Annotated in this window: 49 protein-coding genes, 1 tRNA gene and 1 riboswitch (1 of these 51 cut by a window edge); of the genes, 34 read left to right on the top strand and 16 right to left on the bottom strand. The window is 71.6% G+C overall.

Annotated elements, in window-relative coordinates; translation table 11 throughout:
* Positions 1-179 precede the first annotated feature (179 nt).
* The 9 genes from fdh (at position 180) to ACFY29_RS30085 (ending at position 10933) form a co-directional block, all read left to right on the top strand.
* Positions 180-3452 carry a formate dehydrogenase gene (gene fdh, locus ACFY29_RS30125; RefSeq protein ID WP_386991540.1) on the top strand — a complete coding sequence of 1091 codons (3273 nt, stop codon included), beginning with the start codon at positions 180-182 and terminating at the stop codon, positions 3450-3452.
* Positions 3445-4548, top strand: coding sequence for a 4Fe-4S dicluster domain-containing protein (locus ACFY29_RS30120; RefSeq protein WP_386991577.1), 1104 nt, complete (start codon positions 3445-3447; stop codon positions 4546-4548). The genes fdh and ACFY29_RS30120 overlap by 8 nt, the downstream gene beginning before the upstream one ends.
* A 239-nt stretch (positions 4549-4787) precedes the next feature.
* Positions 4788-5849 carry an NrfD/PsrC family molybdoenzyme membrane anchor subunit gene (gene nrfD / locus ACFY29_RS30115; protein ID WP_386991575.1) on the top strand — a complete coding sequence of 354 codons (1062 nt, stop codon included), beginning with the start codon at positions 4788-4790 and terminating at the stop codon, positions 5847-5849.
* Between the two features lie 13 nt (positions 5850-5862).
* Positions 5863-5958 (top strand) — tRNA-Sec (locus ACFY29_RS30110).
* Positions 5959-5980: 22 nt separating this feature from the next.
* Positions 5981-7285 carry an L-seryl-tRNA(Sec) selenium transferase gene (selA, locus tag ACFY29_RS30105; RefSeq protein ID WP_328416541.1) on the top strand — a complete coding sequence of 435 codons (1305 nt, stop codon included), beginning with the start codon at positions 5981-5983 and terminating at the stop codon, positions 7283-7285.
* Between the two features lie 2 nt (positions 7286-7287).
* Positions 7288-9042 (top strand): selenocysteine-specific translation elongation factor, encoded by a 1755-nt coding sequence (gene selB, locus ACFY29_RS30100; RefSeq protein WP_386991538.1) that lies wholly within the window; start codon positions 7288-7290, stop codon positions 9040-9042.
* Between the two features lie 65 nt (positions 9043-9107).
* A complete protein-coding gene (locus tag ACFY29_RS30095) occupies positions 9108-9305 on the top strand; it encodes a hypothetical protein (RefSeq protein WP_089022155.1) in 198 nt (65 codons plus the stop codon).
* A gap of 79 nt (positions 9306-9384) precedes the next feature.
* Complete coding sequence (locus ACFY29_RS30090; protein ID WP_386991536.1) at positions 9385-10662, top strand: hemolysin family protein; 1278 nt, start codon at positions 9385-9387, stop codon at positions 10660-10662.
* An 85-nt stretch (positions 10663-10747) separates the two neighbouring features.
* Complete coding sequence (locus ACFY29_RS30085) at positions 10748-10933, top strand: hypothetical protein (RefSeq protein ID WP_328426859.1); 186 nt, start codon at positions 10748-10750, stop codon at positions 10931-10933.
* Between the two features lie 9 nt (positions 10934-10942).
* On the opposite strand, the gene ACFY29_RS30080 is transcribed toward ACFY29_RS30085, so the two are convergent.
* On the bottom strand, positions 10943-11593 hold the full coding sequence (locus ACFY29_RS30080) for a hypothetical protein (RefSeq protein WP_386991534.1): 651 nt from the start codon (positions 11591-11593) through the stop codon (positions 10943-10945).
* Between the two features lie 133 nt (positions 11594-11726).
* On the opposite strand from ACFY29_RS30080, the gene ACFY29_RS30075 reads away from it, so the two are divergent.
* Positions 11727-11921: a hypothetical protein gene (locus ACFY29_RS30075; RefSeq protein ID WP_328416548.1), complete on the top strand. Its 195-nt coding sequence runs from the start codon at positions 11727-11729 to the stop codon at positions 11919-11921.
* Here ACFY29_RS30075 and ACFY29_RS30070 read toward each other — a convergent pair.
* From ACFY29_RS30070 to ACFY29_RS30060, 3 genes are all read right to left on the bottom strand, one after another.
* Positions 11918-12394, bottom strand: a complete 477-nt coding sequence (locus tag ACFY29_RS30070; RefSeq protein ID WP_355611394.1) for a hypothetical protein — start codon at positions 12392-12394, stop codon at positions 11918-11920. The genes ACFY29_RS30075 and ACFY29_RS30070 overlap by 4 nt on opposite strands.
* Complete coding sequence (locus tag ACFY29_RS30065; RefSeq protein WP_328416551.1) at positions 12391-12603, bottom strand: phosphatidylethanolamine-binding protein; 213 nt, start codon at positions 12601-12603, stop codon at positions 12391-12393. The genes ACFY29_RS30070 and ACFY29_RS30065 overlap by 4 nt, the downstream gene beginning before the upstream one ends.
* 71 nt (positions 12604-12674) lie before the next feature.
* Positions 12675-13556, bottom strand: coding sequence for a universal stress protein (locus ACFY29_RS30060; RefSeq protein WP_355611397.1), 882 nt, complete (start codon positions 13554-13556; stop codon positions 12675-12677).
* A gap of 116 nt (positions 13557-13672) precedes the next feature.
* Between ACFY29_RS30060 and ACFY29_RS30055 the strand changes: the two genes are divergently transcribed.
* The 15 genes from ACFY29_RS30055 (at position 13673) to ACFY29_RS29985 (ending at position 25389) form a co-directional block, all read left to right on the top strand.
* Positions 13673-14419: an SAM-dependent methyltransferase gene (locus tag ACFY29_RS30055; RefSeq protein ID WP_328416555.1), complete on the top strand. Its 747-nt coding sequence runs from the start codon at positions 13673-13675 to the stop codon at positions 14417-14419.
* A gap of 82 nt (positions 14420-14501) precedes the next feature.
* Positions 14502-15680: a PP2C family protein-serine/threonine phosphatase gene (locus tag ACFY29_RS30050; protein WP_328416557.1), complete on the top strand. Its 1179-nt coding sequence runs from the start codon at positions 14502-14504 to the stop codon at positions 15678-15680.
* 56 nt (positions 15681-15736) lie between these two features.
* On the top strand, positions 15737-16201 hold the full coding sequence (locus ACFY29_RS30045; RefSeq protein ID WP_386991530.1) for a MarR family winged helix-turn-helix transcriptional regulator: 465 nt from the start codon (positions 15737-15739) through the stop codon (positions 16199-16201).
* A 280-nt stretch (positions 16202-16481) separates the two neighbouring features.
* Positions 16482-17114 (top strand): CDP-alcohol phosphatidyltransferase family protein, encoded by a 633-nt coding sequence (locus tag ACFY29_RS30040; protein ID WP_386991528.1) that lies wholly within the window; start codon positions 16482-16484, stop codon positions 17112-17114.
* On the top strand, positions 17111-18055 hold the full coding sequence (locus ACFY29_RS30035; RefSeq protein ID WP_328416561.1) for a DUF881 domain-containing protein: 945 nt from the start codon (positions 17111-17113) through the stop codon (positions 18053-18055). The genes ACFY29_RS30040 and ACFY29_RS30035 overlap by 4 nt, the downstream gene beginning before the upstream one ends.
* Positions 18052-18384, top strand: coding sequence for a small basic family protein (locus ACFY29_RS30030; RefSeq protein ID WP_030327710.1), 333 nt, complete (start codon positions 18052-18054; stop codon positions 18382-18384). Before ACFY29_RS30035 ends, ACFY29_RS30030 begins: the two co-directional genes overlap by 4 nt.
* Before the next feature lie 11 nt (positions 18385-18395).
* On the top strand, positions 18396-19409 hold the full coding sequence (locus tag ACFY29_RS30025; protein ID WP_386991526.1) for a DUF881 domain-containing protein: 1014 nt from the start codon (positions 18396-18398) through the stop codon (positions 19407-19409).
* A gap of 59 nt (positions 19410-19468) precedes the next feature.
* Entirely contained in the window at positions 19469-19849 is a 381-nt protein-coding gene (gene gcvH / locus ACFY29_RS30020) for a glycine cleavage system protein GcvH (RefSeq protein WP_328416565.1), read from the top strand.
* Between the two features lie 214 nt (positions 19850-20063).
* Positions 20064-20516: an FHA domain-containing protein gene (locus tag ACFY29_RS30015; protein ID WP_328416567.1), complete on the top strand. Its 453-nt coding sequence runs from the start codon at positions 20064-20066 to the stop codon at positions 20514-20516.
* Between the two features lie 50 nt (positions 20517-20566).
* On the top strand, positions 20567-21268 hold the full coding sequence (locus ACFY29_RS30010; RefSeq protein ID WP_328426620.1) for a MerR family transcriptional regulator: 702 nt from the start codon (positions 20567-20569) through the stop codon (positions 21266-21268).
* Positions 21269-21453: 185 nt separating this feature from the next.
* Entirely contained in the window at positions 21454-21918 is a 465-nt protein-coding gene (locus ACFY29_RS30005) for a bifunctional nuclease family protein (protein ID WP_210916549.1), read from the top strand.
* A 196-nt stretch (positions 21919-22114) separates the two neighbouring features.
* Positions 22115-22693 carry a MerR family transcriptional regulator gene (locus ACFY29_RS30000; RefSeq protein WP_328416570.1) on the top strand — a complete coding sequence of 193 codons (579 nt, stop codon included), beginning with the start codon at positions 22115-22117 and terminating at the stop codon, positions 22691-22693.
* Between the two features lie 368 nt (positions 22694-23061).
* Positions 23062-23460: a group 1 truncated hemoglobin gene (locus tag ACFY29_RS29995; RefSeq protein ID WP_328416572.1), complete on the top strand. Its 399-nt coding sequence runs from the start codon at positions 23062-23064 to the stop codon at positions 23458-23460.
* Between the two features lie 2 nt (positions 23461-23462).
* On the top strand, positions 23463-24641 hold the full coding sequence (locus tag ACFY29_RS29990; protein WP_386991522.1) for a globin domain-containing protein: 1179 nt from the start codon (positions 23463-23465) through the stop codon (positions 24639-24641).
* A gap of 52 nt (positions 24642-24693) precedes the next feature.
* The gene (locus ACFY29_RS29985) at positions 24694-25389 is read left to right on the top strand and encodes a DivIVA domain-containing protein (RefSeq protein WP_386991521.1); all 696 of its coding nucleotides are present in this window, start codon (positions 24694-24696) and stop codon (positions 25387-25389) included.
* A gap of 111 nt (positions 25390-25500) precedes the next feature.
* On the opposite strand, the gene ACFY29_RS29980 is transcribed toward ACFY29_RS29985, so the two are convergent.
* Together ACFY29_RS29980 and ACFY29_RS29975 are read right to left on the bottom strand one after the other, a co-directional pair.
* A complete protein-coding gene (locus tag ACFY29_RS29980; RefSeq protein ID WP_386991519.1) occupies positions 25501-26439 on the bottom strand; it encodes a LysR family transcriptional regulator in 939 nt (312 codons plus the stop codon).
* A 35-nt stretch (positions 26440-26474) separates the two neighbouring features.
* A complete protein-coding gene (locus tag ACFY29_RS29975; protein WP_386991517.1) occupies positions 26475-27656 on the bottom strand; it encodes an alpha/beta hydrolase in 1182 nt (393 codons plus the stop codon).
* A gap of 191 nt (positions 27657-27847) precedes the next feature.
* Between ACFY29_RS29975 and ACFY29_RS29970 the strand changes: the two genes are divergently transcribed.
* Positions 27848-28858, top strand: a complete 1011-nt coding sequence (locus ACFY29_RS29970) for a DMT family transporter (protein WP_386991515.1) — start codon at positions 27848-27850, stop codon at positions 28856-28858.
* A 36-nt stretch (positions 28859-28894) separates the two neighbouring features.
* Here ACFY29_RS29970 and ACFY29_RS29965 read toward each other — a convergent pair whose 3' ends face one another.
* Both ACFY29_RS29965 and ACFY29_RS29960 read right to left on the bottom strand, forming a co-directional pair.
* Complete coding sequence (locus tag ACFY29_RS29965) at positions 28895-29173, bottom strand: DUF1905 domain-containing protein (protein WP_386991513.1); 279 nt, start codon at positions 29171-29173, stop codon at positions 28895-28897.
* A 61-nt stretch (positions 29174-29234) separates the two neighbouring features.
* Positions 29235-29891, bottom strand: coding sequence for an NAD(P)H-binding protein (locus tag ACFY29_RS29960; RefSeq protein ID WP_386991511.1), 657 nt, complete (start codon positions 29889-29891; stop codon positions 29235-29237).
* A gap of 119 nt (positions 29892-30010) precedes the next feature.
* Here ACFY29_RS29960 and ACFY29_RS29955 point away from each other — a divergent pair, with 119 nt between their 5' ends.
* Positions 30011-30883: an NAD-dependent protein deacetylase gene (locus ACFY29_RS29955; RefSeq protein ID WP_386991509.1), complete on the top strand. Its 873-nt coding sequence runs from the start codon at positions 30011-30013 to the stop codon at positions 30881-30883.
* A gap of 60 nt (positions 30884-30943) precedes the next feature.
* Positions 30944-31042: riboswitch (glycine riboswitch) on the top strand.
* Between the two features lie 70 nt (positions 31043-31112).
* Positions 31113-33935, top strand: coding sequence for an aminomethyl-transferring glycine dehydrogenase (gene gcvP / locus ACFY29_RS29950; RefSeq protein WP_386991507.1), 2823 nt, complete (start codon positions 31113-31115; stop codon positions 33933-33935).
* A gap of 124 nt (positions 33936-34059) precedes the next feature.
* On the opposite strand, the gene ACFY29_RS29945 is transcribed toward gcvP, so the two are convergent.
* Positions 34060-34260 carry a DUF5999 family protein gene (locus tag ACFY29_RS29945; protein WP_089000314.1) on the bottom strand — a complete coding sequence of 67 codons (201 nt, stop codon included), beginning with the start codon at positions 34258-34260 and terminating at the stop codon, positions 34060-34062.
* Between the two features lie 123 nt (positions 34261-34383).
* Between ACFY29_RS29945 and ACFY29_RS29940 the strand changes: the two genes are divergently transcribed.
* Positions 34384-35580, top strand: a complete 1197-nt coding sequence (locus ACFY29_RS29940) for a chorismate-binding protein (RefSeq protein WP_386991505.1) — start codon at positions 34384-34386, stop codon at positions 35578-35580.
* 31 nt (positions 35581-35611) lie between these two features.
* Positions 35612-36121, top strand: coding sequence for a peptide deformylase (gene def, locus ACFY29_RS29935; protein WP_328416591.1), 510 nt, complete (start codon positions 35612-35614; stop codon positions 36119-36121).
* 25 nt (positions 36122-36146) lie between these two features.
* Here def and ACFY29_RS29930 read toward each other — a convergent pair whose 3' ends face one another.
* Both ACFY29_RS29930 and ACFY29_RS29925 read right to left on the bottom strand, forming a co-directional pair.
* The gene (locus ACFY29_RS29930) at positions 36147-36917 is read right to left on the bottom strand and encodes a GNAT family N-acetyltransferase (protein ID WP_386991503.1); all 771 of its coding nucleotides are present in this window, start codon (positions 36915-36917) and stop codon (positions 36147-36149) included.
* Between the two features lie 10 nt (positions 36918-36927).
* Positions 36928-37701 (bottom strand): TSUP family transporter, encoded by a 774-nt coding sequence (locus tag ACFY29_RS29925; protein WP_328416594.1) that lies wholly within the window; start codon positions 37699-37701, stop codon positions 36928-36930.
* 197 nt (positions 37702-37898) lie between these two features.
* Here ACFY29_RS29925 and ACFY29_RS29920 point away from each other — a divergent pair, with 197 nt between their 5' ends.
* The 3 genes from ACFY29_RS29920 (at position 37899) to ACFY29_RS29910 (ending at position 41677) form a co-directional block, all read left to right on the top strand.
* Positions 37899-38678: an endonuclease/exonuclease/phosphatase family protein gene (locus ACFY29_RS29920; RefSeq protein WP_328416596.1), complete on the top strand. Its 780-nt coding sequence runs from the start codon at positions 37899-37901 to the stop codon at positions 38676-38678.
* Positions 38679-38800: 122 nt separating this feature from the next.
* A complete protein-coding gene (locus ACFY29_RS29915) occupies positions 38801-40909 on the top strand; it encodes a M14 family zinc carboxypeptidase (protein ID WP_386991500.1) in 2109 nt (702 codons plus the stop codon).
* 96 nt (positions 40910-41005) lie between these two features.
* Positions 41006-41677, top strand: coding sequence for a fasciclin domain-containing protein (locus ACFY29_RS29910; RefSeq protein ID WP_386991498.1), 672 nt, complete (start codon positions 41006-41008; stop codon positions 41675-41677).
* Positions 41678-41683: 6 nt separating this feature from the next.
* On the opposite strand, the gene ACFY29_RS29905 is transcribed toward ACFY29_RS29910, so the two are convergent.
* Positions 41684-42670 (bottom strand): tyrosine-type recombinase/integrase, encoded by a 987-nt coding sequence (locus ACFY29_RS29905; RefSeq protein WP_386991496.1) that lies wholly within the window; start codon positions 42668-42670, stop codon positions 41684-41686.
* Positions 42671-42892: 222 nt separating this feature from the next.
* On the opposite strand from ACFY29_RS29905, the gene ACFY29_RS29900 reads away from it, so the two are divergent.
* A complete protein-coding gene (locus ACFY29_RS29900; protein ID WP_386991494.1) occupies positions 42893-43807 on the top strand; it encodes a GNAT family N-acetyltransferase in 915 nt (304 codons plus the stop codon).
* Between the two features lie 326 nt (positions 43808-44133).
* Here ACFY29_RS29900 and ACFY29_RS29895 read toward each other — a convergent pair whose 3' ends face one another.
* From ACFY29_RS29895 to ACFY29_RS29880, 4 genes are all read right to left on the bottom strand, one after another.
* Positions 44134-45075, bottom strand: coding sequence for a helix-turn-helix domain-containing protein (locus tag ACFY29_RS29895; protein WP_386991492.1), 942 nt, complete (start codon positions 45073-45075; stop codon positions 44134-44136).
* A 160-nt stretch (positions 45076-45235) separates the two neighbouring features.
* On the bottom strand, positions 45236-46264 hold the full coding sequence (locus ACFY29_RS29890) for a tyrosine-type recombinase/integrase (protein WP_386991490.1): 1029 nt from the start codon (positions 46262-46264) through the stop codon (positions 45236-45238).
* A gap of 240 nt (positions 46265-46504) precedes the next feature.
* Positions 46505-47656 carry a PIN domain-containing protein gene (locus ACFY29_RS29885; RefSeq protein WP_386991488.1) on the bottom strand — a complete coding sequence of 384 codons (1152 nt, stop codon included), beginning with the start codon at positions 47654-47656 and terminating at the stop codon, positions 46505-46507.
* Between the two features lie 405 nt (positions 47657-48061).
* Positions 48062-48744, bottom strand: partial view of a hypothetical protein gene (locus tag ACFY29_RS29880; RefSeq protein ID WP_386991486.1) — the 3' portion only. The gene runs 109 nt beyond the window's last position; the window shows 683 of its 792 coding nt (coding positions 110-792); its start codon lies beyond the right edge, outside the window; its stop codon occupies positions 48062-48064.

The following is a 48744-nucleotide window of genomic DNA, read 5'->3' as shown; positions in this document are numbered from 1 at the left end:
CGGCTGGAGCCGCGTCGTGCCACTCGCCGAGAGGCGACCTGCACACCGACACCAGCGCCGCCCCCGGCCCACCAGCCGGGGGCGGCGCTGTCTGTTCAGCCGTTGATCCCTCGGTTCGCGAACATGTCTCGGTTGACCTATGTTCATGAGGTCGCTCGCGTGGGAGGGGGTGTCGGGGGATGGGTTTGCGGACCTTCATCGAGGGTTGGCCGGTCTACCGGCAGCTCACCGGCACCGACCCGTTGGGCCGGGGCGCTGCGGCGCAGTCCGCCCGCTCAGCGGAGTTGACCGCCCGCACCGAGGATGCCGACAGCGTGGCCCGCTCGGTCTGCCCGTACTGCGCTGTGGGCTGCGGTCAGCGGGTGTTCGTCAAGGACGGGCAGGTCAGTCAGATCGAGGGCGACCCGGACAGTCCGATCTCGCGAGGTCGCCTCTGTCCGAAGGGCGCGGCCAGCAAGAGCCTGGTGACCAGCCCGTTGCGGCAGACGACCATCCGCTACCGCCGGCCGTACTCGACGCAGTGGGAAGATCTGGAACTCGACACCGCGGTCGACATGATCGCCGACCGGATCCTCGCCGCCCGCGAGCAGACCTGGGAGGACGTCGACAGCGAGGGTCGGCCGCTCAACCGGACGTTGGGTATCTCCAGTCTGGGTGGGGCGACGCTGGACAACGAAGAGAACTACCTCATCAAGAAGTTGTTCACCGCGATGGGGGCGCTCCAGATCGAGAACCAGGCCCGTATTTGACACTCCGCCACTGTCCCCGGTCTGGGGGCCAGCTTCGGTCGTGGCGGTGCGACGGACTTTCAGCAGGACATCGCCAACGCTGACGTGATCGTCATTCAGGGTTCGAACATGGCTGAGGCGCACCCGGTGGGTTTCCAGTGGGTGATGGAGGCCAAGCGCCGTGGCGCCAAGGTCTTCCACGTCGATCCGCGGTTCACCCGGACCAGCGCGTTGGCCGACTCGTACCTGCCGATCCGGGCGGGCACGGATATTGCCCTGCTGGGTGGGGTGGTGCGCTACATCCTGGACAACGAACTCGACTTCCGCGAGTACGTGCTCTCGTACACGAACGCGGCGACGATCGTCAGCGAGCAGTTCACCGACACCGAGGACGGCGACGGGTTCTTTTCCGGCTTCGACCCCGAGACCGGCACCTACGTGCAGGACAGTTGGCAGTACGAGGGGCACGAGGGCTCCTCCGGCAGCGGGCACACCGCCCAGGAGCGGGATAGTGCCTCGGGGCTGGCGCACGAGTCGCACGGCGCACCGGTTGGCGGCCAGACCCTGCGGGACGAGACGTTGCAGCATCCGCGGTGCGTGTACCAGATCCTCAAGCGGCACTTCGCCCGCTACACGCCGGAGATGGTGGAACGGGTCTGCGGCATTCCGCAGGAGAAGTTCCTGGAACTGGCGCAGGCCTGGACGCGGAACTCTGGCCGGGAACGTACCGGGATGCTGATCTACTCGGTGGGGTGGACGCAGCACAGCGTGGGCGTGCAGTACATCCGCACCGGCGCGATCATCCAACTGCTACTCGGCAACATGGGCCGCCCCGGTGGTGGGGTCATGGCGCTGCGCGGGCACGCCAGCATCCAGGGCTCCACGGACATCCCGACGCTGTTCAACCTGCTCCCCGGCTACCTTCCGATGCCACACCACGCCGACCACCCGACGTTCGACAAATGGGTCGACAGCATCCGCCACCCCGGGCAGAAGGGCTTCTGGGGCAACGCCGGGTCGTTCGCCGCCAGCCTGCTCAAGGCGTACTGGGGCGATGCGGCGACGCCAGAGAATGACTACTGCTACGGCTATCTGCCCCGGTTGACCGGCGACCACGGGACGTACCAGCAGGTGCTCAACATGATCGACGGCAAGATCAAGGGGTACTTCCTGCTTGGGCAGAACCCGGCGGTGGGTTCCGCGCATGGCCGCGCCCAGCGCCTCGGGATGGCCAACCTCGACTGGCTCGTGGTTCGCGACCTGTTCATGATCGAGAGCGCAACGTTCTGGCAGAACGGCCCCGAGGTGGCCACCGGCGAGATCGTCCCTGAGGAGTGCCGTACGGAGGTGTTCTTCCTTCCCGCCGCCTCGCATGTGGAGAAGGAGGGCACCTTCACCCAGACCCAACGGCTGCTGCAGTGGCGCGAGAAGGCCGTCGAACCCCCGGGCGACGCCCGCTCCGAGCTGTGGTTCTTCTACCACCTCGGCCGCAAGCTGCGGGAGAAGCTGGCCGGCTCGGACCTGCGCCGCGACCGGGCGCTGCTCGACCTCACCTGGGACTACCCCACACACGGCCCGCACGCGGAGCCGAGCGCCGAGGCCGTGCTGCGGGAAATCAACGGGTACGACGTGGCGACCGGCCGTCCGCTGTCCAGTTTCGGCGAGGCTCGCGCGGACGGCTCCACCGCGATCGGCTGCTGGATCTACACCGGCGTGTACGCCGACGGCGTGAACCAGGCCGCCCGCCGGAAGTCCCGGCACGAGCAGGACTGGGTCGCTGCGGAGTGGGGTTGGGCCTGGCCGGCGAACCGGCGGATCCTCTACAACCGTGCCTCCGCCGACCCGGACGGCAAACCGTGGAGTGAGCGTAAGAAGTACGTCTGGTGGGATCCGGAGACGGCCGAGTGGACCGGCTACGACGTGCCGGACTTCGAGAAGACCAAACCACCGTCGTACCGGCCACCGCCCGGCGCGTCGGGCACGGAGGGCATCGCCGGCGACGACCCGTTCATCATGCAGGGCGACGGTAAGGGCTGGCTGTACGCGCCCAGCGGAGTCCTGGACGGGCCGATGCCCACCCATTACGAGCCGGTCGAGTCACCGGTGCGCAACCCGCTCTACCGCCAGCAGGCCAACCCGACCCGCAAGATGTACGCGCACCCGATCAACTCGGTGAACCCGAGCCCGCCGGAGGCGCACAGCGAGGTGTTCCCGTACGTGTTCACGGTCAGCCGGCTCACCGAACACCACACCGCCGGCGCGATGAGCCGCACGGTCGGCCCGCTGGCCGAGCTGCAACCGGAGATGTTCGTCGAGGTCTCCCCGCAGCTGGCCGCCGAGGCCAATCTGGCGCATCTCGGCTGGGCACATCTGGTCAGCGCCCGCGCGGTGATCGAGGCGAAGGTGCTGGTGACCGACCGGCTCACCCCGCTACGCGTGGACGGCCAGGTCATCCATCAGGTCTGGTTGCCGTACCACTTCGGCTTCGAGGGCCTGGTGACCGGCGACTCGGCCAACGACCTGTTCGGCATCAGCCTCGACCCCAACGTCCTGATCCAGGAGAGCAAGGTCGGCACCTGCGACGTCCGACCCGGCCGCCGTCCCACCGGGCCAGCGCTGCTCGACCTGGTGGCCGACTACCAGCGGCGGGCCGGAATCGCCCCGGGTCGACATGCCCCGGCGGTCACCACCGACAGCGACGGGGAGGGGCACGGTGATTCCTGACCCGAACAGCCTGTACGGGCCGCTGGATCCGGCACCGGATGCCGGTTGGTCGTCGGCGCCGCCGCGGATGGGGTTCTTCACCGACACCAGCGTCTGCATCGGCTGCAAGGCGTGTGAGGTGGCCTGCAAGGAGTGGAACGGGGTGCCCGGCTCCGGCCTGGACCTGCTCGGCATGTCCTACGACAACACGGGCGCGTTGACCGCGAACTCGTGGCGGCACGTCGCGTTCATCGAACAGGCCCGCCCGGCAGGACATCGCGCCCCGCCGTCCGCCGGGACGCCGGCCAGCGCGGCGTCGGCGGCCGTCGCAGGCGGCACCACCGATCTGAACGGCACGAACCCGGGAGTGCCGCCCGAGGCCGCCGCGCGGATGGCCGCCGGCGGACCGAATGACGTGCTCGGCGACCCGGTAGGCCCCGGGCCGGTCGTCGGTGGCCCCGGGCCGGTCGGGGGTGGCGCCGGGCCGGAGTTCCTCGGGATGCCGGGTGCGCAGCCGCCGGGTCGGGGCACCGGCGCGGAGGGGCGCAGCGATTTCCGCTGGTTGATGATGTCGGACGTGTGTAAGCACTGCACGCACGCGGCCTGCCTGGACGTCTGTCCAACGGGTTCGTTGTTCCGGACGGAGTTCGGGACGGTGGTGGTGCAGGAGGACATCTGCAACGGCTGTGGTTACTGCATCTCGGCGTGCCCGTACGGTGTGATCGATCAGCGTAAGGATGATGGTCGGGCGTGGAAGTGCACGTTGTGCTACGACCGGCTGGGTGCGGGGATGACTCCGGCGTGTGCGCAGGCGTGTCCGACGGAGTCGATCCAGTACGGGCCGTTGGATGAGTTGCGGGAGCGGGCTGCCGCGCGGGTCGAGACGTTGCATGAGCGGGGGGTGCCCGAGGCGCGGTTGTACGGGCATGATCCGAACGATGGTGTTGGTGGTGACGGGGCGTTCTTCCTGTTGCTGGACGAGCCCGAGGTGTATGGGCTGCCGCCGGATCCGGTGGTGACCACCCGGGACCTGCCGGCCATGTGGAAGCGCGCCGGCCTGGCGGCGCTCGCCATGGCGGCGGCAACCGTCGCCGCGTTCGTCGGAGGTTCCTCGTGAGTCAAGACCGTCCCCCGGTGGGTGACCTGTTCCGTCGCTTCCGCGACCGGCTCGCCGCCGAGGGCGCCGAAGGCCCCGACCGCCTCGGCCGCCCCACCCGGCCGGAGACGAACGGCCACAGCGCCACGCCGAGCGACAGCCCAGCGGCAACCGCGAGCGACAGCCCAGCGGCAACCGCGAGCGACAGCCCAGCGGCAACCGCGAGCCGTGGAACGGCCGGCACCGAGGCCCAGGCCGACCTGACCCCGCAGCCGCCGCGGACCGCCGAACCCGCCGGCCGGCGGACTGGCCGGCGGGGCGGTCGTCGCGGCGGCGGCGAGGAACTGCGGGTGCCAGAGGCCGAGTTCACCTCGTACTACGGCCGGCCCGTCCTGAAGCCGCCGGTCTGGAAGTGGGACATCGCGGCGTACCTGTTCACCGGCGGGCTGGCCGCCGGCTCTTCGCTGCTCGCCGCGGGCGGGCAGCTCACCGGCCGACCGGCACTGCGCCGGGCTGGTCGGGTCACCGCGCTGGCCGCCGTCAGCGCCAGCGCCGTCTTCCTGGTCAAGGACCTGGGCAGGCCGGCGCGATTCCACCACATGCTTCGGGTGGCCAAGCTGACCTCACCGATGTCGGTGGGCACCTGGATCCTCACCGCCTTCGGGCCGGCCGCCGGGGTGGCCGCGATCGCCGAGGCCGCCGACTGGCTGCCCCGGCACGGGCTGCTCGGGCTGGCCCGTCGAGCGCTGCCGCCGGTTGGGCACGCTGCCGGGCTGCTCGCCGCGGGCACCGCGCCCGCGCTGGCCACGTACACCGGGGTGCTGCTCGCCGACACGGCGGTGCCGTCCTGGCACGAGGCGTACCCGGAGCTGCCGGTCATCTTCGCGGGCAGCGCGTTGGCCAGCGGCGCCGGCGTGGGTCTGCTCGCCGCGCCGCCGGCCCAGGCCGGGCCGGCCCGGCGGATGGCAGTGGCCGGCGCGGCCCTGGAACTGTTCGGCGCGCACCGGGTGGAGACCCGCCTCGGCCTGCTCAGCGAGCCCTACCGGCTGGGCCTGCCCGGTCGGCTGCTGCGCACCGGTCGGCTGTTGACCTCGGTCGGGGTGGCCGGCGCGCTGCTCGGGCGGCGCAGTCGGGTGGTTGGCGTGCTGTCCGGCACCGCGCTGCTGGCCGCGTCGGTCGCCACCCGGTTCGGCATCTTCCACGGCGGCGTCGCCTCCGCCCGCGATCCGCGGTATACCGTGGTGCCGCAACGCGAGCGGGTCAATGCTCGCCGGAATGGCATGGATCTTCCACCTGGCCCGGCGGCCCCGCCTGTGTTGTGATCGAATGTCCGGTGGAGGCGTTCAGGCGGCTGGTGCCCCTCCCGGTCTTCAAAACCGGAGTGGTCCGGGACCCGGGCCAGGCGGGTTCGATTCCCGTCCGTCTCCGCCAACGCGCGGCAGGAGTTGACGTGATGGGCGAGGGGCCGGTGGACCCGCGACGCCGGGTGCCCCGCACCGACACGCTCCTCGCCGACCCGCGGCTGACCGCGGCCATCGCGAGCCTCGGGCGGGACCGCGTCAAGTCGGTCGTCGCCCAGACGCAGGAGCGGGCCCGTCGCGGCGAGATCGGCCCCGACGAGGTCCGTGACGCCGCCGTCGCCGCGCTGCCCGCACCCGGCCCCCGCGCGGTGCTCAACGCCACCGGCGTCGTGCTGCACACCAACCTGGGTCGGGCGCCGCTGTCGCCCACCGCGGTCGCCGCGGTCGTGGCCGCCGCCGGGCACACCGATGTCGAGCTGGACCTGACCACCGGGCGGCGGGCCCGCCGCGGCCGCGACGCGATCGACGCGCTGGCCGCCGCCGTGCCCGACGCGGGCGCCGTGCACGTGGTCAACAACGGCGCCGCCGCGCTCGTGCTGGCCGCCACCGCGTTGGCCGCCGGCCGGGAGATCGTGGTCAGCCGGGGCGAGCTGGTCGAGATCGGCGACGGCTTCCGCCTGCCCGACCTCCTGGAGAGCACCGGCGCCCGGCTGCGGGAGGTGGGCACCACCAACCGCACGACGCTCGCCGACTACGCCGCCGCAGTCGGCCCGAACACCGGCTTCGTGCTCAAGGTGCACCCGTCGAACTTCCAGGTCACCGGCTTCACCTCGGCCACACCGGTCCGGCAGTTGGCCACCATCGGCGTGCCGGTGGTCGCCGACATCGGCTCCGGCCTGCTCACCCCGGATCCGCTGCTGCCCGACGAACCGGACGCGGCGAGCAGCCTGCGCGCCGGCGCCGCGCTGGTCACCGCCAGCGGCGACAAGCTCCTCGGCGGCCCGCAGGCGGGGCTGCTGCTCGGCGACGCCGAGCTGGTCGACCGGCTGCGCCGCCATCCGCTGGCCCGGGCGTTGCGCGTGGACAAACTCACCCTGGCCGCGCTGGCCGCCACCCTGCACCGCCCGGACACCCCGACCCGGACCGCGCTGCACGCCGACCCGGGCGTCCTGCGCCGGCGGGTGGAGCGGCTGCGCGACCTGCTCGGCGCGGACGGTCGCAAGGCGGAGGTCGTGCCGGCGGTCGCCGTGGTCGGCGGCGGCGGAGCCCCCGGCGTGGAGCTGGATTCCTGGGCGCTGAGCCTGCCCGAGCGGTACGCCATGCCGCTGCGCACCGGCGCCCAGCCGGTGCTCGGCCGGGTGGTGCGGGGCCGGCTCCTGCTCGACCTGCGCTGCGTGCCGCCCGACGCCGACGAGGCGGTCCGGGCGGCCGTGCTGCGCGTACCCGGAGACGACTGACCGTGTTCGTCGTCGCCACCGCCGGGCACGTCGACCACGGCAAGTCGACCCTGGTCCGGGCGCTGACCGGGATGGAGCCCGACCGGTGGGCCGAGGAACGCCGTCGGGGGATGACCATCGACCTGGGCTTCGCCTGGACGACGCTGCCATCGGGCGGCACGGTCGCCTTCGTCGACGTACCCGGGCACGAACGTTTCGTGCCGAACATGCTCGCCGGGGTCGGGCCGGTGCCGGCGGCGCTGGTCGTGGTCGCCGCCGACGAGGGGTGGATGCCGCAGTCCGCCGAGCACCTGGCCGCGCTGGATGCGCTCGGCGTCGGGTACGGCCTGCTCGCGGTGACCCGCGCGGACCTGGCCGACCCGGGGACGGCCATGGACCGGGCCCGGGCCGAGATCGCGGCGACCAGCCTCGGCGTGGTGGAGACGGTGGCGGTCAGCGGACTGACCGGCGACGGCCTGCCGGAGCTGCGGGCGGCCCTGGACCGACTCGCCGCCCGGCTGCCCGCCCCCACAGTGGACGATCCGGTCCGGCTCTGGGTGGATCGCAGCTTCACCGTGCGGGGCAGCGGCACGGTGGTCACCGGCACTCTCGGCGCCGGCCGGTTGCGGGTCGGTGACGAGCTGGCGCTGGCCGGCACCGACGAACCGGTCCGGGTCCGTGGCCTGCACTCACTCGGCCAGGCCCGGCCGGAGGCGGCGGCGGTGGCCCGGGTGGCCGTCAACCTGCGTGGCACGCCTCGTGACCGGCTCGGCCGCGGCGACGCGCTGCTCACCCCGGGCCGGTTCCACCACACCGACCTCGTCGACGTCCGGCTCACCGGCGACCCGGCGGCTGACCTGCCGGCCACCCTCACCCTGCACGTCGGGTCGGCGGCGGTGCCGGTACGGGTCCGCCCACTCGGCCCGGACACCGTCCGGCTCCGGCTGGCCCGCCCGCTGCCGTTGCTGGTCGGCGATCGGGCGCTGCTGCGCGACCCGGGCCGGCACCACGTGTCCGGCGGGGTGCGGGTGCTGGACGTGGCGCCACCGCCGCTGGCCCGCCGGGGCGCTGCCGCCGCCCGCGCGCAGGTCCTCGCCGACCTGGACGGCCGGCCCGACCTGGCCGGCGAGCTGCGCCGCCGTCGGCTGATCCAGGCCGGCGCGCTGATCCGGATGGGGGTGCCGGTGCAGGCCGCGCCGGTGGCCGGCGACTGGCTGGCCGATCCCGGGCACTGGCAGCGACTCGGCGACCAGGTGACCGAGGAGGTCGCGCGCTACGCACGGGAGCACCCGCTGGAGCCCGGCATGCCGGTGGACGCGCTACGCCAGCGCCTCGCCCTGCCCGACCGGGTACTGGTCGAGGCGCTGGTCCGGCCGCCGCTGCGGATCCACGCCGGCCGGGTCGGAACGGCGAGCGCCGGCGCGCTGCCCGAACCGGTGGCGCTTGCCGTGCAGCGGGTCCGAGCCGAGTACGCCGACCGCCCGTTCCGCGCCCCCGAAGCGGACCGCCTCGTCGACCTGGGGCTGGGCCCTCGGGAGATCGGGGCCGCCGTACGCGCCGGTGCGTTGCTGCGGCTGGCGGACACCGTGGTCCTGCTGCCCGACGCGCTCGACGACGCGGTCCGGGTGCTGGCCGCGCTGCCCCAGCCGTTCACGCTGTCCGCGGCCCGTCAGGCGTTGGACACCACCCGCCGGGTGGCGGTGCCGCTGCTGGAGCTGCTGGACCGCCGGGGCGCGACCCGTCGACTGCCCGACGACGCCCGCATCGTCGTCACCTGACGGTCGTGCCCGGCTGACCCGGCCAACCGGCCACCGCATCACCGACGGTCACCTACGGTGACGCCATGGACCCTTCGGCGGTCTGGCGGGACCGGCAGCACCGGTGGCGGATCGAGGCGTACCGCGCCCCGGACCTGCGGTTCGCCATCTACGCCACCAACGGCCCCACCGAGTCCGCCCCGCTCTGGCTGTTCGGCATGTCGGCGCTGGCGCGGTGGCTGATGACCCACGCCATCTCGCTGGACGACCTGGAGACCGACTGAGCGCCGGCCGGCTGGAAACCGCACCCAGAGCCGGTCTCGCTGCGGTTGAGTGGCCTGAGGCGGCGGACGGGGGTGCGCGGTGGGCGGTCAGCTCGGGCAGTTGGCGCTGGTGGCCGTTCTGGTGCTGGTCAACGCCGCGCTCTCCGGCAGCGAAATGGCACTGGTGACGCTGCGCGAGGGGCAGCTGCGGCGGCTGAGCCGGCGGACCAGCGCCGGCGACCGGCTGGTCCGGCTCACCCGCGACCCGAACCGCTACCTGGCCACCATCCAGCTCGGCATCACCCTGGCCGGGTTCCTCGCCTCGGCGGCGGCCGCGGTGTCGCTGGCCGAGCCGCTGGTCGCCCCGCTGGGCTTCCTCGGCGCGGCGGCCCGACCCGCCGCGGTGGTGCTGGTGACGGTGGTGCTGACCTTCGTCACGCTGGTGTTCGGCGAGCTGGCCCCGAAGCGGTTGGCCATGCAGCGCGCGGAGCGCTGGGCGCTGCTCAGCGTCGGCCCGCTGGACCTGCTGGCCCGGCTCTCCCGTCCGGCGGTCTGGCTGCTCAGCCGGGCCACCGACGCGGTGGTCCGGCTGGCCGGCGGCGACCCGCGGGCCAGCCGGCAGGAGATGACCGAGGAGGAGCTGCGGGAGATGCTGGTCAGTCAGCGTGGTCTGTCGGCCCAGCAGCGGGAGATCCTGACCGGCGCGTTCGACATCGCCGGCCGGACGCTGCGGGAGATTCTGGTGGCCCGGCGCGAGGTGACCGCGCTGCCGGCGGGTCTTGCCGCCGACGAGGGGGTACGGAAGCTGGCCGCCGCCGGCCGGTCCCGCGCTCCGGTCACCGGCCCGGGTGGCCTGGACGAGGTGGTGGGCGTGGTGCACATCCGCGACCTGGTGCAGGCCGGCGCCGGCACGGTGGGGGAGAGGGTCCGGCCGCCGCTGCTGCTGCCGGTCACCCTGCCGGTCGCCGAGGCGTTGCGTCAGCTCCGTCAGGAGCACCAGCAGCTGGCCCTGGTGGTCGACGAGCACGGCGGTATCGACGGCATCGTCACCCTGGAGGACCTGCTGGCCGAGGTGGTCGGCGAGTTGTACGACGAGACCGACCGGGACGTACGGGGGGTGATCCGGGAGTCGGACGGGTCGCTGTTGGTGGCGGGTGACTTTCCGTTGCACGACCTGCCGGACCTCGGGGTGCGGCTGAGTTTCCCGCTGTCGAGGGAGTACACCACGGTGGCCGGGCTGGTGCTCGCCCGACTGGGTCACCTGCCGAGCGAACCGGGGGAGACGGTGCGGCTGCCCGGGCTGACCCTGGAGGTGGTGGAGGTCGCCGACCGGGCGGTCCGCCGGGTGCGGCTACGCGGATTCGTCGCCGAACGCTGAGCCGGGCCCGCCCTCCACCACCCGGACGGGGGACAATACCGCCGAATTCGCCCGCAGCGGATGGGCGCCACATACGGTGCGATACGTGAAGGACCGAGGGTTGCGTACGTTCGTCACGGTGCTGGCCGGCCTCGCGGTGATCTACTTCGGTAGTACCGGCCGCAGTCCCGAGGAGGGCCGTGGCCTCTCCGGCGGGTTGGTGGTGCTGGCGTTGCTCGCCGCGCTGCTGGTGTGGCACCTGACCCGGCCGGGCGACAAGACGGTGAAGTGAGCGCCTGCCTCAGCGGGCCGCGACGCGGGTGACCTCGCCGGCGGACTCCTCGCCGAGCGCCACCCGGACCAGCGCCGAGGCGAGCCGGCCGAAGTCCGGCTCGTCGACCAGCCCGGCCAGTCGGTCGGGTGAGCCCGGCAGGCCCAGCCGCTTCGCGCCGGCGAGTGCCCGGCGGTCGGCGTACGGGCGCAGGTCGGACCAGACCGTCTGTGCCTCGCGCAGGTAGATGTCCGCGCCGGTGGGCCCGATGCCGGGAAACTCGGTGAGCCGCCGACGCAGCCCGGGCGGGTCGCCCTGGGCCTCCCGGTGCAGCCGCCGCAGGTCACCGTGCCAGCGGTCCAGGCACAGCCGGGCGCCGGTGCCGAGCATGGTCGCGGTCCGCTCGTCGTAGCGGCGGTAGTGGCCCCGGCCCAGCGCGTCCACCCGCTGCTGCCAGCTGGCCGCCTCCATCGCCTGCGGCGTGCGGTAGCCCGCGGCGAACAGCTCCCGCGCGGCGTCCACCGCCACGCACGCCCGGATCCGGGTGCTCAGCAGGGTGGCCAGCACCAGCAGCTGGTACAGCGGACCGGGGCGGTCCGAAAGCCGGATGCCCGCCTGCTCCGCGTACGTGTCGTGGTGTCGGTCCAGCAGGACCCGCGCCACCGTTCGGTCGTTGCCCACGTCCGGTGGGTACCCGCCCGGCGGGCGGCTAGCCCTCCCGGCGGCGAGCGGGGCCGGAATGGCACCGGGCCGGGCGGGTATGCCTGCGGTGGAGGCGGTCGATGCCGCCTGCCGTACCCGGAGGGAGACACCCGTGGTCAACCCGCAGCAGGAGGAGTTCCGGCGCAACGCCAAGGGAGCCACCAGTCAGGACAGCAAGGTGCCCACGCCGACCGGGCACCCGCTCAACCGCGGCTCGTCGCGTGGAGACGAGGGTCGGCCGGTGCCCAAGGGTCAGGTGTCGCCGTACGGCCCGGCGGGTGAGCCGGTCGCCGAGGACGACAGCTAACGGTTTCGCCCTGACGGCCGCCGCAACCTGTTCCAGGTGGCGGCGGCCGTCAGCCCGAACGCCAGGTGCGGAATGATGTCGGAGATCCAGTCGGAGCGCCGCCAGGTGCGCGGGTCGCTGATGCCCAGTGCGGTGATGGACCCGTCAGTCATGGTCATCACGCCCGCGCCGAGCACGCCGGTGGCCATCGGCAGCGGCTGCCGCCGACCACGTGCGTAGAGCGCGAACGCCACGCCCGCGCCGATGCCCAGCCCGTAGCCGATCAGAGGCCCGAGGCCCGAGCGGCGGTTCGCCGCCCGGGCCCCGGGCCCCAGGTCCACGTGCGCGATCCCGGCCAGCCGGTCCACGGTCTGCTCCGGGACGCTGCTCGCCGGCCGTGCCCGAAGCACCATGTCCAGATAGCTGACCACGTTCAGCGCGGCGCTGCCGACGGCGCCCGCGATGGCGCCGTCGGCCACGTCAACCGTCCTCATTTCGGGTCGCCCGGTTCGCGCTCTCCCTTGGGTCCGTATGTGCGCTCGCCGCGCACCACACCCCGTTGGCCGCGGTCCTCCTGCAGGATCTTGTTGGCAACCTGGTTGGCCTTGCCGTCGGGCACCCGCCGTCCGGAGTCGTCGATCACGTTGCGCATTCGCGCTCGCTGCTTGTCGTACGCGTTACTGCCCGGCCGTGGTCCTGGCATCTGCTGCCTCCTTCGTCGCCGTTGGCGTACCGCGCTCGTCTACCCGTCTGACAGCGGGCCATTCCCGCGTCTCAGCGGGGGGCGCGGACCACGGCGACCGGGCAGTGCGCGTGGTGCAGCACCGACTGGCTCACCGACCCCAGCAGCAACCCACTCACCTGGCCGCGCCCCTGCCCGCCGACGACCACCAGTTGGGCGGAGCGGGACGCCTCGGCGAGCACGGCGCCGGCCCGCCCGTGCACCGCCCGCCGGGTCAGCCGCAGCTCGGGGTGGCGCTCGGCCAGCCCGGTCAGCGACTCGGCGAGGACCTGGTCCTCCTCGTGGTGCAGTTGCTCCGCGTCGTACACCAGGGGCTGCATGTCGCCGGGGCGGGTGCTGGGCGGGTGCCGGTAGGCGTGCACCGCCAACAGCGGTGCGTCGCGCGCCACGGCGGTCTCGGCGGCGAACTCGGCGGCGAGCCGGGACGCCGGCGAACCGTCCAATCCGACCAGCACCGGCTCGCCGGGATGTTCCACGCCGCGAGCCACGAGCACCGGGCAGTCGGCGTACGCGGCAACCTGTACCGCCACCGAGCCGACCACCAGCGAGGTGAAGCCGCCCAGCCCTCGGTCGCCGAGCACGATGAGAGCGGCGGTGGGGGATTCGCCCACCAGCACCGCAGCGGCCTCACCGTCGATGATCTCGCCGGAGATCGTCAGCCCCGGTACGGTCGCCTCGGCCTCGGCCACCGCCGCCGCGACCAGTTCCTCGGCCTGGTGGCGCAGCCCGCCGCCGGCCGGGGCGTCCGGGGCGGGGGAGACGGGCACGTGCAGCAGCGGCCAGATGAACCCGTGCACCACCCGCAGCGGCCGGTGTCGGCGCGCGGCCTCCGCGGCGGCGAGGCGCACCGCGCGCAGGGACGGCTCCGAGCCGTCCACGCCGACCACCACCGCTGCGCTGTTCGCCGAGTTCACCGGCCACCTCCCGCCGGGGCCAGTATTGCGGGCGGGAACGGCTCGGCGGAGCGATACCGCCCAGGACGTCGGGGTCGGTACGCTGGCGGCGACCGGTCGGGGAGGGGGCGTCGTCGATGGGTGAACCGGACCAGCCGAGCACCGCTCGCATGATCGACTTTTGGCTTGGCGGGGATCACCACTTCCCGGTCGACGTGGCCGCCGCGACCGCCTTCGAGCAGGCGTACGGGCCGTGCGCGCCGGTGTTCCGGGAGCTGCGGGCGTTCCTCGGTCGGACGGTACGGGCGATCGCCGGACAGGGCGTGGACGGGTTCCTGGTCTTCGGCGCGGGGGTGCCCACGATGGGCAACGTGCACGAGGTTGCCGCCGAGGCCACTGTGCTCTACACCGACGTCGACCCGGTCACCATCCGGCTGGGGCAGCGCATCCTCGTTGGCAGCGACCGGGCTGGCTACGGCTACGGCGACGCCACCGACATCGGCACCATCGATCCGGCGCAGCTGCACCGCTTCGTGCCAGGCTGGGGCCGGCGGCCGGTCGGGGTGGTCTTCCTCGGGCTCGCCGCGTTCCTCGACGACGACACGCTGACCCGCACCCTCGACGAGCTGTACGCCGCCGCGGCGCCGGGCAGCCTGCTGGCCGTGGACTTCGACACCGAGGAGCTGGCCGGTCATCCGGAGGCGCTGGCGATGATGGGGCCGGCGTTCCGGATGCGGCCGCCGTCGTCGTTCGCGCCGTTGCTGGGTCGATGGACGCCGACGGCGGACGGAATCGTGCCGGTCACCCGGTGGCGGCCGGACGGTCCGCCGGCTGAGGTGCCCGACGCGTTCCACGGTGTGCTCGCGACCCGCGGCGCCGACTGACGCCGCCTCGACCGCGCCGACGGGCTGTCCCGGGGCGTCCGTATGATGCTTGCCCTGTAGCAAGCTTCTGGAGAGGACGACCATGGAGGACGCGCCGGGTGTGGTGTCGCGTGCGCTGCGCGAGGCCCCACCCGACCAGCTGGCGGAGGCCGCCGACCGGGCGATCCGCTCGTCGTTGGGCGCGCTGCGCACCGACGTGTTCGTCGCCGACTATCGGATCAGCGGGCTCTGGCCGTTGCTGGACCCGGAGCTGCCGGCGGGCGGGTTCCTGGCCTGCCACACGGTGGCCCAACGCTGCTTCAGCAGTCAGCAGCCGGTGCGCGACTCCGCCGAGCACGGCCCGTGCCGGCTCTACCTGCCGCTGACGGCATGGGGAGAGCGGCTGGGCGTGCTGCTGATCGAGCTGCCGGCCGTGCCGGGCCCGGCCGTCACCGGCATCGCCACGGACATCGCCGGCGTCGTGGCGGTGGCGATGCGGGCCGCGGACCGGGAGACCGATCGGTACCGGCGGGCCCGACGCCGGGAGCGGCTCAGCATGGCCGCCGAGATGCAGTGGGACCTGCTGCCGGGGCGCAGCGTGGCACACCACGCGTTCCACCTGGCCGGTCAGCTCGAACCGGCGTACACCGTGGGTGGGGACCACTTCGACTGGTCGCTGGACGGCGACCGGCTCACCGTGACGGTGCTCAACGGCGAGGGCAGCGGCCTGGCCGCGTCGCTGCTGACCGCGGCCACAGTGAACGCGATGCGCAACGCGCGCCGTTCCGGTGGTGGTCTGGTGGAGCAGGCGGAGTTGGCCTCGGACACGGTCTTCTACCAGCACCGGGGCCGTCGGCACGTGGCCACCCTGCTGCTGGAGCTGGACACCCGCACCGGGCGGGTGCGAGCGGTCGACGCCGGCTCGCCGCACATGCTGCGGCTGCGCGGCGCGGTGGTCGAGCCGGTGAAGCTGGATCAGCAGCTGCCGCTGGGCATGTTCGCCGAGACCCGCTACGAGTTGCAGGAGTTCCAGCTCGCGCCGGGTGACCGCGTCTTCGTGGTCAGCGACGGGGTGTGGGCGGCCGAGCCGGCGGGCCTGGAGCCGTACGGGCAGCGGGTGATGACCCGTTCCCTGCGCGCCACACGGTTGCAGCCGGCGACCGAGGCGGTTGGTACGGTGATGCGCGAACTGCACGCCTACCATGTGGACTCCGATCTGCGCGACGACGCCGTCGTGGTCTGCCTGGACTGGCACGGTCCGGGTGATAGCGACGGCGGGTGAGAGTCGTCAGCGGTCCGTCGGGCGGGCACCAGCGCGACAATGGCAGGGGACATCGGGTGGAGCGACCTGCGGATCTCGCAGCGGCGATCGACGCGGCCGCCGAGACGCTGATCGCCGTGCTCGATTCGGCCGCGGCGCGACATCAGGTGCCGCCGACCCAACTGCGGGTGCTGGCGTTGATCAGCAGCCGGCCGGAGACCAATGTCAACCGGTTGGCGGAGCTGTTGGACGTGGTGCCCTCCTCGGCCAGCCGGCTCTGCGACCGACTGGAGGCGACCGGTCTGCTGCGCCGGGTGGCCGATCCGCGGGACCGGCGCGAGGTGCGGTTGGTGCTGACCGCCGCCGCGCAGACCCTGCTCGGGGAGTTGGCCGAGCGGCGGCAACGCGCGGTGCAGGTGGTGCTGGACCGGATGCCGCAGCGGGGCCAGCACGATCTGCTGCTGGCGTTGCTCGCGTTCGGCCGGGCGGCGACCCAGGTGGTGCCGGAACAGCAGACCGACCCGGCGGTGCAGACAGCCTGAGCGGACGCAGGACCCGTCCACTAGTATCCTAGGACGCTTTACGCGTGGTGATCCACGCCACAGTGCGGCACAGCCGCACCAACCGCCGCGCGGCGGCGCCCCAGAGCTCCGACGGAAGCCCGATATAGTGGCACCGCACTCACCCGGCCCGTGATCATCGAGATCGCGGGCCGAATCAGGGAAGAGGTCCCGTTCCGGGGCCGCAGGGGGAGCCGGCGCTGGCCGGCCCGACAGCCGTACGACTTCCGCCGGGCGCCGGGTCGTGCGCGGAGGAGGTTCGGTGTCTCGTCGGCCGGCTCGGTCAGAGCATCCGCGGGACACCGGCGACCAGGTTCCCGGCGACCAGGTGCTCACCCTGCCCAACCTGATCAGCTTCGGGCGGCTGCTGGGCGTGCCGATCTTCCTCTATCTCTTCCTGGTGGCTCGCGCCGACGTCGCGGCCCTCGTCGTGCTGGCCATCGGCGGCACTACGGACTGGGTCGACGGCTGGATCGCCCGCCGGCTGCGCCAGGTGAGCCGACTCGGGGAGCTGCTCGACCCGCTGGCCGACCGGCTCTACATCCTCGCCACGCTGATCGCCTTCACCGCCCGCGAGGTGGTGCCGTGGCAGTTCACCGCGGCGCTGCTGGCCCGGGAGTTGCTGCTGCTCGGTTCGCTGGGGGTGCTGCGCCGCTACGGGTACGGGCCGCCGCCGGTGCACTACGTGGGCAAGACCGCCACGTTCCTGCTGCTCGCGGCGTTCCCGGTGTTGCTGCTGGCCACCGAGTTGACCGACGTGGCGACGGCGGCGGCCGCGATCGGCTGGGGGCTGGCCTGGTGGGGGCTGGTGCTCTACTGGGTGGCCGGCGGGATGTACGTGGTGCAGGCGGCCCGGCTGGTGCGCGCGGCGCGCGACCCGGGAGCGGTTGCGTGAGCGCGCCGCGGCCCGGGGACGGCCGCCGGGATCGGGTGTACGCACCGGACTTCCTCACCGAGCTGTTCCGCAACCCCCTGGACCCGGGGTACGCCGATGCGGCGGCTGCCCGTCGGCGGGCTGCGCCCGCGGAGCCCGCCCGGGGGTGGCGGGCCTGGTCGGCGCGTTCGGTCAGCCTGGTTGTGGTGGTGGTGCTGGGTTTCCTGTTCGCGGTCGCGTACCGGCAGACGTTGGAGGACGAGCCGGGCCGCAGCCAGGCCCGCTCCGGCCTGGTGGCGCAGATCAAGGAGCGGGAGAGCGAGACCGACCGGTTGTCCACGCGTGCGGACCAGTTGCGCGAGGAGGTCGGTCGGCAGCGCGACGCGGCGTTGAGCGGGTCGGCCGCCGCCCGGCTGCGGGACCAGGAGGCGAGCACCGGGCTGGGCCGGGTGCGCGGCGACGGTGTGGTGGTGCGGCTGGCGGACGCGCCGGGCAAGGAGGACGCGGTGACCGGCATGGGTGCGGGGCCGCCGCGGGTGCTCTACAGCGACCTGCAGGGGGTGGCGAACGCGTTGTGGAGTGTCGGCGCGGAGGCGATCGCCATCAACGGGCAGCGGTTGACCTCGACGTCGACGATCCGGTCGGCGGGTGAGGCGATTCTGGTGGACTTCCGGCCGGTGACCGGGCCGTACGAGGTGTCGGCGGTCGGTCCGGGCTCGATGCGGCGGAAGTTCGAGGACAGCCGCAGCGCGGCGCTGATGCGGGAGGTCGCGCAGAAGACCGGCCTGTCGTTCGGTGTGCGGGAGTCGGATGACCTCACCCTGCCGGCGGCTCCGGAGCCGCAGCTACGCTACGCCAAGCCGTCGGTCAGTCCGAGCCCGTCCACGTCGGGTGGCCGGTCCGGCAGTCCCGGGTCGTCCGGTTCTCCGGCGACCGTTAGCCCCTCCGGAGGTGGCCGATGATCGCGGTGCTGGCGTTGCTCGCCGGTGTGGTGCTTGGTGTGTGGCTCGATCCCACGGTCCCGGCGGCGTTGCAGCCGTACCTGCCGATCGCGGTGGTGGCGGCGTTGGACGCGGTGTTCGGTGGGGTGCGGGCGAGGCTGGACCGGATCTTCGATGACAAGCAGTTCGTGGTGTCGTTCATCTCGAATGTGCTGGTGGCGGGCCTGATCGTGTACCTGGGTGACCAGTTGGGAGTGGGCGGGCAGTTGTCCACCGGTGTGGTTGTCGTACTCGGGGTGCGGATCTTCGGGAACGTGGCGGCGATCCGTCGGCACCTGTTCCGGGCGTAGGTTTGACAGCGATGAGCGACGAGCAGACCGAGACGGGGACGGGCTGGCCGCAGCCGGCGGGTCCGGCGCGGCCGGGTGGGCCGGCGGGTGAGCCGGATCCGCGGCCGGATGCGCCGGATCCGGACGAGTTGAGCCCGCTGGCGCCGCAGGGGCCGGCGGAGCGGGAGCCGGAGCCGCCGGACGACGAGCCCGCGGTGGCGTCGGGGGACGACGGCGCGACGGTGGATCTGAGCGCAGTGTCGGGGTCGGGTGAGCCGGCGACGCGGTCGGAGGGGTCGACGGTGCCGGCCGAGGAGCCGGTGGCGCCGGTGAAGTCGGCGGCGGGTCGGTTCCGGTTGAGCACGGCCAGCTTGATGATCGTGGTGTTGTTGGCCTTGTTGGGCTTCACCCTGGTGGTGCAGTTGAAGACGACGTCGACGGATCCGACGCTGGGGGCGACGCGTCAGGAGGACCTGGTCCGGATCCTGTCGGATCTGGATGCCCGGGAGAACCGCCTTCAGCAGGACATTCGGGCGTTGGAGGACAGTCAGCGGCAGTTGCGCTCGGGTGAGCAGGGCCGCCAGGCGGCGTTGGACGAGGCGACCCGGCGGGCGGATGAGTTGGGCATCCTGGCGGGCACGTTGCCGGCGGTCGGCCCCGGGTTGACCGTGGAGTTCGAGGGTGCTGGTAAGCCGATTTCGGCGAACCGGGTGCTGGACGCGGTGCAGGAGCTGCGGGGCGCGGGCGCGGAGGCGATGCAGATCTCCGGTGGCGATCGGGCGACGGTGCGGATCATCGCGTCGACGTACTTCCTGGATGGGGAGAACGGGTCGTTGGTGGTGGAGGGGCGTCGGCTGATGGGGCCTTTCACGATCACCGTGATCGGTGATCCGGCGACGATGCGTACGGCGTTGAACATTCCTGGTGGGGTGGTGGCGTCGGTCCGGGGTGACGGCGGTAACGTGACCTTTGGGGAGCGTGAGGTTGCCGAGGTTTCGGCGCTGCACGTGCCGATCAAGTTGGAACACGCCCGTCCGGTCTCCTGACCGGCGCGGCCGCGCCGGACCCGGGTGGTCCGGGGCACGATGGATGAAGGACGCGTCTGGTGATTCCCGAGGATCTGCGATACACCGCCGAGCACGAGTGGGTGTTGGGTAACGGCACCGGTTCGGTCCGGGTCGGCATCACGCACTTCGCGCAGGACGCGCTGGGTGACATCGTGTACGTGCAGTTGCCCGAGGCGGGTGCTGCGGTCGCGGCCGGTGACTCGTTGGGTGAGATCGAGTCGACCAAGAGCGTGTCGGAGATCTACGCGCCGTTGGCGGGTACGGTGGCGGCGCGCAACGAGGCGCTGGGTGACACCCCTGAGCTGATCAACACTGATCCGTATGGTGCGGGTTGGTTGGTGGAGATCACTCCGGCTGATCCGACGGCGGTGGACGGTCTGCTGACGGCGGGCGCGTACCGCGAGATCACCGAAGGCTGAGTGTGCTTGATCCGGTGCGTGGGATGTCTGCGCGCGTCCGGTTGCCCTGCATTTCGGCGCTGGCTAGGCTCGCCCAGTCGACCGAGAACCCAATAGTTGAGCGTTGCGGAATTGCCTTCCCGGGCACGGGGAGCCAGCCGCCGGGTGTTCAAGTGCCCGGCGGCCAGACCCGCCATTACCCGACGCCGACCGAACAGATCCGTGAGGTGGTCCCATGACGCGCCCAGACGACGAGTTCCCCCCGCTCGACGTCACTTCGACGCTCAATCTCGGTTCGCTCGACGAAGTGCTGGAGGGGCCGGAGACCGATGTGGTGCCGAGCCGGATGTCCGGTTCGTTGCCGCCGGGTATGGCGCTGCTGGTGGTTCGTCGCGGCCCGAATGCGGGTGCCCGGTTCTTGTTGGACCACGATGTGACGACCAGTGGCCGGCACCCCGACAGTGACATCTTCCTCGACGACGTGACGGTGTCGCGGCGGCACGCGGAGTTCCACCGTGACGGTGGCACGTTCACGGTGCGGGACGTGGGCAGCCTGAACGGCACGTACGTGAACCGTGAGCGGGTCGAGGCGGCCACGTTGAGCAATGGTGACGAGGTCCAGATCGGTAAGTTCCGGGTGGTGTTCATCGCCGGTCCGCGCCCGGAGGAGGAGGCCGGCCGGGGGTGAACGAGCCTGCGGCCTCCATGCCACCCGGGGCGGCCCGGTCCCAGCCGCTGATGAGCATCGGTGAGGTGCTGGGGCAGTTGCGGGTGGATTTTCCGGACACCACGATTTCGAAGCTGCGGTTCCTCGAGGCCGAGGGGCTGGTTGAGCCGCAGCGGACGGCGGCGGGTTACCGGAAGTACAGCTGGGACGATGTGGCGCGGTTGCGGTTCGTGTTGACCGCGCAGCGGGACAAGTACCTGCCGTTGCGGGTGATCCGTGAGCAGTTGGCGGAGTGGGATTCGTCCGGCGAGCAGCCGGGTCGGTCGCGGCCGGCGTTGGTCGCGGTGGGGCCCGATGGTGCGGTTCCCGGTCGGGAGTCGGCGGAGCCGGCCGAGTCGTCGCAGGTGCGGCTCGGCCGGGCGGATCTGGTGGCGCGCAGCGGCGTCGAAGAGTCGACGTTGGCGGAGTTGGAGCGGCTCGGTGTGCTGGTGTCGGATCCGCCGGGGTGGTACGACGCCGATGCGTTGATCATCGCTTCTGCGGTGGCGGGGTTGGCGGCGTACGGGTTGGAGCCGCGGCACCTGCGGGGTTACCGGACGGCGGCGGACCGTGAGGTCGGGTTGTTCGCGCAGTTGGTGGCGCCGTTGGCGCGGCAGAGTGACCCAGCGGCGCGGGCGCGGGCGGCGGAGACGGCGCGGGAGTTGGTGGCGTTGTCGGAGCAGTTGCACGCGGCGTTGGTGCGGGTGGGATTGCGCTCGACGTTGGGTCGGTGAGGGTGCCCGGCGGGCGGCGGCTGAGCGGAAAGATCTCTTCCGGGAAGCGTGCCGTAGGCTTGCCGGGGTAACCCCTTTCTGGCGCGGGCGTGGTGCTGTAGCGCATGGGACGGCCGTGTCGCGGTCCGTGTACCGTGCAGGGAAAGGCGCGGTGCGGCGTAGGTGACAACGACACGGAGGCGGCGGTGCGCGAGCTGAGCGTGGTCGGAGTTCGGGTGGAGCTGCCCAGCAACCAGCCGATCGTCCTGCTCAGGGAGGTCGAGGGGGACCGCTATCTGCCGATCTGGATCGGCGCGGTCGAGGCCACGGCTATCGCTTATGAGCAGCAGGGGGTCAAGCCGGCCCGGCCGTTGACGCATGATCTTCTGCGGGACGTGTTGACGGCTTTGCAGGCGCCGTTGCAGGCGGTGGAGATCACCGAGCTCAAGGAGAACGTCTTCTACGCGGATCTGTTGATCGGCGACGGGGTGCGGGTGTCGGCGCGGCCGAGCGATTCGATCGCTTTGGCGTTGCGCGTCGGTGCGCCGATTCGTTGTGCGGAGCAGGTCCTCAGCGAGGCGGGGATCGTCATCCCCGATGAGCAGGAGGACGAGGTGGAAAAGTTCCGCGAGTTCCTGGAACAGGTGCGTCCGGAGGACTTCGCGGGCTGAGCCCGGCGGTCCGGTCCTGCATCGGACGTCACTGTGGGTGACGTCATGGTGCGGTTGGTGATCTTTCTCGTTGGCTGCGCGGCGTGTCGCGTCGGTTCCTCCGTGGTAACCCCTGAACGTGGCTATAGGGTTGCCGTGTCGAGGGGTGCGCGTCCCGGAAACGACGCGTCACCACACTGACGGGGAGGTTGTCCGGATGCACGAGCCGCAGAATCCCGATCCGGGTACGGAGTTGGCGTCGCCGGGTGTGGCGACTGAGGGTGACGGTTCGGTGGGCTACCGGGGTGTGACGGCGTGCACCGCGGTGGGCATCAGTTACCGGCAGTTGGATTACTGGGCCCGGACGCAGTTGGTGGTGCCGAGTGTGCGCGACGCGTCGGGTTCGGGGACGCAGCGGTTGTACTCGTTCCGCGACCTGGTGGTGTTGAAGGTCGTGAAGCGGTTGTTGGACGCGGGGGTTTCCCTGCAGAACATCCGCAAGGCGATCGAGGCGCTGCGGTCGCGTGGTGTGGAAGACCTCGCCGGGATCACGCTGATCTCCGATGGGACGACGGTGTACGAGTGCCGGTCCCCGGAGGAGGTGGTCGACCTGTTGCAGGGCGGCCAGGGCGTGTTCGGCATCGCGATCGGTGGGGCTTTCAAGGAGATCCAGGGGTCGTTGTCGCATCTGCCGGCCGAGCCGGCGAGCGGGCCGGCGGAGCCGGTGGTGGCGTCCGAGTCGGATCCGGTGGGCGACGAGTTGGCGGCGCGGCGGGCGCGGCGGCGGGCCGGCTGAGCGCAGGTGTGCCGCCCGGTGCGCGTCGACGCGCCCGGCTTTCGCGGTTGGTTTTTCTCGGCCGGCTGGTGACTGAGGGTCAGGCCCGGTAGATCGGTGGTAGCCGTTCCCGGAGCGCGGCCGGTCCACAGTGGATGACGGTGGGTGCTGTTCTGGTGGCCGACTGTGGAAGACCGGGACAGCAAAGGTGACGCTGTGTGTCGGGTTGTTGTCGGGCATCCGATACCCGGGGCCTGACCGGAAACCGCCGACACGCTATGGTCCGTCACGGTCCCCGGTGCGGTCGCCGTGGCAAGACGCTGTCGCTCCGGTGGGCCGTTGCCCCTCCGCGCCGACCCCGCGCGGCCTCCACCCTGGAAGGAACGACCGTGACGGTTACCGAAGAAACCGCTCCTGTCTCGCACTACGACCGCATCGGCGGCGCTGCCTCCGTCAAGGCTGCCGTCGAGCTGTTCTACGACAAGGTGCTCGCCGATCCGGAGCTGGCCGGCTACTTCGCCGAGGTGGACATGCCGGGTCAGCGGCGGCACCTGACTTTGATGTTGACGGTGGTGTTGGGTGGTCCGAACGAGTACGCCGGTCGCGGCTTGGCCGAGGCGCACCAGCCGCTGAACATCCCGGTGGAGCACTACGTCATGGTGGGTGAGCACCTGATCGTGACGCTGACCGAACTGGGAGTGCCGGCGGACATCCTGGCCGACGTGCAGACGGTGCTGGGGCAGGTGCAGGACCAGGTGGTGGCCGCCGGGACCCGTCCGGGCGTCTGACAGTGGACGCGGCTCGACTCAAGCAGAGCTGGTCCCTGGTCGCCGGGCATGGTGACCAGGTTCCGCTCTATTTCTATTCGACGTTGTTCCTGGCCCATCCCGAGACGCGGCAGATGTTCCCGACGAACATGGCCGGGCAGCGGGACCGTCTGGTGACCGCACTGGGGCACATCGTGTCCAACGTGGACCAGGTCGATGGGCTGGTGGGTTTCCTGCAGGGCCTCGGCGCGGACCACCGCAAGTTCGCGGTACGCGCGGAGCATTACCCGGCGGTTGGTGAGGCGCTGCTGGCGACGTTGCGGCATTTCCTGGCCGAACAGTGGACCGACGAGCTGGCTCAGGACTGGGCGGCCGCGTACGGGCTGGTCGCGCAGGTGATGCAGGAAGCCGCGCAGGCCGCGGAGGCGGTGAATCCGCCGTGGTGGGAAGCGGAGATCGTGACCCACGAGCGGCGGGCGTTCGACGTGGCGGTGCTGACGGTGCGTCCGCAGTACCTGTTGCCGTTCACCGCGGGTCAGTCGATCGGGGTGTCGCATCCGTCGGTGCGTTCGTGGCGGTACTACTCGCCGGCGAACGCGCCGCGCGCGGACGGCACGTTGGAGTTGCACGTGCGGGCTGCGCCGGGTGGCGCGGTGTCCTCGCGGCTGGTGTACGGCTCGGCGGTGGGTGACCGAATCCACCTGGCCGCGCCGGTCGGCGAGCGGTTGGCGTTGTGGTCGGCGGGCTCGAGTGATCTGTTGCTGCTGGCGGCGGGTACCGGCTGGGCGCCGGTGAAGGCGTTGGTGGAGCAGGTCGCCGCGGAGGGTGCCCGCCGACGGGTGGACCTGTATGTGGGTGCCCGTTCACGCAGCGAGTTCTATGACAGCGACGCGATCGACAAGTTGGCGTCGTCGTACCCGTGGTTGACGGTGACCTACGTCGTGGGCGCCGACCTGAACCGGCCGGGGGAGTTCGTGCGGGCGGTGGATCGGGCGTTGGCCGACGGCGACTGGCGTTCCCGACACGTGTACGTGTGCGGGTCGGACGAGATGGTTTCGCACACGGTGCAGACGTTGGTCCGAGCGGGTTACCACGCGGGTCAGGTGCACCATGAGGGCTTGGGTACGCAGTGGTACGGCCCGGCTTGGCGTACGGCGGTGGAGCAGTCGACCGCTGGTGACACTTCCGGAGGTGTTCAGTGAGCGCGAGGAGTGAGCTTGCGAGCCCCGCAGTCGCGAACGGAGGCGGGCACAGATGAGCGCGACCCCGATCAGCCGGTACGACGGGATGCAGGTTTCCGGCGGTGTGCAGGTACGGATCACCGCCGACCGGGTCCGGCGGTGGGAGTTCGGCACGGCGCCGTTCGCCCGGCGCGGCTACGACAACGCCGACGTGGACCGGTTCCGGGTGCAGGTCGCCGATGAGCTGGACCTGTTGGCGACTCAGGTCGCGCACCTGCGGGCGGAGAACGAGCGGCTCAACGACCGGGTGGAGTTGCACCGGCACGGGGTGATCCCGAGCACGGGGGCTGCGGCGAAGGTGCCGGCGGCCAAGGAGGTGAATCTGTTGTCCGCGGCGCAGCGGGAGGCGGAGCAGATCATCGCGCAGGCGCACGACTATGCGCGGCGGGTCGCCGAGTACGCCCGGATGCAGTACGAGAGTTACATGCGGGCGGCGGCGGAGGAGGCGAAGCAGGAGGCCGAGCGGGCGGTGACGGAGTATCGCCGCAAGGCCGGGTCGAGCTTCGACGAGACGGTGGCCACCCGGGAGGCGCTGCGGATCTTCGGCGAGATGATGGTGTCGCACATGCAGGCGGCGGCGCGGCATCTCGACGACGGCAGTGAGCAGTTGGCCCGCACGATGGACCGGATCGCGAAGGAGACGGCGGGGGCGCCGTTCGTCCTCGGCGCGGCGGGGCAGGATGCGCTGCCTCGTCACCAGCAGCGGTGAGCATCGGGTGGGGTCCGCCGAGCGGGCCCCACCCGGCTGGTGAGGCGGTCATGGACTTCGGGGCCCTGGTTCTGTCCCTGCGGCGGTCACCGCGAACAGGCCCCGTGGCTTTTACCGGTCGAGGCTGAGCTTGTGTACCTGGTCCGTTACGGCCGTCAGAAGGGCGGTCAGCGCGGGAGCCGGGGGGTTGTCCCGGGTGACGGCGACCAGGCGGCGTTGGAGAGTGGCTTCGGCGATGTCCCGAATCGCGAGAGCGGGGTCATCGGTGGGTAGGGTCAGGGCCGGCATCAGGGCGACGGCTGCCGCGGCGCGGACGAGTTCGAGTTGCACGTCGGCGTCGCTGCAGCGGTGCCGCAGGTCGGGCTCGTAGCCGCCGACGGATCGGCAGGTCCCGACGACCATGGTGTGGTGGCCGGTGCCCTCGGCGGAAGCGGTCCAGATGTCGGATCGCAGCTTGGCGACCGCGACGGGGCCTCCGGGCCGGGCGAGTGGATGCGCTGTCGGTAGCACGATCTTCAGTGGCTCTTCGAGCAGGAGCGTGAAGCGTAGCCCGGCCGGGCGGGGGCGGGGGTGGCCGTCGTACTCGTCGCCGATGACCAGGTCGACCGCGCCCAGCCGCAAACCTGGCAGGGATTGTTCGAGTTCCAGCTCGAAGATCTCCACGCGGACCTGTGGGTGGTCGACCGTCATGCGGGCCAGGGCCGGTACCAGCAGGCGACGGGTCGCCGATTGCAGGCCACCGGCGCGCACGGTGCCCCGGATTTCACCGCTCAACGCGGCCAGGTCGGCTTCTGCCGCCTCGGCCGCTGACAGGAGCACGCGCGCGTGCTGGGCGAGCAGGTGTCCGGCGTCGGTGAGCCGCACGCCGCGCCCGGCCTTGTCGAACAGCCGGGCGCCGACCTCCTTCTCCAGGATGGCCAGTTGTTGGGAGACCGTCGACGGGCTGTAGCCCAGGGCTGCGGCGACCGCGGCCAGGGTGCCCCGCTCCTCGAACTCGCGAAGGAAGCGCAGCCGCCGGAGATCCAGGGGTGCCGGTGAGAAACGTGTCATGAGCCCCACACTTTGTCGATCTTGTCGTGATGTGCCTACTGGCGGGCTGAGTCGGGAGTGCGCTGCGGGGCGGCGAGGACCCATGCGGCAAAGGCTTCGACGCCGTCCACGACTGCCTCGAAGCGCGGGGAGTGGAACAGGTCGAACGAGTGCTGCCCGCCGGGCAGTTCGGCGTAGACCACGGCGTTGGAGGAGGTGTGGCGCAGCCGGTCGGCGAAGTTTCGGGCGGCCTCGACGGTCGCCAGGGCGTCCTTGGTGCCGTGGGCGATGAGGAACGGCGGCGCACCGGGGTGGAGGTACGCCCATGGTTGATTCGGGGACGGCGCCTGGTCGGGGGTCTCGCCGAAATAGTGGCCGTAGTAGCCGTAGAGGCAGATCGCGGCGGTGACCGAGGTGTCGGCGGACTCGAACCCGGGCTGGAACGCCGGGTCGTTCGGCGTGAGCGCACACAGGGACGCCAGGTTGGAGCCGGCGGAGCTGCCCGCCACGAACAGCCGCGACGGATCGGCGCCGTAGGCGGGGGCGTGCTCGCGCGCCCAGGCGATGACCTTCTTGGCGTCGATCTGGTGGCCGGGGAAAGTGGTCTGGGGCCGCAGCCGGTAGTTGGCGCTGATGCACACCCATCCCCGGCTGGCGAGCTGGTACAGCAGGGGCCGTGCCTCGCGGTTCTTCGCGCCGCTGGTGAAGCCGCCGCCGTGGAAGTAGATCAGGACCGGCGCGTTGTGCGGCGCGTCGCGGCGGCGGTAGATGTCGAGGAGATTCCGGCGCCCGACGTCCCCGTAGCTGAGGTTGGGGATCCGCTCCACGTCACGCCGCCGCATCAGGCCCGGTAGCAGCAGAATGCGGGTCCAGGGCCGGTGGCGGCGCAGCGGTATGTGCACCCGATCCCGCCAGTTGGGTCCCAGCCCCTGGTCGAGGGCGTGCTCGACCACCCGATCGGTCCGTACGCCCCGCCAGGCGGAGACAGCCAGCCCGGCGGAGGCGACGGCGGCCACTGCGGCCGTCACCTTGGCGCCCGGTGACTCCAGATCGCCCTGGGCGGCGGCCAGCGTTGTGGAGGCCAGCAGGGCCAGAACGCCCAGGAACGGCACCTCGTTGAGGGTCAGGCCGAACCAGAAGCTCATCGTCGCCAGCGGTTGGGGCCGGCGCGGCGCGACAACGGCGAAGAAGGTGCACCAGGCGACGAGCGCCACGGTGATCACATAGCCAACGGGCACGAAACCTCCCAAGATGAGTCAACCGACGCGGGCAGTAGCGGGTCGTGAGTCGCTCGGGCTCTGATGGAGGCTGTGATCATCGCGCGGTTGCTGCCGGAGCTTCCGCCCAGGGCAACCATGTGGGAATCCTAACGAATCACCTCCATGAATCATCGCTGGACCTGGCGGTTCAGGTCGATGATCCTTGGCGCATGGGTCCAGCACTGTGCCTTTTGTCCGCGGCATGCTTCGGCGCCATGGCGATCTTCGGCAAGCTCGCCTACGAGGCCGGTGTCTCGCCCGGTGCGCTGCTGCTGGTGCGCTTCACCCTGGCCGCCGCACTGCTGGGGATGGCCCTGCTCGTGCGGCCGGGCCTACGCCGAGCGGAACCGGGTCCGCACCGGGGTGAACCGGGCAGCCAGCCGGCGACGACGCGCGGCCGGGTGCTGGCCACCGCCGTCGCGTTGGGTGCCATCGGGTACGCCACACAGGCGAGTCTGTTCTTCTCGGCCCTGCAGCGGATGGACGCGTCGCTGCTGTCCCTGATCCTCTACACCTACCCCGTCCTGGTCACCGTGGCGGCGGTGCTGCTCGGCCGTGACCGGCTCACCCCTGGACGCGGCGCCGCGCTGGTGGCCGCGTCGGGCGGAACGCTGCTGGTCCTGCTCGGCGCCGGTGGCGTGAGCTTCCACCCGGTCGGGGCACTGCTCGCCTTCGCCGCCGCGCTCACCTACACCGTCTACATCCTCGTCGCCGACACCGTCGTGCACCGGCTGCCGCCCGTGGTGCTGTCCACACTGGTGATGGCCGGCGCCGCCGGCACCCTTGGCGCACGCGCCCTGCTCACCGGCGGGGTCGACCTCGACTTCGGGCCGCCGGGATGGTTCTGGCTGGCCTGTATCGCTGTGGTCTCCACGGTCGTGGCGATGCTGACCTTCTTCGCCGGCCTGAAACGGACCGGCCCGTCGACCGCCGCGATCCTGTCCACCTTCGAACCCGTGGTCACCACCGCACTGGCCGCGCTCATCCTCGGCGAATCCCTGACGCCGGTGCAGCTCGTCGGCGGCGCCCTGGTGCTGTCCTCCGTCGTCGTCCTCCAACTCCGACCGACCCGCACCCACCGCCAGGACCAGGGCCCACGCCCGGCACCCGACCCCGAGAGCCGTAGGGCGCGGGATCCGGCACGAGACGGCAACGCCGAACCGACGACGGTGGCGCCGTAGGGCCGCTCAGATGGGCAGTGCGTCGTCCAGCCGCGGTCAGCTGAGCCGTTGGTCGAGGTGGAAGCTGACCTCGGCGCCGGCCTCGCTCTTGCCGATGAGCTTGCACAAAGCGGCCCGGATGGGCAGCCAGTGCGGGCCGGTGCCCGACGGCATGAGGGTGGCGCTGAACGGGTGACCGTCGATCGTGCCGGTGACCTTGACGGCGCGGCGGGTGCCGAGCAGTTCGGCCGAGTCGGGCACGGTCACGTAGGTGGCGAAGGCGCCGTCCTTCTCTATCGGCGCGGTGAAGCGGTGGTCGAGTGGTTGCGGGGCCATTTCTCTCCTCCGGTGGGTGCGGCGGCCGGTGGGGTGTGCCGAGTGGCGTACGAGATCGCCCTCAGGTGGTCGTGGCGCCGATGGCGTCGGCGATCGGCGTCGGCCCGTTCACGAGTTCCAGGGTCGCGCCGGCGGTGCGTGGTTCGTCGAGCAGCGCGACGAGCACCTGGGCGACGTCGGCGCGGGTGACCGCGCCCCGTCCGGCGTGCCGGGTGAGGGTGATCCGTCCGGTGGGTTCGTCGTCGGTGAGCCGGCCGGGTCGCAGCACCGTCCAGTCCAGGTCCCGGCCGGGCAGGTCGTCCTCGGCGGCCCGCTTGGCCCGCAGGTACGCCGCCCACACCTCGTCGGTGCCGGCGGCCGGCGGGTTGTCCACGCCCATCGAGGAGACCAGCAGGTAGCGGCGCACGCCGGCGCGGGTGGCGGCGTCGGCGAGCAACGCGGCCGCGGCCCGGTCGACGGTGTCCTTACGGGCGGCGCCGCTGCCGGGGCCGGCACCGGCGGCGAAGACCACCGCGTCCGCGCCGTCGAGGTGCGCGGCGACCTCGGCGACGTCGGCGTGTTCCAGGTCGCAGACCACCGGTTCGGCGCCGGCGGCGCGCAGCGCGCCGGCCTGTTCGGGGTTGCGGATCAGACCGACGGCGGTGTCGCCGCGCTCGGCGAGGTCGCGCTCAAGAAGCAGGGCGATCTTGCCGTGGCCTCCGGCGATGACGACGCGCATGCGCCCAACCTACCGGCGTACGACGGCGCGGGCCGGCCGCTGACGCCCGAGGCCGGCCGCTGACGCCCGAGGCGGGCCGGGGTTCGGCGGCGGGGCATCGGCTGAGGCAGCATGGAGGGGTGACAGAGAGCCTCGACGCGTTGACCTCGCTGGTGGCCGGCGGCGGGGTGGTGGTGCTCAGCGGGGCGGGCCTGTCCACCGAGTCGGGCATCCCGGACTACCGGGGGCCCAGCGGGGTGGCCCGCCGGCACACCCCGATGACCTTCCAGGCGTTCACCCGGGATCCCCTCGCCCGGCGCCGCTACTGGGCGCGGAGCCATCTGGGGTGGCGGCTGATCGCCCGGGCCGCGCCGAACGCCGGGCACCGGGCGGTGGCCCGGCTGCAAGGCGCCGGCCTGGTCGACGCGGTGATCACCCAGAACGTCGACGGGCTGCACTCGCTGGCCGGCAGCGCGCCGGTGATCGAGTTGCACGGCCGCCTGGACGAGGTGACCTGCCTGGACTGCGGCAACCTGACCTCCCGGGAGGAGTTGGACCGCCGGCTGCGCGAGGCCAACCCGGACTTCGTGGCCCACGTCGCAGCCGTAAACCCGGACGGTGATGTGGATCTCCCCGACGAGCAGGTGGCCGCGTTCCGGCCGGTGGATTGCGGGATCTGCGGCACGGGGATGCTGAAACCGGACGTGGTGTTCTTCGGCGAGACGGTGCCGCCCGAGCGGGTGGCGCGCTGCTTCGCGCTGGTGGAGCAGGCCCGGGCGTTGCTGGTGCTCGGCTCGTCGTTGACGGTGATGTCGGGTCGCCGGTTCGTGATCCGGGCGGCGAAACGGGGCATTCCGGTGGCGATCGTCAACCAGGGGCCGACCCGTGGTGATGGCCACGCCACGGTGAGCGTCGACGCCGCGCTGGGCGCGCTGCTGCCGGCGTTGGCCGAGCGGGCCACCGGCGGCGTCGACTCCGATGCCGCCACGATGGTCGCCCCGGCCGGGGTGTGACCGCCCGGGGGTAGGACATGTGGCGGAAACACCGGCGCTGGTAGCGTTGACCATGCCGGTACCACCCACGTGGGAGAGACCGCCCGACAGCACCCGGGGCGGCGCCGAAGGGGCAAATCCTCCCCGGAACCTCTCAGGCAAAAGGACCTCGTGGGCAGGCACTGTGGAGCGCCCTGCGGGTGCGACAGAGGGGGAGGCCGATCCGTCGACCTCGCCCGGGAGCGCCCCCATGACCGCAGAGCAGTTCGCCACCCGTCACATCGGTCCCGGCCCGGACGATGAGCGCCGGATGTTGGAGGTCGTCGGGCACGGCTCGATCGACGAGCTGATGGACGCCGCGATCCCCGAGGTGATCCGCTGGCACGGCACCCTGGACCTGCCGGACCCGGCCACCGAGGCCGAGACGATCGCCGAGCTGCGGGCCCTGGCGGCCCGCAACACCGTCGCCGTATCGATGATCGGGCTGGGCTACCACGGCACGCACACCCCGGCGGTGATCCGCCGCAACGTGCTGGAGGACCCGGCCTGGTACACGGCGTACACGCCGTACCAGCCGGAGATCAGCCAGGGCCGGCTGGAGGCGCTGCTGAACTTCCAGACCATGGTCACCGACCTGACCGGGCTGGCCACCGCGAACGCGTCGATGCTCGACGAGGGCACCGCCGCGGCGGAGGCGATGACCCTGGCCCGCCGCGCGTCGAAGAGCAAGAGCGCCGTGTACGTGGTCGACGCCGACGCGCTGCCGCAGACCATCGCGGTGATCACCAGCCGGGCGGAGCCGCTCGGCATCGAGGTGCGGGTGCTGGACCTGGACGTCGAGGAACTGCCGGCGGAGTTCTTCGGCCTGCACCTGCAGTACCCGGGGGCGTCCGGCGCGGTGCGCGACCACGCCCCGCTGGTGGCGGCGGCGCACGCCGGGGGCGCGCTGGTGACCGTGGCCGCGGACCTGCTGGCGTTGACGCTGCTGCGCGCGCCGGGGGAGATCGGCGCGGACATCGCCGCCGGCACCACCCAGCGCTTCGGCGTACCCATGGGCTTCGGTGGGCCGCACGCCGGTTACCTGGCGGTGCGGGCGGGCCTGGAGCGGATGCTGCCGGGCCGGCTGGTCGGGGTGTCCCGCGACGCGGACGGCAACCCCGCCTACCGGCTGGCGCTGCAGACCCGCGAGCAGCACATCCGGCGGGAGAAGGCGACCAGCAACATCTGCACCGCGCAGGTGCTGCTCGCGGTGATGGCCGGCATGTACGCGGTCTACCACGGCCCGGACGGGCTGCGGGACATCTCGGCGCGTACCCATGCCATGGCGGTGCGGCTCGCGGCCGGGTTGCGCGCCGGCGGCGTGCAGGTCGCGGACGTCGCGTTCTTCGACACCGTCACCGCGCGCGTGCCCGGCCGGGCCGGCGAGGTCGTGGCCGCCGCCGCGCAGCGCGGGGTGAACCTGCGGCTGGTCGACGCCGACCGGGTGGGTGTGTCCTGCGACGAGACGACCACCGTCGCGCACCTGGCGGCGGTGTGGGCGGCGTTCGGTGTGCCCACTTTCGACGGCGCCGTCGACCCGGCCCTGCCGACCGGTCTTCGCCGCACCAGTGACTTCCTCACCCACCCGGTGTTCCGCAGCCACCACTCGGAGACGGCGATGCTGCGCTACCTGCGCCGGCTGTCGGACTTCGACTACGCCCTGGACCGGGGCATGATCCCGCTGGGGTCGTGCACGATGAAGCTCAACGCGACCACCGAGATGGAGCCGATCAGCTGGGCGGAGTTCGCGCACATCCACCCGTTCGCGCCGGACACGCAGACCGCCGGGTACCGGGAGCTGATCGGTCAGCTGGAGTCGTGGCTGGCCGAGGTGACCGGTTACGACGCGGTCAGCGTGCAGCCCAACGCCGGTTCGCAGGGTGAGCTGGCCGGGCTGCTGGCCATCCGGGCGTGGCACCGCAGCCGTGGCGAGGCGCACCGCGACGTGTGCCTGATCCCGTCCTCGGCGCACGGCACCAACGCGGCGTCGGCGGTGATGGCCGGCATGCGGGTGGTCGTGGTGGCCTGCGACGACGACGGCAACGTCGATCTGGTCGACCTCGACACGAAGATCGACAAGCACCGGGACGCGCTCGCCGCGATCATGGTGACGTACCCGTCGACGCACGGGGTGTACGAGACGGGCATCGCGCAGTTGTGCGCGAAGGTGCACGACGCCGGCGGGCAGGTGTACGTCGACGGTGCGAACCTCAACGCGCTGGTCGGGTTCGCCAAGCCGGGCAAGTTCGGGGCGGACGTGTCACACCTGAACCTGCACAAGACGTTCTGCATCCCGCACGGCGGCGGCGGGCCGGGGGTGGGTCCGGTGGCGGTGCGCTCGCACCTGGCGCCGTTCCTGCCCGGCGACCCGCTGGGCGCGCACGTCGACGCCACGCCGGCGATCTCGGCGGCGAAGTACGGGTCGGCGGGGATCCTGCCGATCCCGTGGGCGTACCTGCGGATGATGGGCGCGGCCGGGCTGACCCGGGCGACCGGGGTGGCGGTCCTGGCGGCGAACTACGTGGCGGCGCGGCTGCGCGGGCACTTCCCGGTGCTGTACGCCGGCAACAAGGGCCTGGTGGCGCACGAGTGCATCCTCGACCTGCGGCCGCTGACGAAGGCGACCGGGGTGAGCGTGGACGACGTGGCGAAGCGGCTGATCGACTACGGCTTCCACGCGCCGACGATGTCGTTCCCGGTGGCGGGGACGCTGATGGTGGAGCCGACCGAGAGCGAGGACCTGGCCGAGTTGGACCGGTTCTGCGACGCGATGATCGCTATCCGGGCCGAGATCGAGCAGGTGGCCTCGGGGCAGTGGCCGGCCGGGGACAACCCTCTGGCCAACGCGCCGCACACCGCGGCGATGGTCAGCGGTGACGACTGGACGCACCCGTACCCGCGGTCGGTGGGCGCGTACCCGGCCGGGGTGGACCGGGCCGGGAAGTACTGGCCGCCGGTGCGGCGGATTGACGGCGCGTACGGCGACCGGAACCTGGTGTGCTCGTGCCCGTCGCCGGAGGCCTTCGAGGACTGACGACGGGCGGGCCGGGGCGGGCGGTGTGGCCGCCCCGGCAGCCGCGCCGACCTGGGCAGGAATGTCCCGGACCGGGGGACTAGCCTGGGTCGACAGCGGCGGTTCGGTGACGCTGAGTGGTCAATCAGGCCACGAGGGCGTGGCGGGCGGGGCCGCGGTGCGGGGCGATGCTGCTGCCGTCGGGGAGCAGCTCACCTGTGTCCTCGAAGACGATGACACCGTTGCAGAGCAGGCTCCAGCCCTGCTCAGGGAAGCAAGCGAGGACCCGGGCGGCTTCCCGGTCGGTAGCTTCAGCAGAGGGGCAGGTCGGTTGGTGCTGGCACATCGGGTTCTCCGGACTGTGGGGGCACTGTGTCATGGTTCACATGACCAGTGACGCACAGTACCAAGCGAAAGTGTCCAGCATCGAGCAGGTAGCCGCCTGGTGCACGGGAAATCCACTGAACGGATGAGGAAGGTCGGACCGTACGGCGTGGAAACGCTCCCACATGTGCTGGTAAATGCACCAGCCGCACCGGCCGCCTGCCGAGGCGGCCTCGTCGAACGCGCCCGCCTGCAATGGCACCGCTCCGACGGCGGCGACCCCGCCGTGCTCGCCGAGCAGTTCCTCGCCGCACACGGCCTGCCACTGCACGACCTGACCCGCCCCGCCGACCACCGGCACCCCACCACCGACGCCTGCGGGGCCGCGCTCTACCTGTCCGCCGCCGCCGGAGCGCTGCTGGCCGGCGCCCCGACCACAGCGCCCGACCCCACGCCGACCCTGCCCGACCTCGCCGTCGTCGTCTACGGCCACGGCCCCACCCGGACCGCACCGACCGGCCCGCCACCGCCCTGGTGGCTCGGCCCGTGGACCGAGAGCTGGACCCCACGCCAGCACGCCGACGCCGTCGACGCGGTCCGCGCCGCCATCGGCCGCGGCGACGTCTACCAGACCAACCTCGTCGGACACGCCGCCGCCCGCTACACCGGCGACCCGCTGCCCGCCCTCAGCCGCCTCGGCGCGCTACCCGGCGCCCGCTACGGCGGCGTACTCACCGGCGACGGCTGGGCGATCGGCTGCGCCTCCCCGGAGACCCTCGTCGAGGTCACCGACGGGCAGCTGACCACCCGACCCATCAAGGGCACCCGCCCGGCCACCGCCGCCGGCCGCGCCGAACTGCTCGCCAGCGCCAAGGAACGCGCCGAACACATCATGATCGTCGACCTGGAACGCAACGACCTGGCCCGCATCGCCCGCACCGGCACCGTCCGCGTCGACGAGCTGTTCGCCGTCCGCCGCTGGTGCGACCTGTGGCAGGCCGAGTCCACCGTCCGCGCCACCGCCGCCGACGGCCTCGGCCTGGCCGACCTGCTGCGCGCCACCTGCCCCGGCGGCTCGGTGACCGGCGCGCCGAAACACGCCGCCCTGACCCAGATCGGCGCCCTCGAACCCGTCGGCCGGGGCGCCAGCATGGGCGCCCTGGGCTGGGTCGCCCCCGGCCGGATCGACCTCGGCCTGACCATCCGCACCGCCGCCGCCGACGGCGAGAAGCTGCACACCTGGGCCGGCGGCGGCATCACCTGGGACAGCGACCCCGCCGCCGAGGTCGCCGAGGCCGCCGCGAAGACCGCCCCGATCCGCGCCACCCTGGCCGGGCGCTGAACCCACCACCACCGGCGATACGCTGACCCGCATGACCATGCGGCCCATCCGGATCATCGGCGACCCCGTGCTGCGCACCCCGTGCGAGCCGGTCACCACCTTCGACGCCGAGCTGCGCGCCCTGGTCACCGACCTGATGGACACCCTGCTCGGCGCGCCCGGCCGGGCCGGTGTGGCCGCCCCGCAGATCGGGGTCAGCGCCCAGGTGTTCGTCTACGACGCCGACGGGCACCGCGGCCACCTGATCAACCCCACCCTGGAGCTGTCCGAGGAACGCCAGGACGACGACGAGGGCTGCCTGTCCATCCCCGGCCTGTACTTCCCGACCGCCCGGGCCATGCACGCCACCGCGAACGGCGTCGACCAGCACGGCGAGCCGTTGACCATCGCCGGCAGCGGCTTCCTCGCCCGCGCCCTGCAACACGAGACCGACCACCTGCGCGGCAAGCTGTACGTCGACACGCTGAGCGGGGACATCCGCCGCCGCGCCCTGCGCGAGATCCGCGCCGGCCGCTTCGACTCACCCAGCCGCCGCCGCTGACCCGCCTGCCGCTGACCCGCCGCCGCTACCGGGCGGTCAGCGTGTACTCGTCGTAGTCGGCGACCCGGGTGAAACCCACCCGCTCGTACAGCCGCACCGCAGCCGCGTTGTCCGCCTTCACGTTCAGCGTGACGTGCTCGACGGTCTCGCGCAGCCGGGCGCACAGCGCCGCCACCACCGCCGCCGCCAGGCCCCGCCCCCGCCAGCGTGGATGGGTCGTGACGTTGCCCAACGCCGCCACCCGGTACACCGGGGACCACACGTGCACCCCGGCCACCGCCGCCAGCTCACCGCCCTCGCGTACGCCCAGGTACTGCCCGGTGTCCACCATCCGGGGATCGAACCAGTTCTCCGGGTACGCCTGCGCGTACAGGCGGCGCAGCCGCGGCAGGTCCGCCGCGCCGAGCACCACACCCGCCGGGCGCACCGCCGCCAGCCGGGCCGGATCGGTCAACGCCATCCGGTGGTGCGCGCCGCCGGAATCCAGCCGGAACGACCCGGCCAGGGCGTCGCTCAGCCCGGGGGACAGGTGCGCGTACAGCCGGGCGGGCAACACCGGCGCCAGGTCGGCCAGCAACGCCGCCAGCGCCGCGGTGTCCGCCGGCGCCGCGAACGCCAGCAGCGTCGGCGGGTCCACCCCGTGATAGAGCAACGCGACCTGCTCACCCCGGCGGAACCACGACGTGTACGGCCAGAAGAAGTCGTCCAGGTCGCCCAACTGGTAGGCGTGCAGCACCGGATCACGCCCCAGCAGGTCGGCCAGGACGGCACGGTCGTGCTCCGCGCGTACCGGCATCAGCGCGGGCTCACCGGGCCAGCCACTGGTCGTATCCGAGCTTGGCGACCAACGCCACCACCACGACCAGCAGCACCACCCGCACGAACCCCGACCCGCGGCGCAACGCCATCCGCGCCCCCAGCACCGCGCCGGCGATGTTGCACACCGCCATGCCCGCCCCCAGCAGCCACCACACGTGCCCGGTCACCCCGAACACCACCAGCGCACCCAGGTTCGTGCCCGCGTTGACCACCTTCGCCATCGCCGAGCCGTGCACGAAGTCCGCGCCCACCAACGCGGTGAACGCCAGCACCAGGAACGTGCCGGTGCCCGGACCGATCAACCCGTCGTACAGCGCGATGCCGACCCCGGCCACGGCGACCACCGCCGCCACCCGCACCGTTGTCCGCCGCTGCGGCATCGCCACCACCCCCAACCGGGGGCGCAGCAGCACGAACAGCGCCACCGACACCAGCACCACCAACACCACCGGCCGGTACGCCGACGCCGGCACCGAGCCGGCCAGCGCGGCGCCCACCCCCGCGCTGAGCACCGCCAGCCCCGCCGCCGGCCCCGTCACCCGCCAGTCGATCTTGGTCCGTCGGGCGTACGTCGCCGCCGCCGTGGCGGTGCCGAAGATCGCCGCCAGCTTGTTGGTGCCCAGCGCCGTGGCCACCGGCAGGCCGGGCGCGGCCACCAGCAACGCCGGCAGCAGCAGCAACCCGCCGCCACCGACCACGGCATCGACCCAACCGGCCATCGCGGCGGCAGCGAGCAGGGTGGTCAGCGAAACGGGGTCCACGGGCGGCCATTCTCCCCACCCCGGCCCACCCAACCACCACCGAAGTGGCCAGCCTCACCCCAGCCCCGAGCGAGCTCAGCGACCCCGCGCCCTCCTCAGCCACACCCCCAACGCGCCAATCGCCACGAACACCAGGACCGAACACAGCAGCACCTTGACCACCCGGCAACCCTGCCACGGGGACGTAAGGTGCAGGAGTGCGCCTGGCCACCTTCAACCTGCTGCACGGACGATCCCTCACCGACGGGCTCGTCGACCCCGACCGACTCACCGCCGCCGTCCGCGCCCTCGACGCCGACGTGCTGGCCCTGCAGGAGGTCGACCGCGACCAGAGCCGCAGCGGCAACCTCGACCTCACCGCCATCGCGGCCCGCGCCCTCGACGCACCCCACCACCGCTTCGCCGCCGCCGTCGTCGGCACCCCCGGCGAAAAATTCCGCCCCCTGCGCCACGACGACGACGGCCACGGCGAACCCTGCTACGGCATCGGCCTGATCAGCCGACACCCGGTGCGCAGCTGGCAGGTCACCCGACTCAAGCCCGCACCCGTCCGCTCCCCGGTCTACGTCCCCGGCCCCGGCGGCGGCCTCATCCTGCTGCACGACGAACCCCGCGTCGTCCTCGCCGCCGTCCTGGACACCCCGCACGGCCCGCTCACCGTGGCCGCGACCCACCTGTCCTTCGTCCCCGGCTGGAACGCCCGCCAGCTACGCCAGACCATCCGCGCCCTGCGCGCGCTGCCCGGCCCCCGCGTCCTGCTCGGCGACCTCAACCTGCCCGCCGGCCCGGCCCGACTCATCTCCGGCTGGCGCCCACTGGGCCGCCGCCCGACCTACCCGTCCGGGCAACCCCGCGTCCAACTGGACCACATCCTCGCCGACCGGCAGGCCCTCGACCAGCTACCACCGGTACGGGCCGTCACCGCGCCGCTGTCCACCATCTCCGACCACCGCCCCCTGCTGGTCGACCTCGGCTGAAACGGGTCAACCCAGACCACCCGGCGTGGCTGAGTCGCAAGATTCCCTCAAGATCATTGCATCGACGATCTCCGACGATCATGCTGAGCGAGCCGTGCCACGATCAACCAGTCGGAGGCCACATGAGACGCCAGCGATCCACCGTCATTGCCATATCCACACTTCTCGCTGTCACCCTTGCCATCGCACCCACCCCCGCCAACGCGCAGAGTGCCGCGGAACCGAACCAGGTCGCCGCCCTCACCGTCCGCCAGGCCGACGGGTACGCCACCCTCGCCTGGCAACCGGTTGACGGCGCGACCGACTACCAGATCGAACGCACCGCCGTCGACGCCAACGGCACCCCCACCGGCGCACCGACCATCGTTGGTATCTGGCGCCCCAACCGCCAGATCAACCAACAGTCACCCACCTTCGCCGACTCCGGATTCAACCCCGGAGACACGTTCCAATGGCGGGTACGCGCCCGCGCCGGCACCACCGAGCAGCCCTACTCCGACCCGGTCGTCGCCACCACCACCGCACCCTGGGGTAACCCCGGAACCGCAGGCGAGCAACTGCGCACCCAGTGGGAGACCGCCCACGCCGCGCAGTACACCAGCGACACCGACGAGTACGCCTACACCGCCGCCGTCGACGCCCTCAGCGACCGGGTCCGCGTCGTCGAGCTCGGCCGCACCATCCAGAACCGACCCATCAACATGATGGTCATCGGTTACCCCACCCCGGCGGCCACCCCGGCGGCCATCGCCGCCACCGCACCCGTGGCCATCAACTGCAACGTGCACGGCAACGAACCGGGCGACCGCGAAGCCTGCCTCATCATGGCCCGGCAACTCGCCTTCAGCACCGACCCCCGGATCACGGACCTGCTCAGCCGCACCAACGTCCTGATCGTCCCCACCATCAACGGTGACGGCCGGGCAGCCAACACCCGTGGCAACTCCACCGGCCAGGACCTCAACCGGGACTACTCGCTGATCCGCCAGCCGGAGACCGCCGCGTACATCAAGATGGTCCGCGACTACCGACCCGTCGCCGGCTACGACGGCCACGAGTTCGGCAACTCCCGCGCCGGTGACCTGCCGATGCTGCCGCCGCGCCACCAGAACGTCGCCCAGCCCATCTTCGACCAGTCCCAGGACATGATCGAAGGCCACATGTACGCCAAGGGCGCCGAAGCCGGCTGGTGGGCCTGCCCCTACGGCTGCGAAGGCGGCGGCAACGTCGGCCTCAGCGAGGAAACCATCCTGCGGAACACCCTCGGGCTCAAGAACGTCGCCAACTCCCTGCTGGAACTGCGCAGCTCCGGCGGACAGACCCGACCCGACGAGGGCAACTCCGCCAACAACCGGCGCCGCAAGACCTACTCCGCCCTGTGGACCTTCCACCAGTTCCTCGACTACCACCGGGCCGACCGCGGCGAGATCCTCGACGCTCGCGCCGAGTCCATCGAGATCCAGGCCGCCAACACCGGCCGCCTCGTCTTCCGCGGCTCCCGGCCGATCCCCGCCCACCCCGCCCCGCACCCGGGCGACAGCCCGCCGCCGCTCGACGCACCCCGCGCCGACCTCATCCTCGACAACGCGCCGTGCGCCTACAAGCTCACCGACGAGCAGTACAACGGGGCACGCACCGACGGACCAGGCGGCGTGGGCACCACCGTCGCGCAACGCATCGCCGCACATGGCTGGAAGGTCATCAAGACCGGCGACGGCTACTACGTACCGCTCAACCAGCCCGAACGCGGCCTCATCCCGCTGCTGCTCGACACCAAGGGCGTGGAGAAGCTGACCGACGGCGAACGCATCTACCCGACCCTCACCGGCCGACGTAACGGACCGCTGGTCGTCTCCGGCTTCACCTGCGCCGCCGACGCCACCATCAACGGCCCGGTCACCGTCCGGGCGGGCGCGGCACTCGTCGCGACCGGAACCACCGTCAGCGGCCCGATCAGCGCCACCCGCGCCGCCGGCGTCCTCCTCGCCGACAGCACCATCAACGGCCCGGTCCAGATCGCGAACACCACCGACGCGATCTCCATCATCGACGTCACGATCGCCGGCCCGGTCAGCCTGTCCGGCAACACCACCGGCACCGACGCACCCCTGCTGGCCGGCAGCACCATCCGCGGCCCGCTCAGCTGCACCGCAAACAGCCCCGCCCCGATCAACCTCGGCGTCGCCAACACCGTGCACGGTCCACGCACCACCCAGTGCGCGGCACTGTGACCGCCAGCTAGCCGAACCAGCGTGCCGGCGGCACGGGCACCACGCCCGCGCCGCCGGCACACCCCATCCACCCAACCCCGACCTGTGGAGACCGCCGTGTCGCACCCCACCTCACCGAACGGCACCCCACCGAACGGCACCCCACCGCGGCACCCCCGGCTCCTCCGGCTTCTCGTGCCGGCCCTGCTGCTGGCCGTCACCGCATGCACGGGCGCCCCCGCCGCTCCCCGCGCGGACGCGGCACCCCAGGTCACCGGACCGCTGTGCGCCGCCCTGCCCACCGGCACCGAACCCGGAAACCCGACCTTCCTCGCCGGCCAACCCGTCGACCAGGCGCTGCGGTGGATCCCCACCCTCACCACCTTCGAAGCGGCCCTGCGCACCAGCGGCGTCCTCACCGACCTGCCCACCGGCACCGGCGTCACCATCCTGGCGCCCTCCGACGACGCCTTCGCCGCCAAGTTCTCCGAGGACAACTGGGACGACCTGATGGTCCGCCACACCGACCAGCTGCGCACCCTGCTCAAAGCACACCTGATCGCGGGAGCCCACCGAGTCGACGACCTGGTGAACGCCGGCACCGCAACCACCCTCGACGGCACCACCGTCACCATCACCCGCACCGGCCCCACCGTCCGGCTCGCCGACCGCGCCGACGCCGTCTGCGCCGACTACCAGGCCACCAACAACACCCGGATCCACATCATCAACGCGGTACTCGGCACACTGCCCACCACCGCCAACGACAGCGACCAACGGGCCCACTGACCGCACTCACCGCGCCGCGGCCGCCTGGTCGGCCGGTACGAGCGCGGCCAGCGCGCGGTTGGTCCGGTTGGCCCGCACCGCGTCGCGCTGCTGCCCGGCCGTCACCTCGATGTACGTCTGCGACGACGCCAACGACGCGTGCCCCAGCAACCGCATGATCTCCGCAGCACTCGCCCCGTCCTCGGCAAGCCGGGTGGCGAACGTGTGCCGAAGCGCGTGCAACCGCGCACCACGCGGCACCCGGTCACCGATGCCCGCCCGCCGGTAGCACGACTCCACCAGGTACTGGAGCCCACCGCGGCGCAGCGGCTCGCCGTGCCGGTCCACCAGCAACGCCGAGTCGGGGCGTACCGACCGCGACCCGAAGCGCCGGGCCCGACTGTCCAGGTAGTCCACCAGCACCCGGTCCAGGTCGGCCTCGATCGGCACCACCCGTGGCCGCCCGCCCTTGCCGGCCACCTCGACCCGCCGCTCACCGGGCCGACCGGCCAGCGAGCTGACCCGCAGCGCGAGCAGCTCCGACAGGCGCAGCCCGGCACAGAGCGCCACCGCCAGCACCGCGACATCCCGCTCCGGCCACGGGTCGCGCTGCCGGCCGTCGTCGCGCGCGGCCGAGGCGAGCAGCAGCTCGGGGGTGTCGGCGCCGCGCAACGGCTTCGGCTGGGGGAGTAGTGCCCGGGGGCGGCCGACGGCCGGCATCGGATTGCCCGCCACCACCCCATCGGCCACCAGGAACGTGAAGAAGCTGTTCCAGGTGGACCAGGCCCGGTGCACCGACGCTGCGGCCCGGGGTGCGGCGAACCGGGCGAAGGCCGCCCGCATCACCCGGGGGGAGAGGTCGGTGATCAACAGTGTCTCGTGGGGGAGGGGAGCGGTGTCATCCTCGGCAACCAGGGCAGCCACCGCGTGCAGGTCCCGCCGGTACGCGGCGAGAGTGTGGGGGGAGGGCTTGCGAGTCGCCCGGGCGGTCAGGAACTCCTCGATCAAAGCCATGAGCGATTCGTCCTGTTTGTGATGCATAAGGGATATTATGCAGCATTTTCGGGTTTCCCGGCAAGGGGAGAAGAGGGGGGAGCGGGGCGAACGCGGCTCCAGCCGTCGTCTCGGTCGTCGCTGTCGCCCCGGGCCGCCCCGGGGGCATGAGCGGGTCGCCCAGACGTAGTCCGCAGCGGAAACCGCTTGACCGTACGGCCGTCACCAGGGCTCACTGGGCCCATGAGCAGCGGCGATCTCGGCCAGCGGCTGGCCTGCGTCCAGCGATCGTGGACCCCTCAACAGCGCCTGCACATCGGCAATGTCGCCTGGGCCGGCGCGCACGGTGACGGCAGCCCGGTCCCGGACGCCACCCTTGGCTGGGGTGATCCGCTGGTGGGGTTCGCCGACGTGTGGCATTCGGCAGTATCAGGCGAGCCGGCACAGGCCTCCCTGCACATGGGACCCGCCGCGACCGCCGCGCAGCGGGCCGCCGCGGTAGGTGAGCTGCTTGACCTGGCACCCCACGTCAGCGTCGAGGTGTCCCGGGCGGACGTGGGCCTCATGCGAGCCTTGGCCGAGCGTGGCTTTCGTAGCGCCGACGGGCCCTGGTTCGTGCAGCTGTGGCGTGACCTGACGGAGCTTGCCGACCTGGAGGCGCGCACCGACGTCAACGGGTACACCATCCGTGCTGTCCGCGACGACGAGCTAGCCGAGCGGGTCGACGTGCACCGCCGGTGCTGGGCGCCGGCGAGGATCAAGGAGATGCTGGGCATGCCGGTGACCGGTACCGAGCCCGGCTCGAGCTACTCGCTCGACAAGCGTCGCGCCGTGACGGCCTCGCCGGTCTACCGCGCCGAGTTGGATGTGGTGGCGGTCGCCGCGGACGGTTCGTTCGCGGCCTTCGGGTTGGCCTGGCTGGACCTCGAAGCTGGATGTGTGCTCGTCGAACCGGTCGGGACCGACCCAGACCACGGCAAGCGCGGCCTGGCGGGTGCGCTCTGCACGAAGATCTTCCAGGTGGCCCGTGACCTCGGGGCTACCCAGGCGATCGTCGGCCCTCGTGGCGACGACGGCTACCCGGTCCCGCGTCGGCTCTACACCGGGCTCGGGATGCACGAGGTGACGCAGTTCGTTCCCATGTCCACATCGCCATGAGGTCGCTGTTCGCCCCGACCGAGGGGACGCCCAGATCGCTTTACTTTACATAATGTGCATTATCGAATCACTCGTGCTGGGCTGGCGGGAGCCGCGTCGCCCGCCGGACGTCACCCTGTGGCACCGGTGTCGTTTCTCATCTGACCTGGGCCATTCTCAATAACTTGGGCCATCTCCTCATCCTTCTCACTTAACTTGGGCCACCGCTGGCAGCCTGCCCTCTGCTACGCCGCGCCGACAGTGCGCGGCCGTAGCGCGCCCCGGCTGGTCGAGTAGCCGCCGCTGCGCGGCTTGCGTCGCGCGGCGCTCCGGGTTCGTGACAAGAACTAGCCGCGGATGCGCTCCATCGCTTCTTTGATCCGTTCAGTCTGTTCTTGCTCGGAAAGCCTGGCGTAGGCGAGGGAAGACTGGCACTGATCCCCCAGATCGTCTCGGTCGAACCAACGCAAGGGATGGCGGGGGTCGGAGGTGTCGTACACGCCCTGCCCGTGTGCTTCCATGACCAGAAGATCGTGTCGCCGGTAGTCGTGAGCCTCGTCAGGTGGAAGAAGCGCGCCAAGCATCCGATCACGCCAGTCCCATACAAGCTCGCGCCCGTCCTCTTCATCCCAGTAGCGCGGTGGCAGGTGCTCACGGTCGTTGAGACCCGGGAACGTGTCGAGCACGTCGCCGACGCTGGGCGGATCGGTATTCAAGATGACGATGGCCAGGGCGTACTCGTCAGCGAGGCAAACGGGGCGGGGAACCCGGCCTTCGCCCAGTTCACCGCCAACCCGCATGATCCGTTCACCCATCCGCACCAGCCAGTGGTTATTCACCTGGGTGAGCGCCAGCTCGGGCAGGTCACGCAGGAGCTCCACCTCCCTGATGGAGGCTTCTCCTTTGAGGAAGGCGGCGAAGCCACACCCGAGGGCGTGCTCGACCTCGAACCGCCCACTCTTCATCGGCGCGAAATCGGAGAATGCGACGGTGCTGTGGAGGGCCATCGCGTCGGCTGCGGTAAGTGGATCGCCAGTGAACGAAGAGTTGAAGAACCGTACGAGGTCATCTGCCGCCGCATCGGCTTTGGCTACCTCTTCAGATCCCATCAGCTGATGGAACTCGGCCACGCCGAGGCGAAGAGCTCGGGCGAAGCCTTTAACGTTGTCAGCTTTGAACCCGTCCAGCTCGCTAGCGGTCTCAAGACGGCGCCAGGTAGCGACGGAAACCTCGGCTCGCTTCGCGGCTTCCTGTTGGGTGAGCCCGAGTTCGACGCGGCGCTCACGCACGGGATTGGATCGCTTCGGGGGCACTGGACCTCCTGTGAGCACTCGCCGAGTAGTCAATGAACTTAGCGCTCACTGAGCGCTTGCGTCTAGCGCTTGTAGAGCGTCGCCATGGCGGCTCATCGAGCGAGGTACTCGGGGCTCCGCCCGCTGCGACTCGCGATCACAGACCGACGTCGGTCAGGGCGTTGTCCTCCCACTGGTCAGCATCCTCGATGTAGCCGGCCAGGGTGGCCGAGCCGTCCTTCCACCCGCCGTGCCGGGCGATCCGCAGCGGGTTCTTGCCCCGCCGGTGGGTTTCCGTGGCGAACCCGCGGCGCAGGGAGTGACCGGAGAATGCGGAGGCGGCGTCTAGGCCGGCGCGCAGCGCGGTGCGCCGGACGATGATCGCGACGGCCTGGCCGGTGATCCGGCCGTTCGCCTCGCCTCGGCCGTGCGGCGCCCGGCCGAGGTTGCCGTGCCGGTCGATACGACGAAACACCGGTCCGGACGTCTGCCCGTGGGCGGCCAGGGCGTCCAGCCACGCCTGCATCGTGCGGACCGGGCAGGTGGCCGGTCGGGAGGTGTAGGGCAGGGCGGTGCTGCGGCCCACGGACTCCTTGTCGGTCTTGGAGCGTCGGATGGCGACCTGCAAACCGTCGTCGGTGAAGGTGAGGTCGGCGATGTTCAAAGCCACGAGTTCGCTGCGACGGGCGCCCAACGCGAAACCGACCACAATGAGCGCCCGGTCGCGCACCCCGGCCAGGGTGGCGACGTCGAGAGTGTCGACCATCGCCCGCAGCGTCGTGATCGTCACCGCCTTGGCCTTGCGCACTCCTCGACCGCCCTCGGCGAGTTCGGCGCGGTGCCGGCGCAGCACCGCGCGGGCCGGTCCGGCGCTGGGCGGCTGGCGGTCGGCGCTGACGTGGGCGACCGCGATGGCCGCCATGGCGCGCTCGATGGTGGAGGCGGCCTTGCCTTGGTCGGCGAGGTGTGAGACGTACTCGGCCAGGGTCGCCGCGGTGGCCGGCAGGTGCGACCGCTGGTTCTCGGTGCACCAGAGCGTGAACCGCCGCCAGTCGCCGCCGTACGCTCGCCGCGTCGACGCCGGCACCGACTCACGGATGCGCCGCCGCGCCGCCTCGGACAGCTGCTCGTTCGGATCGATGAAGGTGGTTGGCTCAGCGCTCCCCCGGGCCTCGATCTCATTCATGGGAAGGAACGTTATCGTGAATGAGTGACGCACTCCGGCGCGACACGCCCGTCAGTTGGTCGGCTTGTCGAACGACGCCAGAACGCGCACCGCTAGCCAGATCTCGTCGAGGCCCACCGTTGTAGCGCAGCCGCGCGCCGACCCGCTGCGGGGTCGGCACCTCGAACACCGCGACGGCCGGCCGGTCGCCGGCGAGAGGCGACGATCCGTCCACCTCTCCCCTACTGGCCGCCTCCATGATCACTCGTCTTCGGGCACCAGAATCGGCTCCGCCGGCGGCGCGGCGAGCAGTTGCCCGACTCGCTGCCGGGTAAGTCCGGTCCGGTCAGCGATTTGGCTGTGGTTCAGCCCGGCGGCCACCATCTCGTCCATCGCCTCCCGCCGGATCCGGGACAGGTAGCCAATCGACTGATGCCGGACGTTGATCAGCTCACCGGCCCGCACGGCCCGCTCAGCAGAGTCACGGATGCCCTCCACCTCGGCGTCTCGCGCGCCACCCTTCGACTCGCGCTCACGTCGCCGCCGCGGCTGCTGCTTCCCGTCTTCCTCCTTCTCGGGCTGCTCGAGCCTGTGCACCCGCAGACCGACGCGGCGGCCGCGCATGGCCATCCCGGTGTCGTAGGTGACGAGCCGGGCGGGCCGACCGGCGAGTGCCTGCACAGCGATGGCGCGATCGACGATCTCGTCGTCGTTGTCGGGGAGCCGGACGTGGCCCGGCGGGTCGAGGAACACCTCGATGGTCACGGTTCCGCGCGCCTTCTCCTCGACCGAGAAGTCCTTCGCCCGGATCACCCCACCCTGCTCACGGGTGATGCGGTCGAGGTAGGCGACGGAGTAGCCGGCGCGGTATCCCCGAACGGCGCCCTGCCGCTTGCCCTTGTCGAGCTCGTCGACCACGACCAAGGGCACGATGATGCGGACGTCCTCGAATCCGAGGTACAGGTCGCTGGCGAGGTCCCAGGCCTCGATCTTCTCGGGGTGCTCCATGTAGACGTTGGTGTCGAGCACGAGGAGCTCCCCGGGGCGCTCGAACCGCTTCACCTGCTCGGCGAGGTCGTCGAGCGCGGCCTGGAGGACGCTCACCCGTTCGTCCATCTGCGTCGAGACCAGCCCGTTGATCAGCCGATCCCCCGCCCTCTGGTCGCCGAAGGAGCCGGCCGCCGAGAGCACCACCTCGTAGCTCTTGGGCGGCACCAGGTAGTCCAGCTCAGCCGGCCGGACCTGGTTGCGGAGTCGCCGCTGTGCCTCGTGGCACCAGTCGAGGTAGGCGAGGGCGCGCGAGAGCGCGTCGGGCGGGCCGCCGCTGCGGAGGTTCGCGACCGTTTCGTGAACGTTGGTCAGGGCGGAGCGGAGAACTTCGCGGCTGCTGCCGGGTAGCGGCGTGATGAGCACGGGCAGATCCTTCCCCCCGACGGCCGGGATGCGCCACCCTGAAACGCTGCGGCTCGCGAGGTCCATTCGTTGTGGTGGATCTTCGTCCGTGCCGGATCCGCTCTCCCCCACGATGAACTGAGGGGGCGAAGATGAGGAGTGCTCACGGCCGGCGCGGGCGATGAGCCCGGCCTGGCGCCGTACGGGGGCGCCGGCCGGTCGCGCCGATGCTCGCCGCGCCGATCGACGAGGTCCCGAAGGGCCCGGACCTGGTGCACGAGCCGAAGTGGGATGGTTCTCCAGAGATTTCGAGGTGTCTCAGGGGCGAGACGTCGCCGCGCAGTCAACCTGACCAAGCCCGGCCACGGGGCGGTGTCCGCTTCTGCCGATGTGAGTGCATTACTTCATGCATGATCAATGCAGGCCTTAAAGGCCATGAGATCGCGCTGCCTCGATGTGGGCGTTGAAAGACTTCACAACATCGTCTCGCTTACTGCGTAGTTCTCGGATCCATGCATCGCGCATCGAAAATGGAAAGTATTGGCTAGTAGGCGGAACTCCTACCAACTTTTCACTGTCAGGCTTCATGTCCAGATAGTTGCCGGCCGCTTCGAGGAAGCTTCCGATCGCGACCATTAGAGAGTGAAGGGTTTCTTGAACGCTTTCGTCGACGTATTTGAGGGTAGGATCCGAGCGCCAGTCCCGGTTGAATGCCTCCAGCGGATCGAGGCTATCTATGCGAGAACTCTCGGGCATCCATTCGGGCAGGGTGGTGGTAACGAATGCAGGACGAAGCTCCGTTATTAATCGGTCATGAGTTTTGATATCGCGCGCGTCTGGCCCAGCGAGTTGCTCATGGAGCCCTCTGACTTGGGCTTGGAGGCTGGCCACCTCCGTTGCCTGAGTCTCCTTCAGGCGCACCTCGTTGGACCTAGCCTCTTCCTGGAGCCGGTCAACCTCAGATGAGAGTTGGGACAACAACTGCCCTGACTCATTGGCCAACCTTCGTATGTAAGTTCCGGCAACAGCTAGCGCTAAGGCGAGGGCCGCGCAAAACCAGAACAGAAGATATCCATGGCCATTGGCCCAGTCTTGAAAAGAAGGAGAGA

The organism is Micromonospora sp. NPDC000668, assembly GCF_042897975.1.
Lineage (GTDB): Bacteria > Actinomycetota > Actinomycetes > Mycobacteriales > Micromonosporaceae > Micromonospora.
Note: the sequence above shows the minus strand (reverse complement) of the source record. Positions and strands in the feature narration are given on the sequence as shown.

What these genes read in the sequence shown, in the direction of transcription:
- selA (WP_328416541.1), top strand. Translation starts at nt 5,981, where the DNA reads ATGGGCGAGGGGCCGGTGGACCCGCGACGCCGGGTGCCCCGCACCGAC.
- ACFY29_RS30095 (WP_089022155.1), top strand. Translation starts at nt 9,108, where the DNA reads ATGGACCCTTCGGCGGTCTGGCGGGACCGGCAGCACCGGTGGCGGATC.
- ACFY29_RS30070 (WP_355611394.1), bottom strand. Translation starts at nt 12,394, where the DNA reads ATGAGGACGGTTGACGTGGCCGACGGCGCCATCGCGGGCGCCGTCGGC.
- ACFY29_RS30065 (WP_328416551.1), bottom strand. Translation starts at nt 12,603, where the DNA reads ATGCCAGGACCACGGCCGGGCAGTAACGCGTACGACAAGCAGCGAGCG.
- ACFY29_RS30055 (WP_328416555.1), top strand. Translation starts at nt 13,673, where the DNA reads ATGGGTGAACCGGACCAGCCGAGCACCGCTCGCATGATCGACTTTTGG.
- ACFY29_RS30050 (WP_328416557.1), top strand. Translation starts at nt 14,502, where the DNA reads ATGGAGGACGCGCCGGGTGTGGTGTCGCGTGCGCTGCGCGAGGCCCCA.
- ACFY29_RS30030 (WP_030327710.1), top strand. Translation starts at nt 18,052, where the DNA reads ATGATCGCGGTGCTGGCGTTGCTCGCCGGTGTGGTGCTTGGTGTGTGG.
- ACFY29_RS30025 (WP_386991526.1), top strand. Translation starts at nt 18,396, where the DNA reads ATGAGCGACGAGCAGACCGAGACGGGGACGGGCTGGCCGCAGCCGGCG.
- ACFY29_RS30015 (WP_328416567.1), top strand. Translation starts at nt 20,064, where the DNA reads ATGACGCGCCCAGACGACGAGTTCCCCCCGCTCGACGTCACTTCGACG.
- ACFY29_RS30010 (WP_328426620.1), top strand. Translation starts at nt 20,567, where the DNA reads ATGAGCATCGGTGAGGTGCTGGGGCAGTTGCGGGTGGATTTTCCGGAC.
- ACFY29_RS30000 (WP_328416570.1), top strand. Translation starts at nt 22,115, where the DNA reads ATGCACGAGCCGCAGAATCCCGATCCGGGTACGGAGTTGGCGTCGCCG.
- ACFY29_RS29985 (WP_386991521.1), top strand. Translation starts at nt 24,694, where the DNA reads ATGAGCGCGACCCCGATCAGCCGGTACGACGGGATGCAGGTTTCCGGC.
- ACFY29_RS29980 (WP_386991519.1), bottom strand. Translation starts at nt 26,439, where the DNA reads ATGACACGTTTCTCACCGGCACCCCTGGATCTCCGGCGGCTGCGCTTC.
- ACFY29_RS29970 (WP_386991515.1), top strand. Translation starts at nt 27,848, where the DNA reads ATGGGTCCAGCACTGTGCCTTTTGTCCGCGGCATGCTTCGGCGCCATG.
- ACFY29_RS29965 (WP_386991513.1), bottom strand. Translation starts at nt 29,173, where the DNA reads ATGGCCCCGCAACCACTCGACCACCGCTTCACCGCGCCGATAGAGAAG.
- ACFY29_RS29960 (WP_386991511.1), bottom strand. Translation starts at nt 29,891, where the DNA reads ATGCGCGTCGTCATCGCCGGAGGCCACGGCAAGATCGCCCTGCTTCTT.
- gcvP (WP_386991507.1), top strand. Translation starts at nt 31,113, where the DNA reads ATGACCGCAGAGCAGTTCGCCACCCGTCACATCGGTCCCGGCCCGGAC.
- ACFY29_RS29945 (WP_089000314.1), bottom strand. Translation starts at nt 34,260, where the DNA reads ATGTGCCAGCACCAACCGACCTGCCCCTCTGCTGAAGCTACCGACCGG.
- ACFY29_RS29940 (WP_386991505.1), top strand. Translation starts at nt 34,384, where the DNA reads ATGAGGAAGGTCGGACCGTACGGCGTGGAAACGCTCCCACATGTGCTG.
- def (WP_328416591.1), top strand. Translation starts at nt 35,612, where the DNA reads ATGACCATGCGGCCCATCCGGATCATCGGCGACCCCGTGCTGCGCACC.
- ACFY29_RS29930 (WP_386991503.1), bottom strand. Translation starts at nt 36,917, where the DNA reads ATGCCGGTACGCGCGGAGCACGACCGTGCCGTCCTGGCCGACCTGCTG.
- ACFY29_RS29915 (WP_386991500.1), top strand. Translation starts at nt 38,801, where the DNA reads ATGAGACGCCAGCGATCCACCGTCATTGCCATATCCACACTTCTCGCT.
- ACFY29_RS29905 (WP_386991496.1), bottom strand. Translation starts at nt 42,670, where the DNA reads ATGGCTTTGATCGAGGAGTTCCTGACCGCCCGGGCGACTCGCAAGCCC.
- ACFY29_RS29900 (WP_386991494.1), top strand. Translation starts at nt 42,893, where the DNA reads ATGAGCAGCGGCGATCTCGGCCAGCGGCTGGCCTGCGTCCAGCGATCG.
- ACFY29_RS29890 (WP_386991490.1), bottom strand. Translation starts at nt 46,264, where the DNA reads ATGAATGAGATCGAGGCCCGGGGGAGCGCTGAGCCAACCACCTTCATC.